The following is a 55,814-nucleotide window of genomic DNA, read 5'->3' as shown; positions in this document are numbered from 1 at the left end:
GCGCAGCAGCATCCCGTGCGTGAAGCCCGGCGGGATCTCCTCGACGTGGTGCGTGACCATGATGATCGCGGGCGCCAGCGGGCTCGACGCGTACTCCTCGAGCGACTGCAGCAGCGACTCGCGCGCACCGAGGTCGAGGCTGCCCGCCGGCTCGTCGAGCAGCATGAGCTCGGGGTCGGTCATGACCGCCCGCGCGATCTGCACGCGCTTGCGCTCCCCGTCGGAGAGCGTGCCGAAGGTGCGGGTCGAGAGGCCCGTGAGATCCCACGCGTCCATCACCTCGGCCGCGCGCTCGAGGTCGAACGACTCGTAGCGCTCGCGCCAGCGGCCCGTCACCGCGTAGGCGGCCGTGAGCACGACGTCGCCGACGCGCTCGGTCGCGGGGATCTGCCGCGCGAGCCCCGTGGCGGCGAGCCCGATGCGGGTGCGCAGCTCGAAGACGTCGACGCCGCCGACCCGCTCCCCCAGCACGTGCGCCGTGCCGGAGGTCGGATGCGCCGTGGCGGCCGCGATCTGCAGGATCGTCGACTTGCCGGCGCCGTTCGGCCCCAGGATCACCCAGCGGTCGGCCTCGTCGACCGTCCAGGAGAGCTGATCGAGGATGCGGTTGCCGCCACGGACGAACGAGACGTCGTGGAGCTCGAGGACGCTGGCCATAGGAGCGAGCCTACCGAGCGCGCTCGGCGATCACCGCCGCGTAGACCTCGCGCGTCTGCTCGGCGATGCGACCCCAGTCGAAGTGCTCGGCGGCGCGCCGCCGGCCGGCCTCGCCCATGCGACGCGCGGCCTCCGGGTCGGCGACCATGCGGGTGAGCGCATCCGCCAGGTCGCCGACATAGCGATCGGGATCCGTGGGCGTGCCGGTGCCGTCCTGCACCTGGTCGATCGGCACGAGGAAGCCGGTGACGCCGTCGTCGATGACCTCAGGGATGCCGCCGGTCGCCGAACCCACGACGGGAGCGCCGCACGCCATCGCCTCGAGGTTCACGATGCCGAGCGGCTCGTAGACGCTCGGGCAGACGAAGGTCGTCGCGTGCGTGAGCAGCACCCGCAGGTCGTCGCGCGGGAGCACCTCGTCGATCCACACGACGCCCTCGCGGGTCTGCTGCAGCTCCTGCACCAGGCCCTTCACCTCGGCCATGATCTCGGGCGTGTCGGGCGCGCCGGCGCACAAGATCAGCTGCACGTCCTCCGGCAGCGCCGCGGCGGCGCGCAGCAGGTGCGGCAGCCCCTTCTGCCGTGTGATGCGCCCGACGAAGACGACCGAGGGGCGATCCGGGTCGAGGCCCAGCTCGCGGGCGCGGTCGGCGTCGACGTTCGGCGACCAGCCGTCGAGGTCGATGCCGTTGTAGATCGTGACGACCTTCTCCGGGTCGAGCGCGGGGTACGAGCGCAGGATGTCGGCGCGCATGCCGTTCGACACCGCGATCACGCGGTCGGCCGCCTCGTAGGCGCGGCGCTCGATGTCGCTCGAGATGCGGTAGCCGCCGCCGAGCTGCTCGGCCTTCCACGGCCGCAGCGGCTCGAGCGAGTGCGCGCTCACCACGTGCGGGATCCCGTGGAGCTCCTGCGCGAGCCTGCCCGCCTCGTTCGCGTACCAGGTGTGCGAGTGCACGAGCTCGGAGCCGGCGACCGCGTCCGCGATCTGCAGGTCGACCGCGAGCGTCTGCAGCGCCCCGTTGGCGTCGGCGAGCTCGGCCGGCACGTCGTAGGCGGTCGTGTCCGCCTCGTCTCGCGGCTGCCCGAAGCAGCGCACCTGCACCTCGATCGAGCGCCGCAGCGCCTTCACGAGCTCGGTGACGTGCACGCCGGCGCCTCCGTAGATGGCCGGCGGGTACTCCTTGGTGACCAGGTCGACGCGCATGGCTTCACCGTAGCGCGAGCGCCCCCGTGCGGCGGCGCGCTCCCTGGTGGCGACCAGGGCGGGCGCATAGGGTGACGACATGGACAAGAAGGTCTTCGGGATCGTGCTCGCCGGCGGCGAAGGGAAGCGGCTGATGCCGCTGACGGCGGACCGCGCCAAGCCCGCCGTCCCGTTCGGCGGCGCGTACCGCCTGATCGACTTCGCGATCTCGAACCTCATCAACTCGAGCCTGCGGCAGATCGTCGTGCTGACGCAGTACAAGTCGCACTCGCTCGACCGCCACGTCTCGCAGGTGTGGCGCATGTCGTCGATGCTGAACTCCTACGTCACGTCGGTGCCCGCCCAGCAGCGCACCGGCAAGCACTGGTTCGCCGGCTCCGCCGACGCGATCTTCCAGTCGCTCAACCTCATCGCCGATGAGAAGCCCGACATCGTGGTCGTCGTCGGTGCCGACCACGTCTACCGCATGGACTTCCGCGACATGATCGACGCGCACATCGCCTCCGGCGCGCGCGCCACGGTCGCCGGCATCCGCCAGCCGCTCGAGCTCGCCAACCAGTTCGGCGTCATCGAGGAGGACGCCGACCGGCCCGGCATCATCCGCGCCTTCCACGAGAAGCCCGCTGACGCATCCGGCCTCGTCGTCGCCCCAGGCGAGGTGCTCGCCTCGATGGGCAACTACGTCTTCGACGCCGACGCGCTCGTCGAGGCCGTCACGGCCGACAACGAGCTCGAGGGCTCGAACCACGACATGGGCGGCGACATCGTGCCCTGGTTCGTCGAGCGCGGCGAGGCCGCGATGTACGACCTGAAGAACAACACCGTGCCCGGCGCGACCGAGCGCGACAAGTACTACTGGCGCGACGTCGGCACGATCGAGTCGTTCTTCGACGCGCACATGGACCTCATCTCGGCGCTGCCGATCTTCAACCTCTACAACCGCGAGTGGCCCATCTACACGCAGACGGTCAACGCGCCGCCCGCGAAGTTCACGCGGGATGCGTGGGGTCGCGCCGCCGACGTCAACGAGGCGATCGTCGGTGCGGGCTCCGTCGTGCAGGGCGCGTCGATCGTGCGCAGCGTCGTCTCCCCCTGGTGCGTCGTCGACGCCGGCGCGACCGTCTCCGACGCGATCCTGTTCGACCAGGTGCGCGTGGGCGCCGGCGCCGTCGTGCGCCGCGCGATCATCGACAAGGAGGTCGAGATCGGCCCGGGCGTGCAGGTGGGCGTCGACCACGACGCCGACCGCGCCCGCGGCTTCTCGGTCTCCGCCTCCGGCATCGTCACGGTGCCCAAGGGCCAGAAGATCCATCAGTGACCGGGGCGCAGCTGCTCGTCGTCACCGATGTCGATTCGACCCTCATCCGCGATGAGGTGATCGAGCTGCTCGCGCGCGCCGTCGGACCGGCCGCCGAGCGTCACGTCGCCGAGGTCACCGAGCGCGCGATGCTCGGCGAGCTCGACTTCGCCGCCTCGCTCGCCGAGCGCCTCAGCATCCTCCGCGGCCTGCCCGCGTCGGTCGTCGACGAGGCGCGCGCCCAGGTCACCGTCACCGACGGCGTGCCCGAGCTCATCGCCGCCGTCCACGAGCGCGGCGGCGTCGTCGCGGCGGTCTCGGGCGGCTTCCACGAGGTGCTCGACCCGATCGCCGCCGACCTGGGCATCGACCACGCGCGCGCCAACCGGCTCGAGGTGCGCGACGGGCTCCTGACCGGCCGCTCGAGCGGCCCCGTCATCGACGGCGCCGCCAAGCGCGACACGCTCGAGTCGCTGCGCCTCAACTACGGCGTGCCGCGCGAGCGCACGATGGCCGTCGGCGACGGCGCGAACGACCTGCTGATGATGGGCGCCGCGGGCGTCTCGGTCGCGTTCTGCGCGAAGCCAGCCGTGCGCGCGCAGGCCTCGGCGATCGTCGAGGATCCCGACTTCCGCCTGCTCATCCCGCTGCTCCCCGCTTGAGGCGCACCGTGCCCGGCCAGCGCATCGCGATCGTCTCGGACATGCACGGCAACCTCGGCGCCTTCGAGGCGGTGCTCGCCGACGCGCGCGAGCGGGGTGCGGATGCGGTGTGGTGCGGCGGCGACCTCGTCGGCAAGGGCCCGCGCGGCCGTGCCGTCGTCGAGCTGGCGCGCGAGGCGTGCGACGTCGTCGTGCGCGGCAACTGGGACGACGCGGTCGCCGACCCCTCGGCCGCGCCGTGGTCGGCGCCCGAGTGGTACCGCGACGAGGTGGGGCCGGAGGGCGTCGCGTGGCTCGGCGCCCTGCCGTTCCACCACGACGCGCAGCTCGCGGGGCACCGCGTGCGGCTCTTCCACGCGTCGTCGACGTCGGTGCACCACCGCGTGCGCTGGGGCGCCGACGACGCGACCTTCGACGCGATGTTCCGGGCGACGGATGCGACGGGCCCGGTCGGCGACGCCGACGTCGTCGTGTACGGCGACCTGCATGACCAGTGGCTCGACGTCCGCCGCGGTCGGCGGCTGCTCAACACCGGCAGCGCCGGCAACGCGCTCGACGGCGACCCGACCGCCGCCTACGTGCTGCTCGACGACGACGGGCCAGGCCGGCTGTCGGTGCGCTTCGTCCGCGTGCCCTACGACGTCGAGGCCGAGATCGACGTGGCGCGCGACATGCGCAGCCCGTTCCTCGAGCACTGGATCGAGGAGCTCCGCACCGGGCAGTACCAGCGCCGGATCTGACGCTCCGCCACGGGGCGAGGACTCCCCCGCTCCCGGTCTCGGATCGAGGAGCCATCGTCCTCGATCCGCGACCGATCCTCGATCCGTGCGGCGTCAGTCCTCGAGCAGCGCCCGCAGCCGCTCGAGGTCGGCGGCCACGGCCCGCGCATCCGCCTCGAACGCATCCGCCGACATGCCGGGCAGCCGGCGCAGGGTGAAGACCACCTCGGCGCCGAGCGGATGCGCGAGCACGCGGAGCGGGTTGTGCACCACCGCGCCGCCCGGCAGGGTCACGTCGTGGTCGAGCACACCGAGGTCGTTCGGCGGCGCGAACCGCACCCGCAGCTCGCCCATGGGCGAGTCGACGACGAGCGCGTCGCCCTCGCGCCTGAGCGTGCCGGAGGCGAGCCCCGCGGCCCACTGCGGCAGCCGCTCGGGATCGCGCGCGACGGCGGCGACCTCGCGCCGGTCGCGCCGGATCACGACCGAGAGGTGCCGGCTCTCCATCGCCCGGCCGTCGTCCATCGCGACGTCAGTGCCCCATGCCGAGGCCGCCGTCGACGGGGATGACGGCACCCGAGATGTAGGCGGCCTCGTCGCCCGCGAGCCACCGCACCACGCCTGCGACCTCGGCGGCGCTGCCGTAGCGGCCGGCCGGGATCGCCTTCCGGTAGTCGGCCTGCGTCTGCTCATCGAGCTCGGCGGTCATGTCGGTCTCGATGAACCCGGGCGCGACGACGTTCGCGGTGATCCCGCGGGCGCCCAGCTCGCGCGTGATCGACCGCGCGATGCCGACGAGGCCGGCCTTCGACGCGGCGTAGTTGACCTGGCCGGGGCCGCCGTAGAGCCCGACGACGCTCGAGATCAGCACGATGCGGCCCCACTTCGCGCGCAGCATGCCCTTCGAGGCGCGCTGCACGACGCGGAACGCGCCGCCCAGGTTGGTGTCGACGACGTCGGCGAAGTCCTGCTCGCTCATCCGCATGAGCAGCGTGTCGCGGGTGATGCCTGCGTTCGCGACCACGACCTCGACGGGGCCGAGCTCGGCCTCGACCTGCGTGAACGCCGCGTCGATCGAGGCGGCGTCGGTCACGTCCGCGGCGACCGCCAGCGCCCCCTCGGGGCCGGAGCCGTCGCGCGAGGTGATCGCGACGCGGTGCCCGGCGTCGAGGAAGGACTGGGCGATGGCGCGGCCGATGCCGCGGTTGCCGCCGGTGACGAGCACGGTGCGAGGGGTCATGCGAACCAGCCTACGTCGCAGGGCGTGCGCATAGCGGCCGCGCGTAGACTGCCCAGAGCCATGCGAGCTCGATCCGCGTCGATCACCGACCTCCCGATCTCCCCTGACGAGGATCGTCAGAGGCGCTTCCGCACGTACCTCATCCTCATGCTCGTGCGCGTCGCGTGCCTCGGCATCTTCTTCGTGGTGCCCGACTGGTGGAAGCTGATCCCCGCGTTCTTCGCCGTGTTCATCCCCTACTTCGCCGTCGTCATCGCCAACCAGGTCGGCAGCACCGGGCCCGAGGTCGGCCGCGTCGCGCCGAACGCGCTGCCGCCCGGTCCGTCCGGCAGCTCCCCGACCGGCAGCACCGGCACCTCCGGCCCGTCCGCGGACGAGCGCCCGTGAGCCTGCTGTCGATGCTCGGCGGCGGCACGGCGACGCCGTGCTCCGCGGCCGGCTGCGCCGCCGACGCGGTGCACGCCGTGCACTGGCGCAACCCCCGCATCCACCCCGTCGACCGCGTGAAGACCTGGGCCGCGTGCGACGAGCACCGCGCGCAGCTCGAGGCCTGGCTCGCGTCGCGCGGCTTCCCGGTCGCAGTGACGCCCTTCGGCGAGAGCGTGGAGCGGGTCGCCTGATGCTCCGCCTGCTCCGCCAGCCGCGCTGGCTCGGCTACCTCGCGCTGGCGACCGCCTTCGCCATCGCCTGCAGCGCCTTCGGCGTCTGGCAGTGGAACCGCCGCGAGGAGGCGCTCGCCGCGATCGAGCGGCTCGAGTCGAACTACGACCGGCAGCCCGTGCCGGTGGCGGATGCGCTCCCGCAGCCGGGCGCGTTCGACCCCGACCAGCAGTGGACGCCGGTGCTGCTCGAGGGCGAGTACCTGACGGAGGAGCAGCTCCTGCTGCGCGGCCGCTGGCGCGGCGGCCAGGTGGGCTTCGACGTCATCGCGCCGTTCCGCACCGCCGACGGCACCGTCTTCGTCGTCGACCGCGGCTGGATCGACCAGGCCGAGGGCGCCGAGGAGCCCGTCACCGCGCCGGCGACGCCCGAGGGCCCGACGACGGTCGTGGCGCGGCTGCGCCCCAACGAGGGCGACATCGCCGGCCGAGGCGCGCCCGAGGGGCAGATCGCGTCGGTCAACCTGCCGGCCATCGCCGAGGGCCTCGGCGCGCCGACCTACACCGGGGCGTACGGCCTGCTCGTGAGCGAGGCCGGCGCCGCGCCCGGCGACGTCGCGATCGCCGCGCGGCCAGTGCTCGACGAGGGCCCGCACCTGTCGTACACGCTGCAGTGGTTCGTCTTCGCGCTCGGCGGCTACGCGGCCGTCGCGTGGGGCCTGCGCGAGGAGCTGCGCGGCGGCGCGGCGATGCCCCGGCCCGAGCGCGTGCGGCGCTCCGACGCCGACGTCGAGGACGATATCCTCGACCGCGGATAGCGAGCCGTCGCTAGCGGGCGTCGGCGCCCGGATCGTCGCGCCGCACGACCGGGATCGCCTCGGTGCGCAGCGCCGGCACCCGCCAGCGCAGCAGCTCGCTCGCGATGCGCAACCCGCACACGAGCAGCGCGAGCAGGCCCAGCACGAGCCAGTTGCCGACCCCGAGCTCGACCGCGGCCGCGGCGGCGCTCGAGCCGACGAGCGCGGGCAGGAGGTACAGCCGCGACTCGCGCCGGAACACCGCCGGGATCTCGTTCGCGAGGGTATCGCGCAGGATGCCGCCGCCGATGCCGGTGAGCATGCCGACGAACGCCGCCCCGACCGGTCCGACGCCGAAGTCGATCGCCTTCCTCGCGCCTTCGACGGCGAAGATGCCGAGCCCGATCGCGTCGAACACCAGCACCGGGCGGTCGAGGCGCTCGATCCACCGGTGGAGGACGAAGACCACGAGCGCGCCCGCGAGGGCGACCGCGAGCATCCACCAGTCCACGAGCGCCGCGACCGGCGTCGCGCCGATGAGCAGGTCGCGGATCATGCCGCCGCCGGTCGCGGTGACGACCGCGAGGCCCGCCATGCCGACGACGTCCATGCGCTTCTGCACGGCGAGCAGCGCGCCCGAGATGGCGAACGCCAGGATGCCGACCGCCGAGAAGCCGTCGCGCAGGACGGCGAGCCAGCCGGTCGGCTCCTCCACCGCTACGCCAGCCCGATGAGGTCGAGGTACTCCGGGCTCCAGAGGTCCTCGGTGCCGTCGGGCATGATGAGCACGCGCTCCGGGTCGAGCGCCTCGACGGCGCCCTCGTCGTGGCTGACGAGGATGACCGCGCCCTCGTAGGCGCCGAGCGCGCCGAGGATCTCCTCGCGGCTCGCGGGGTCGAGGTTGTTCGTCGGCTCGTCGAGCAGCAGCAGGTTGGCGCTCGAGACGACGAGCATAGCGAGCGACAGTCGCGTCTTCTCGCCGCCGGAGAGCACGCGCGCGGGCTTGTCGGCGTCGTCGCCCGTGAAGAGGAACGAGCCGAGCACGCGCCGCGCCTCGGTCGAGGTGATGTCGGGCGAGGCCGAGAGCATGTTCGCGAGCACCGAGCGCTCGACGTCGAGCGTCTCGTGCTCCTGCGCGTAGTAGCCGACGCGCAGGCCGTGGCCGCGCTCGATCTCGCCCGTGTCGCTCTCGGAGACGCCGGCGAGGATGCGCAGCAGCGTCGTCTTGCCGGCGCCGTTGAGGCCCAGGATGACGACGCGCGAGCCGCGGTCCACCGCGAGGTCGACGGCCGTGAAGATCTCGAGCGACCCGTACGACTTCGACAGGTCGCGCGCCATGATGGGCGTCTTCCCGACCGGCGCCGGCTTCGGGAAGCGCAGCTTGGCCACCCGGTCGACGGCACGGACGTCCTCGAGCCCGGAGCGCATCCGCTCGGCCCGCTTCGCCATCTGCTTCGACGCGACGGCCTTCGTGGCCTTCGCGCCCATCTTCGCCGCCTGCAGCTCGAGCTGGCTCGCCTGCTTCTCGACGTTCGCGCGCTCGCGCTTGCGGCGCTCGGCGTCGGCCTCGCGCTGGCGGAGGTACAGCTTCCACGACATGTTGTAGATGTCGATCACCTGGCGGTTGGCGTCGAGGTAGAAGACGCGGTTCACCGTCTCCTCGACGAGCTGCACGTCGTGGCTGATGATGAGCAGCCCGCCCTGGTAGCCCTTCAGGAACTCGCGCAGCCACACGACCGAGTCGGCGTCGAGGTGGTTGGTGGGCTCGTCGAGCAGCATCGTGTCGGCGCCCGAGAAGAGGATGCGCGCGAGCTCGATGCGGCGGCGCTGGCCGCCAGAGAGGGTCTCGAGCGGCTGGTCGAGTATGCGGTCGGGCAGCTGCAGGTTCGACGCGATCGCGGCGCCCTCGGCCTCGGCCGCGTAGCCGCCGAGCGCGAGGAAGCGGTCCTCGAGCCGGCTGTAGCGGCGCATCGCGTCGTCGGCGACGGTGCCGCCCTCCCCCATCTGCTCGGTCGCCAGGCGCATGCCCTCGACGAGCTCGCCCAGGCCGCGGGCGTCGAGGATGCGGCGGCGGGCCGTCTGCTTCGGGTCGCCCGAGCGCGGGTCCTGCGGCAGGTAGCCGATCTCGCCCGAGCGCTCGACGGTGCCGGAGAACGTGTGGCCGTCGCGGTCGTCGCTGATGCCGGCGAGCACCTTCGTCATGGTGGTCTTGCCGGCGCCGTTGCGGCCCACGAGCCCGATCTTGTCGCCCGCTGAGATGCGGAACGAGACGTCGGTCATCAGGGTGCGCGGGCCCACGGAGAGCTCGAATTCGCGCACGTCGATCATGTCGGTCCTGTCGGGATGGGGGTCGCGGGCGGCACGCCCAGCCCTCCATGCTACCCGCCGAGCGGCCCGGCGTCAGCGCCAGCGGTGCAGGAGCGAGCCGATCTCGTCGGTGAGCGCCGCCTGCAGCCGGGGCCCGAAGGTCACGCGCCGCACGCCCGCCGCGCGGGTCGACGCGAGGTCGCCGAACACCGAGCCGTCGACCGGATGCGCGGTGACGTTCACGGGCAGGGTCACGCACTCGAGGATGCTCGTGACGGCCTCCGGGCTCGGCGGCTTCACGGGGTAGAGCGAGCGCGCGCCCGCCTGCTCGGCGAGCAGGCAGCGCTCGATCGCCTGCTCGAGCGGGTCGGCGCCGTGCAGCTCCGGGCGGGCGAACGCGTCGGTGCGCGCGTTGATCACCACGTCGACGCCGGCGGCGTCAGCCGCGGCGCGCAGGCCCGCGACGTAGTCGGCGTGCTCCTGCGGCTCGCGCATCCGATCCTCGCCGTGCACGGTGTCCTCGACGTTGAGGCCGACGGCGCCCGCCTCGAGCAGGCGGTCGATCAGCTCGGCGGGCGGCGCCCCGTAGCCCGACTCGAGGTCGGCGCTGACGGGCACGTCGACGGCGGCGGCGATGCGCGCGACCGACTCGAGGGCCTCGGCGAGCGACATCCCCTCGCCGTCCGCCTGCCCGCGCGACTCGGCGACGGGATGGCTGCCGATCGAGAGCGCGGCGAAGCCGGCGTCGACGACGGCGCGCGCCGACCACGCGTCCCAGACGGTGGGGAGCACGACGAGCTCGTCGTGCATCGACAGCAGCATGGAGGCCTTGCGTGCGAGATCGCTCATGCGGCGATGCTAGGCGGGCCGCCTGGGATGCCGCCCGGGCATCCGCATCGTCCTAGGCTGGCGCCATGACTGCAGCCCCCGCCCTCTCGCGCCGCACCGTGCTCGCCGACGCCCTCGTCGGGCAGCGCACCCTGGTCAAGGACCTGCTGCTCGTCGTCGCCGGCATCGCCGTCGTCGCCGCGCTCGCGCAGGTCGAGATCCCGATGTGGCCCGTCCCGATCACCGGCCAGACGCTCGGCGTCATGCTCGTCGCAGCCTCGCTCGGCTTCCGCCGCGGCGTCGCCGCGCTCGCCGGCTACATGGGCCTCGGCCTCGCCGGCGCCCCCGTCTTCGCCGGCTTCACCGGCAGCATCGCCGCCGTCGGCACGCCGAGCTTCGGCTACATCATCGGCTTCGTCGCGACCGCCGCGGTCGTCGGCTGGCTCGCCGAGCGCCGCTGGGACCGCCGCCCGCTGCTCGCCATCGCGCTCTTCGGCCTCGCGAGCCTCATCCCGTTCGTGTTCGGCATCCCCTACATGGCCGCCGTGCTCGCGGCGCTCGGCACCCCCGTCGACCTCCCGACGGCGCTCGCCTTCGGGTTCACGCCGTTCATCGTGGGCGGCATCGTCAAGTGGGCGATCGCCGCGGCGGCGATGCCCGCCGCGTGGGCCGGCGTCCGCGCCCTCGACCGCGCGGCCGACTGACCGCATCCGCTCCCCGACCGGCGAGGGTCCGCACCACGGCGGTGCGGACCCTCCGTCGTCGGAACGCCGGCCGGCGGCGGCGGATGGGGCGCGCAGCGCGTAGCGTTGCAGTCATGACCGACGCGCAGCCCACTCCCGAGCCCGACACCGACGGCGAGCGCACCACGTTCGCGAGCCTCGGACTGCCGCCCAGCATCCTCCGAGCGCTCGACGACGTCGGCTACGAGACGCCCTCGGCGATCCAGGCCGAGACGATCCCGCTGCTGCTCGGGGGCCGCGACCTCATCGGCCTCGCGTCGACCGGCACGGGCAAGACCGCGGCGTTCGCGCTGCCGGTGCTCGCGGCCATCGACGTCGAGCGACGCAGCCCCCAGGCGCTCGTGCTGACGCCCACGCGCGAGCTCGCCGTGCAGGTCTGCGAGGCCTTCGAGCGCTACGCCGCGCACCTCGGCGGCGTGCACGTGCTGCCGATCTACGGCGGGCAGGGCTACGGCGTGCAGCTGTCGGCGCTCCGCCGCGGCGTCCACGTCGTCGTCGGCACGCCGGGCCGCATCATGGACCACCTCGCGAAGGGCACGCTCGACCTGTCGGGCCTCACCCACGTCGTGCTCGATGAGGCCGACGAGATGCTGCGGATGGGCTTCGCAGAGGACGTCGACCAGATCCTGCAGGCGACGCCCGCCGAGAAGCAGGTCGCACTGTTCTCGGCGACGATGCCGCGGCAGATCCGCGCGATCTCGCAGCAGCACCTGCGCGAGCCCGCCGAGATCACCGTGCGCGGGAGCGCGGCGACGTCGCCGAGCATCACGCAGCGTGCGCTCATGGTCTCGTACCAGCAGAAGCTCGAGGCGCTCACGCGCGTGCTCGAGGTCGAGCCGTTCGAGGCGGCGATCGTCTTCACGCGCACCCGCAACGAGACCGAGACCGTGGCCGAGCGGCTGCGCGCCCGCGGCTACGCCGCCGCTGCGATCTCGGGCGACGTCGCCCAGCCGCAGCGCGAGAAGACCATCGAGCAGCTGCGCTCGGGCGACCTCGACGTGCTCGTCGCGACGGATGTCGCCGCGCGCGGGCTCGATGTCGAGCGCATCAGCCACGTCATCAACTACGACCTGCCGATCGACACCGAGTCGTACGTGCACCGGATCGGCCGCACCGGCCGCGCGGGGCGCACCGGCGACGCGATCAGCTTCGTGACCGCCCGTGAGCGGAGGATGCTGAGCGCGATCGAGAAGGCGACGCGCGGCACGGTCGCGGTCATGCCGATGCCGAGCGCCGGCGAGGTGAACGCGACGCGCCTGACGCGCTTCGACGACGCGATCACCGCCGCGCTCGCCGAGACCGATCGCATCGACCGCTTCCGCGAGATCGTCGCCCACTACGTCGAGCACCACGACGTGCCGCAGGAGGACGTCGCGGCGGCGCTCGCCGTCGTCGCGCAGGGCGACGCGCCGCTGCTGCTCGACGAGCAGGCCGACCGCGCGCTCCAGGCGTCGCGCACCGAGCGCGGCGAGCGTCCCGCGCGCGGCGACCGCCCGGAGCGCATGGGCGACGGCCAGGCCGGCGAGCGGCGCGCCCGCCGCGGCCCCTCCGACGCGACGACGTACCGCCTCGCCGTCGGCAGCCGCAAGGGCGTCGAGCCGCGCCAGATCGTCGGCGCGCTCGCCAACGAGGGCGGGCTCGGCCGCGACGACTTCGGCCGCATCCAGATCCGCTGGGACTTCACGCTCGTCGAGCTGCCCGAGCTCGACCGCTCGCAGCTCGAGCGGCTCTCGAAGACCCGCATCTCGGGCGTGCCCATCGACATCCGCGTCGACACGGGCGCGCGGGAGCAGCGCGGCGAGCGCCGCGGCCGCGACGACCGCGGCGGGCGCGACCGCGACGAGCGGCCCGCGCGCAAGCCCCGGCACGAGGGCCGGCCCTGACCGGGCGCGCCCGCGGGGCCTCCGCCTAGGCTGGATCGGTGACCCGGAAGCCAGCGCCCCACCCCTCGCCGCGCAGGCACGCGAGCCTCGAGGTGCTGCGCGCGGAGGCGCTCGACGAGCGCTCGGTGCTCGTCGAGGAGCGGCTGCGCGCGGGCGAGGACCCGTGGGAGTTCATGTCCGAGCTGCCGAGCGTCGACGAGATCGTGGTGCTGCTGCTGCGCTCCGAGCGCATCCTGCCGCCCGGCGCCGTGCGCCCCGACCACGACGTGAGCGACCAGGTGCTCCGCCGCATCGTGGAGGACTACCCGCCGCTCGCGCCGACCGTGTGGTCGATGCTGTCGGTCGTCGAGACCGAGCGCGCCTGGGCGCCGCGGGTGCGCCGGGCGGGCTGACGCGTCGCCGCATCCGCCCCTGCAGACCCCGGGAACGCCGATTGGTCACGATCCGTCGCGGGCACCGGCGTGCCGTGACGAAACGTGACCAATCAACAGAGGGCTTGTGAAACCGAGCTCGCTCGCTTGCGCTCGCGACGGCGTTGGGGCGGACGATCCACCGGATCGTCCGCGATCTGACCTCTGGTCAGATCGTGAACCCCAACGCCCGCATCATCTCGCGGCCGTCCTCGGTGATCCGCTCCGGGCCCCACGGCGGCATCCACACCCAGTTGATGCGGAACCGCTCCACGACGCCGTCGAGCTTCTCGGCGATCTCGGTCTCGATCACGTCGGTCAGCGGGCAGCCGGCCGAGGTGAGCGTCATCGAGATCACGAGCGCGTCCTGCTCGTCGTCCCACGCGAGGTCGTAGACGAGGCCCAGGTCGACGATGTTGACGTCGAGCTCCGGGTCGACGACGTCCTTCAGGGCATCCGTGACCTGGTCGAACTTCGTGGCGTCGACCTCGACCAGCGCCATCAGACGCCGGCCTTCAGGTAGCGGTCGTAGCCCTCCTCCTCGAGCCGGTCGGCCAGCTCGTGGCCGCCCTGCTCGGCGATGCGGCCGTTCACGAACACGTGCACGTGGTCGGGCTTGATGTAGCGCAGGATGCGCGTGTAGTGCGTGATGAGGAGCACGCCCAGGCCGGTCTCGGCCTTGATGCGGTTCACGCCCTCCGACACGATGCGCAGCGCGTCGACGTCGAGGCCCGAGTCGGTCTCGTCGAGCACCGCGAAGCGGGGGCGCAGGAGCTCCATCTGCAGGATCTCGTGGCGCTTCTTCTCACCGCCCGAGAAGCCCTCGTTCACGTTGCGCTCGCCGAAGGAGGAGTCCATGCGCAGCGACTCCATCGCCTTCCGCACGTCGCCGATCCACTCGCGCACGCGCGGCGCCTCGCCCGACACGGCCGTCTTCGCCGTGCGGAGGAAGTTCGAGACCGTCACGCCGGGGATCTCCACCGGGTACTGCATCGCGAGGAACAGGCCCGCGCGGGCGCGCTCGTCGACGCTCATCGCCAGCACGTCCTCGCCGTCGAGCGTGATCGAGCCGCCGTCGACGGTGTAGCGGGGGTGACCGGCGATCGTGTACGCCAGGGTCGACTTGCCGGAGCCGTTCGGCCCCATCACCGCGTGGATCTCGTCGGAGCTGATCGACAGGTCGACGCCCCGCAGGATCTCCTTCTTGCCCTGCTCGGTCTCGATCGAGACCCGCAGGTCCTTGATGTCCAGCACGCTCATCGCGCTTCCTTCCTTCGCGGCGTCACGCCGCGTCACAGCTGTGTCAGTCGTTGATCAGAGGGTTCTGCACGTCGACGAGCACGTCGTCGCCGTCGATCGTCACCGGGAACACCGGCACCGGCTCGAAGGCCGGCAGGTTCTTCGGCGTGCCCGTGCGCAGCTCGAACTGCGAGCCGTGCGCCCAGCACTCGATCGTGTCGCCCTCGACGAAGCCCTCCGACAGCGAGATCTCGCCGTGGGTGCAGGTGTCGCCGATCGCGTGGATCTCGCCGGCCGAGTCCTTGACGATCGCGACGGCGATGCCGTCGAGCTCGACCATCACGGCCGAGCTGACGGAGACGTCGTCGACGCCGCACGCGCGCTGCGCGGTCATGCCCCAGCCCTCGTCGCGGGAGCGAGGCCGGCGCCGCGGCGCAGCTCCTCGTCGATCGCCTCGGCGAGGCGCTCCTCGATCTCGGCCACGCCGATCTTCTGCACGATCTCCATGAGGAAGCCGATGACGACGAGGCGTCGCGCCTCCTCCTCCTCGATGCCGCGGGACTGCAGGTAGAACAGCTGCTCGTCGTCGAAGCGGCCGGTGGCCGACGCGTGGCCGGCTCCGGCGATGTCGCCCGTCTCGATCTCGAGGTTGGGGATGCTGTCGGCGCGAGTGCCGTCGGAGAGCACCAGGTTCTGGTTCTTCTCGTAGCTGTCGGTGCCGGTCGCGCCGGAGCCGATCAGCACGTCGCCGATCCAGACCGCGCGAGCGCCCGTGCCCTGCAGCGCGCCCTTGTAGAGCACGTCGCCGCGGGTCTCGACGCCCTCGTGGAAGAGGTAGACCTGGCTCTCGAGGTGCTGGCCGGCGTCGGCGAACGACAGGCCGTAGAGCTCGCCCTCCGCGCGGTGGCCGGCGAGGCGCACCGAGGGGTTCACGCGCACGACGCCGCCGCCGAACGAGACCACCATGTGCTTGAGGTAGCCGCCGTCGGCGACGACCGCCTGGTGCGCGGACGCGTGCACCGCGTCGTCGTCCCAGTCCTGCACGGTGATGACGGTGAGCCGGGCGCCGGGGCGCACGAGGATCTCGACGTTCTGCGCGTACCGGGCGCTGCCCGAGTGGTGCAGCACGACGGTGCCGATCGAGCCGGGCTGCGCCTCGATCACGATGTGCGCGTTCGCGTGCCGGTCGGCGCCGAGGCCGTGCAGGCGGGCGACGATCGGCTCGGCGACCTCCTGCCCCTCGGGCAGGCGGATGTGCAGCGCGTTCGGGCAGCGCTTCCAGGCGATCGCGCTCACGACGTCCTCGGGGCGGAAGATCTCTCCCCGAGGCGCGACGTCGTGGCCGGTCGACTCGACGAGCAGGCCGCGCTCGGCGATGCCGTCGACGTCGTACGCGATGCCGGGGTCGTCGCCGGCCTCGGTCTCCTCGTCGACGAACAGCGGCGCGAGGCGGCGCACGTCGGAGAGCTTCCAGTTGACCTCGCGGCCGGTGGGCGCGCCGAAGTCGGCCGGGTCGAACGACGTCGGCCGCTCGGACCGGGTCTGGATGGGCACAACGGGCTCGGCCTCGGTGCGCAGGGCAGCGGGGGTCGTGTCAGTCGCGGTCATCAGCCGACGGATCCTTCCATGCTCATCTCGATGAGCTTGTTGAGCTCGAGCGCGTACTCCATCGGCAGCTCGCGGGCGATCGGCTCGATGAAGCCGCGGACGATCATGGCCATCGCCTCGTCCTCCGCCATGCCTCGCGACATGAGGTAGAACAGCTGCTCCTCGCTGACCTTCGAGACCGTCGCCTCGTGCCCGAGCACCACGTCGTCGACGCGGATGTCGATGGCCGGGTAGGTGTCGGAGCGCGAGATGGTGTCGACGAGCAGCGCGTCGCAGCGCACCGTGTTGGCCGAGTGGTGGGCGTTCGCGTCGACCCGCACCTCCCCGCGGTAGCCGGCACGGCCGCCGCCGCGGGCGATCGACTTCGAGACGATCGACGACGTCGTGTACGGCGCCATGTGGATCATCTTCGCGCCGGCGTCCTGGTGCTGGCCGGGGCCCGCGAAGGCCACGGACAGCGTCTCGCCCTTGGCGCGCTCGCCGACCAGGTAGATCGACGGGTACTTCATCGTCACCTTGGAGCCGATGTTGCCGTCGATCCACTCCATCGTCGCGCCCTCCTCGGCGATGGCGCGCTTCGTGACGAGGTTGTAGACGTTGTTCGACCAGTTCTGGATCGTCGTGTAGCGCACGCGGGCGTTCTTCTTCACGATGATCTCGACCACGGCCGAGTGCAGCGAGTCGGACGAGTAGATCGGGGCCGTGCAGCCCTCGATGTAGTGCACGTACGAGCCCTCGTCGGCGATGATGAGCGTGCGCTCGAACTGACCCATGTTCTCGGTGTTGATCCGGAAGTAGGCCTGCAGCGGGATCTCGACGTGGACGCCCTTGGGCACGTAGACGAACGAGCCGCCCGACCACACCGCCGTGTTGAGCGCGGCGAACTTGTTGTCGCCCGCCGGGATCACGGTGCCGAAGTGCTCCTCGAAGAACTCCGGGTGCTCGCGCAGCGCCGTGTCGGTGTCCATGAAGATGACGCCCTGCGCCTCCAGCTCCTCCTGGATCTGGTGGTACACGACCTCCGACTCGTACTGCGCCGCGACGCCGGCGACGAGGCGCGAGCGCTCCGCCTCCGGGATGCCGAGGCGGTCGTAGGTGTTCCGGATGTCCTCGGGGAGGTCCTCCCAGGACTGCGCCTGGCGCTCCGTGGAGCGCACGAAGTACTTGATGTTGTCGAAGTCGATGCCGGAGATGTCGGCACCCCACGTCGGCATCGGCTTGCGCTCGAACAGCTGCAGCCCCTTGAGGCGGCGCTCGAGCATCCAGTCGGACTCGCTCTTGAGCTCGGAGATCTCGCGGACCACCTGCTCGCTCAGCCCTCGCTTGGCGATGGCACCCGCCTCGTCGGAGTCGTGCCAGCCGAATTCGTACTGTCCCAGGCTCTCGAGCTCGGGCCGGTCGATCAGGACGTCGGACATCGCTCCCCCTTCCATCCGTCGTGTGCAACCCGGCGGTGCTCCTCGGCATTCCGCGCGACCACCCGAACCGCGGCGCTCGGCCATACTTGAAGGGCCTTCGCACATGCCTCGCCGCTGGAGCGGCGCAGGGGTTCGGAGCCGATGGGCTCCCCTCGATCCTATCGCGAACGGCATGAGAGGTGCATCTTGCTCGAGCGCTCCCGCGCCCTGGTCGTCGCTGCATGGGCCACGCTGGTCTCGCAGATCGTCATCGTCGGCACCGGCGGCGCCGTGCGCCTGACCGGATCCGGCCTCGGCTGCTCCGAGTGGCCCAACTGCACGCCCGAGTCCTTCACGCCCGTGCCCGAGCAGGGCATCCACGGCATCATCGAGTTCACGAACCGGGTGTGGGGCGGCATCGTCGTGCTGATCGCCGTCGTGATGCTCGTGCTCGCGGTGCGCAGCCGCGCCGGCCGCGCGATCGTCGCGCTCGCCGCGCTCGTGCTGGGGCTGACCGTGGCGCAGGCGCTCATCGGCGCGGTGGTGGTCTGGATGGCGCTGCGCCCCGACACCGTCGGCGTGCACTTCTTCCTCTCGGTGATCCTCGTGGCGCTCTCGGCGGTGCTCGTGTGGCGCGTCGTCGTCGGGGCGCCCGGACCGCGGGTGGCGCCCCGCTGGCAGTCGGCGCTCGTGCACGCGATGACCTTCGCGCTCGCGGTCGTGGTCTTCGTCGGCGTGCTCACGACCGGCTCGGGACCGCACGCGGGCGACGGCGGCGCGGCCCGCAACGGCCTCGACCCTGCCGTGATGCAGCACGTGCACGCGTGGCCGGGCTACGCGCTCCTCGCGCTCGTGCTCGCGGTCGTCGCGGTCGCGGCGAAGCGCGGGCCGCGCGCGCACCTGCGCTGGGCGCTCGCGCTCCTCGGCGTCATCCTCGTGCAGATCCTGGTGGGGGTCGTGCAGTCGAACCTCGGCCTGCCGATCCTGCTCGTCGGCATCCACATGGTGCTGTCGGTGATCGCGACCGCCATCGGCGCCGCGGTGGTGCTGTCGCTGCGGCCGCAGCCGGCGCGAGCGCTCCGCGAGCCGGTCGCGGCGGCCGCGGCATGAGCGGGCGTCCGGTCGACGGCGCGATCGGCGCCGTCGGGCACGGCGCGCGCCTCGGCGTGCTCGACATCGGATCGAACACCGTGCACCTGCTGATCGTCGACGTGCGCCTCGGCGGGCGCCCGGTGCCGCAGCGCTCGCACAAGCTGACCCTGCGGCTCATGCGCTACCTCGACGAGGACGGGGCGATCAGCGACGAGGGCGTCGACGCGCTCGTCGCCGCGATCGGCGAGTGCGCCGAGATCGCCAGGAGCGAGCACCTCGACGACTTCGTCGTGATGGCGACGAGCGCGCTGCGCGAGGCCGCGAACGGCGAGGAGGTCGTGGCGCGGATCGAGCGCGAGGCCGACGTCTCGCTCGACATCCTCTCGGGCGCCGACGAGGCGAGGCTGACGTTCCTCGCGGTGCGCCGCTGGTTCGGCTGGTCGGCGGGGCGGATCCTGCTGCTCGACATCGGCGGCGGCTCGCTCGAGGTCGCGGTCGGCGACGACGAGGAGCCCGCGATCGCGCTGTCGGTGCCGCTCGGCGCGGGCCGGAGCACCGTCGGGTTCTTCCACGCCGACCCGCCCGCCATCGCCGATCAGCGCGCGCTGCGGCTCTACGCCAAGGCGGTGCTCGACGACGCGGTCGCGCAGGTGCGGCCCTACGGCAAGCCCGACCACGTGATCGGCTCGTCGAAGACCATCCGCTCGCTCGCCCGGCTCGCGGGCAACCTCATGCCGGGCGTCGGCGACGCCGATCGCGCCGTGCTCACGCGCGGCCAGCTCGACGACTGGGTGCCGCGGCTCGCGAAGATGGACGCGCGGTCGCGCGCGGCGCTGCCCGGCATCACCCCCGAGCGCACCTTCCAGATCGTCGCTGGCGGCATCGTGCTCTCCGAGGCGATGCGCGCGTTCGGCGTCAAGCAGCTCGACGTGAGCCCGTGGGCGCTGCGCGAGGGGCGGCTGCTGCAGATGCTCGACCGGGTGTAGCCCGGCCCGGCCGGCTCAGAACGGCAGCAGCGGGTCGACGCCGACCGCGAGGAAGATGAGCGTCAGGTAGGTGTTCGAGGCGTGGAACACCCGCATGGCGCGGATCTCGCGCTCGCCCGCGATCGCGCGGCCGTAGAGCGCGTGCGCCTCGCCGACGAACCAGGCGCCGGCGATCACCGCGACCGCGGCGTAGAGCAGCCCCATGCCCGCGACCGGGATGAGCAGCAGCGTGCACGCGAGCGACGCCCACGCGTAGAGGATGACCTGGATGCCGACCATCGGCCGGCCGCGGACCACGGCGAGCATCGGCACGTCGGCCGCCTCGTAGTCGTCGCGGTACTTCATCGACAGCGGCCAGTAGTGCGCGGGCGTCCAGAGGAACACGAGCGCGAAGAGGATCCAGGCGGGCCAGTCGAGCGAGCCCGTCACGCCGGCCCAGCCGATCACGACGGGGAAGCACCCGGCGATGCCGCCCCAGACGATGTTCTGCTCGGTGCGGCGCTTCAGCAGCATCGTGTAGACGAGCACGTAGAAGGCGATCGCAGCGATCGAGAGCCCGGCGGCGAGCCAGTTGGCGAAGAAGCCCAGCACGAGCGTCGAGACGACCGCGAGGGTCCACGCGAACACGTGCGCCTCGGCGACCGAGAGCGCGCCGGTGACGAGCGGCCGCTGCTTCGTGCGGTGCATGACGCGGTCGATGTCGCGGTCGATGATCATGTTGAACGCGTTCGCGCTGCCGGCCGAGAGGAAGCCGCCGAGCAGGGTCGCGAGCAGCGCGCCGATCGGCGGCACGCCGCCGGCGGCCAGGAACATCGTCGGCAGCGCCGTCACGAGCAGCAGCTCGATCACGCGCGGCTTCGTGAGCGCGACGTAGGCCGATGCCTTGCGGGCGAGCCGCGAGCGGCCCCGCTCCCCCGTCGCCGCCTCCGCCGCGGGCGTCGACACGCCGTGCGAGGTGGCGTTCGACATGCGGCTGCTTCCGTTCCGGAGAGTGGGGGCGCGGCCCCGAGGGCCGACCACCATCCTATCCGACGCGGGGCGTCGCAGTGCGGGAGTGGACCCGGGCGCGGATGTGCCTGCTCACTATGCTGGACGGGTCGCATCCGTCCGCACCGCAGCGGCTCCGCGCCGCCCGAACAAGGAGCCTCATTGGCATTCGCATGGACCCCCACCGACCAGCAGGCCGTGGACACGGCTCGAGTGCTCGCGGCTGACGCCGTCGAGAAGGTCGGCAACGGCCACCCCGGCACGGCGATGAGCCTCGCGCCCGTCGCGCACCTGCTCTTCCAGAAGGTCATGGACCGCGACCCGGCGGACGAGCGCTGGCTCGGCCGCGACCGCTTCATCCTCTCCGTCGGCCACTCGTCGCTGACGCAGTACATCCAGCTCTACCTGACGGGCTCGGGCCTCGAGAAGCACGACATCGAGTCGCTGCGCACGTGGGGCTCGCTCACGCCGGGCCACCCCGAGTACGGGCACACGAAGGGCGTCGAGATCACCACCGGCCCGCTCGGCCAGGGCCTCGCCTCGGCCGTGGGCTTCGCCTACGCGCAGCGCTTCGAGCGCGAGCTGCTCGACCCGGGCACGCCCGAGGGCGAGAGCCCGTTCGACCACTACACCTACGTGATCGCCGGCGACGGCGACCTGCAGGAGGGCGTCACGAGCGAGGCGGGCTCGCTCGCGGGCCACCACCAGCTCGGCCGCCTCATCGCGATCTACGACTCGAACGCCATCTCCATCGAGGACGACGTCGACATCGCCTTCACCGAGGACGTCAAGGGCCGCTACGAGGCCTACGGCTGGCAGGTGCTCGAGGTGTCGTGGCGCCAGGGCGACGACCCCACGTCGGCCGAGTACGTCGAGGACGTCGAGGCGCTGCACGCGGCGATCCTGGAGGCGCAGGGCGAGACCGCCAAGCCCAGCCTCATCATCCTGAAGACGATCATCGGCTGGCCCGCCCCGAAGAAGCAGGGCACGGGCAAGATCCACGGCTCCAAGCTCGGCGCCGAGGAGGTCGCGGCCGTCAAGGAGGTGCTCGGCTTCGACCCCGAGCAGTCGTTCCAGGTCGACGACGAGGTCATCGAGTACACGCGCGGCAACGCCGCGGAGCGCGCCGCCGCGGCGCGCGGCGCGTGGCAGGAGCGCTTCGACGCGTGGGCGAGCGCGAACCCCGAGCGCAAGGCGCTGCTCGACCGGCTGCTCTCGGGCGCGCTGCCCGACGGCGTCGAGGAGGCCCTCCCGGTGTTCGAGGCGGGCACCGAGGTGTCGACCCGCGCCGCGTCGGGCAAGGTGCTGAACGCGCTCGCCGACGTCATCCCCGAGCTCTGGGGCGGCTCGGCCGACCTCGCCGAGTCGAACAACACCACGCTCGAGGGCAAGGGCTCGTTCGCGCCGGCGCAGCACGCGACCGACGCGTGGCCCAACGCCTCCGCGAGCGGCCGCACGATGCACTTCGGCATCCGCGAGCACGCGATGGCGTCGATCCTGAACGGCATCGTGCTGCACGGCCCGACCCGGCCCTACGGCGGCACCTTCCTCATCTTCAGCGACTACCAGCGCCCGGCGCTGCGCCTGGCCGCGCTCATGGGCGTGCACCCCATCCACGTCTGGACGCACGACTCGGTTGCGCTCGGCGAGGACGGCCCGACGCACCAGCCGATCGAGCAGCTCGCGACGCTCCGCGCGATCCCCGGCTTCGAGGTCGTGCGCCCCTCCGACGCGAACGAGACCGCGTGGGCGTGGAAGACGATCCTCGAGCGCCGCGACCGCCCGGTCGGCATCGCGCTCACGCGCCAGAACCTGCCCGTGCTCGAGCGCGGTGACGGTGCGGCAGAGGGCGACACGCTCGCCCACGCGTCGAACGTCGCGAAGGGCGCGTACGTGCTCGCCGAGGCGACCGGCGGCGAGCCGCAGGTGCTGCTCATCGCGACCGGCTCCGAGGTGCAGCTCGCGCTCGCCGCGCGCGAGCAGCTGCAGGCCGACGGCGTGCCCGCCCGGGTCGTCGCCGCGCCGTCGCTCGAGTGGTTCGCCGAGCAGTCGGCCGAGTACCGCGAGTCGGTGCTGCCGTCCGCGGTGCGCGCCCGGGTGTCGGTCGAGGCCGGCTCCGCCCTCACGTGGCACGGCATCGTCGGCGACGCCGGCCGCACGGTCGCGATCGACCACTTCGGCGCGAGCGCCGACTGGCAGACCCTGTTCCGCGAGTTCGGCTTCACGGCGGAGGCCGTGGTCGAGGCCGCTCGCGCATCCATCGACGCAGCCCGCTGAGCGGGCGAGGAGGCACACCCATGAACGAGAACACCAAGGCGCTCAGCGACGCTGGCGTCAGCATCTGGCTCGACGACCTCTCGAGCGAGCGGCTCACGAGCGGCTCGCTCGCGGCGCTCATCGAGGAGCGCAACGTCGTCGGCGTCACGACCAACCCGACGATCTTCGCCAACGCGATCGCCGCCGGCGACAGCTACGAGGCCGCGGTCGTCGAGCAGGCCGGCCGCGGCGCCGGCGTCGACGAGGTCATCACGGCGCTCACCACGAAGGACGTGGCCGACGCGTGCGACCTGTTCGCCCCCGTCTACGAGGCGACAGGCGGCCGCGACGGCCGCGTGTCGATCGAGGTGGAGCCCGGGCTCGCCCGCGACACCGAGGGCACGATCGCCCAGGCGAAGCAGCTCCACGAGCGGGTCGGGCGCGAGAACGTGCTCATCAAGATCCCGGCGACCCGCGAGGGCCTCGAGGCGATCGCGGCGACGATCGGCGCGGGCATCAGCGTCAACGTCACGCTGATCTTCTCGCTCGACCGCTACCGCGACGTCATGAACGCCTACCTCACGGGCCTCGAGCGCGCGCAGCAGGCGGGCCACGACCTGTCGAGGATCCACTCGGTCGCGTCGTTCTTCGTCTCGCGCGTCGACACCGAGATCGACAAGCGCCTCGACGCGATCGGCACCGAGGAGGCCGCCGCGCTCAAGGGCAAGGCCGGGCTCGCCAACGCCCGGCTCGCCTACCGCGCGTGGCAGGAGACGTTCGCGACCGAGCGCGCGCTCACGCTGCTCGAGGCGGGCGCCAACACGCAGCGGCCGCTGTGGGCCTCGACGGGCGTCAAGGACCCGTCGCTGCCCGACACGCTCTACGTGACCGAGCTCGTCGCCCCGCAGACGGTCAACACCATGCCCGAGAAGACGCTCGAGGCGCTCGCCGACCACGGCACGATCACGGGCGACACCGTGACGGGCCGCGCCGACGAGTCGAGCGCACTGCTCGACGAGCTCGAGCGGGTCGGCGTCTCGTACGTCGAGGTCGTCGAGCTGCTCGAGACCGAGGGGCTCGAGAAGTTCGACGCCTCGTGGGCCGAGCTCGTCCAGACCGTGCAGGGCCACCTCGACCAGGCGGGAGCGGGGCGATGACCTTCACGATCACCGCCTCCGGCGCCGCGCTCGAGGCCATCGAGCGCATCGTGCCGCAGCTCGTCGTCGACGGCGTGGCCGGCCGCCTCGTCTCGGGCGACGCCACGCTCTGGGGCGAGGCCGCCGAGCCCGAGGCGTCGATCCGGCTCGGATGGGTCGAGGCCGCCGCGTCGACGCGCGGGCTCGTCGACGACATCGAGGCGCTCCGCAAGCAGCTGCGCCAGCACGGCGTCGACCGCATCGCGCTCGCCGGCATGGGCGGCTCGTCGCTCGCGCCGGAGGTCATCACGCGCACCGCGGGCGTCAACCTCACTGTGCTCGACTCCACCGAGCCCGGCCAGGTGCGTCGCGCGCTCCGCGACGGCCTGCAGCGCACCGCGCTCGTCGTGTCGTCGAAGTCGGGCTCGACGCTCGAGACCGACAGCCAGCGGCGGGCGTTCGAGGCCGCGTACCGCGACGCCGGGATCGACCCGACCGAGCGCATCATCGTGGTCACCGACCCCGGCTCCCCGCTCGACCAGGACGCCCGGCGCGCCGGCTACCGGGTCTTCAACGCCGACCCGAACGTCGGCGGCCGCTACTCGGCGCTCACGGCCTTCGGCATCGTGCCGTCGGGGCTCGCGGGCGTCGACGTGCGCGAGCTGCTCGACGAGGCCGTCGCGGCCCTGCCCGAGATCAGCGAGGACGCCGACGACAACCCCGGCCTGATGCTCGCGGCGGCGATCGCGGGCACCCGGCCGCTGCGCGACAAGCTCGGCATCGTCGCCGACGGCACGCACATCGTGGGCCTCGGCGACTGGGCCGAGCAGCTCATCGCCGAGTCGACCGGCAAGGACGGCGTGGGCATCCTGCCCGTCGTGCTCGAGAAGTCGGCGCCCGAGCTCTCGGCCGACCTGCCCGACCTGCAGGTCGTGCGCCTCGTCGGCTCCGCCCGCGAGGCGAGCCACGTGGAGCACGGCGAGGTCGAGGTCGCCGGCACGCTCGGCGCGCAGCTGCTCGTGTGGGAGTTCGCGACCGCGGTCGCCGGGCGCCTGCTCGGCATCAACCCCTTCGACCAGCCCGACGTCGAGTCGGCGAAGGTCGCCGCCCGCGGCCTGCTCGACGCGCTCGAGCCGCAGCGCCCCGCCGACGTCGTCGACGCGGGCATCGAGGTGCGCGGCACCGCGGGCGTCGTGCGCGACTCCCTCGAGGCATCCGTCGACGCGCTGCTCGCGCAGCTCGGCGAGGGCGGCTACGTCGCGGTGCACGCGTACCTCGACCGCATCGGCCAGCCGCGCTTCGAGCGGCTCCGCGCTGCCCTCGCGGCGCGCACGGGACGCCCGGTCACCTTCGGGTGGGGGCCGCGCTTCCTGCACTCGACGGGCCAGTACCACAAGGGCGGCACGCCGAACGGCGTCTTCCTGCAGCTGCTCGGCCAGCCGCACGAGGACCTCGACATCCCCGGCAGGCCCTTCACGTTCGGCCAGCTGCTGCAGGCGCAGGCCTCCGGCGACGCGAGCGTGCTCGCCGAGCACGGCCGGACCGTGCTCTCCCTCACGCTCAGCGACCTCGACGAGGGGCTCGACCGGCTCCTCGCCCTGGCAGGCCGATGACGGACACCGAGGTCGGGGCCGCGCACGCGGCCCCGACCGGCGTCGGCCCGGCACGCGGCGCCGGCGGCGCGGTGCAGCCGGTGCCGATCGGGCCCGGCGCCAACCCGCTGCGCGACCCGTCCGACCAGCGCCTCACGCGCATCCCCGGGCCGAACGCGATGACGTTCTTCGGCGTCACGGGCGACCTCGCGCGGAAGAAGCTGCTACCTGCCGTCTACGACCTCGCCAACCGCGGCCTGCTGCCGCCCGGCTTCGGACTCGTGGGCTTCGGCCGCCGCGACTGGACGCACGAGCAGTTCGCCGACGTCGTCCGCGAGGCGGTGCAGCAGCACGCGCGCACCGCGTTCCGCGAGTCGGTCTGGCGCCAGCTCTCCGAGGGCATCCGCTTCGTGCAGGGCGACTTCGACGACGACGCGGCCTTCGACCGGCTTGCCGAGGTGCTCGACGAGCTCGACCGCACGCGCGGCACCATGGGCAACCACGCCTTCTACCTCTCGATCCCGCCGAACGCCTTCCCGCTCGTCACGCAGCAGCTGAAGCGCTCCGGCCTCGCCGAGGACGACGGCGACCGCTGGCGCCGCGTCGTCATCGAGAAGCCCTTCGGGCACGACCTCGCCTCCGCGCGCGAGCTGAACGCCGTCGTCGAGTCGGTGTTCCCGCCCGACAGCGTCTTCCGCATCGACCACTACCTCGGCAAGGAGACGGTGCAGAACATCCTCGCGCTGCGCTTCGCCAACGCGCTGTGGGAGCCGATCTGGAACGCCAACCACATCGACCACGTGCAGATCACGATGGCCGAGGACATCGGCGTCGGCGGCCGCGCCGGCTACTACGACGGCATCGGCGCCGCGCGCGACGTCATCCAAAACCACCTGCTGCAGCTGTTCGCGCTCACCGCCATGGAGGAGCCGGTCTCGTTCGACGCCGCCGACCTGCGGGTCGAGAAGGAGAAGGTGCTGCGCGCCGCGCGTGTGCCGCTCCCACTCGACGAGTCGACCGCGCGCGGCCAGTACGCCGCGGGCTGGCACGGCGGCGCGCTCGTGAAGGGCTTTCTCGAGGAGGAGGGCATGCGCCCCGACTCCGGCACCGAGACCTACGCGGCCGTGCGGCTCGAGGTCGACACCCGCCGCTGGGCGGGCGTGCCCTTCTACCTGCGTGCCGGCAAGCGCCTCGGCCGCCGCGTCACCGAGATCGCGATCGTCTTCAAGCGCGCCTCGCAGTACCTCTTCGACGCATCCGACATGCGCACGATGAGCGAGAACGCGCTCGTCATCCGCGTGCAGCCGGACGAGGGCGTCTCGATGCGCTTCGGCTCGAAGGTGCCGGGCCCCGGCATGCACGTGCGCGACGTGACCATGGACTTCGGCTACGGGCACGCGTTCACCGAGGAGAGCCCCGAGGCGTACGAGCGGCTCATCCTCGACGTGCTGCTGGGCGACCCGCCCCTGTTCCCCCGCCACGAGGAGGTCGAGCTCTCCTGGAAGATCCTCGACCCGATCGAGGAGCACTGGGAGGCGCAGGGCGGCCCCGTGGAGCAGTACCAGCCGGGCTCGTGGGGCCCGCGCAGCGCGCACGAGCTCCTCGCGCGCGACGGACGGCACTGGAGGCGACCGTGATCATCCGACTCTCCCGCACGAACACCGCAGAGGTGCAGCGACGGATGCTCGAGATCCGCGACGAGGGCGGCGTGGTCGCGCTCGGGCGGGTGCTGACGCTCGTCATCCACACGCAGATCGGAGGCGAGGAGGAGGCGATCCGCGCCGCCAACGCCGCCTCCCGCGAGCACCCCATGCGCGTCATCGTCGTCTCGCGGAACCCCGACCACGTCAACGCCGGCGAGGAGCCGCGCCTCGACGCCGAGCTGCGCGTGGGCGCCGACGCCGGCGCGAGCGAGGTCGTGCTGCTGCAGTGCTACGGCGAGCTCGGCTCGCACCTGCTCGGCATCGTGCAGGGCCTGCTGCTGCCCGACGCGCCCGTCGTCGCCTGGTGGCCGAGCTTCATGCCCGAGACGCCCTCCGCGGCGCAGCTCGGCCAGATCTCGCAGCGCCGCATCACCGACTCCGGCCGGCAGGCGGACCCGCACGCGGCGATCCTGTCGCTCGCCGGCTGCTACACGCCCGGCGACACCGACCTCGCGTGGACGCGGCTGACGAACTGGCGCGCGCACCTCGCGGCGCTGCTCGACCAGCCGCCGTTCGAGCCGGTGCACGGCGGCCGCGTCTCGGGCGACCTCGGCAACCCGAGCGTGCACCTCATGGCCGCGTGGCTGCACCTGCGCCTCGGCGTGCCCATCGAGAAGGTCGAGGCGGGCGAGACCCCCACCGGCTCGAGCGGCCTGCACGCGGTCGAGCTGCAGCGCGACAGCGGCGACTCGTCGCTCACGCGCCTGCGCGACTCGGTGGGCGTGCTGCGGCAGCCCGGGCAGCCCGAGCACCACGTCGCGCTCTCGACCCGCGGGCTCGAGGACCAGCTCGCGGAGGAGCTCCGCAAGCTCGCACCCGACGACATGTACCGCCAGGTGCTGCTGTCGACGCTGGAGCACGCGGCATGAGCGTCGTCGTGCACGAGGGACGCGCCGCGCTCGTCGCGGCCACCGCCGACCGCCTGGTCGCGCTCCTGGCCGAGCTCGTCGAGGCCCAGGGGCGCGCGACCGTCGCGCTCACCGGCGGCAGTGTCGGCATCGAGCTGCTCGCGGCGCTCGTCGACCGCGAGGTCGACTGGTCGCGCATGCACCTGACGTGGAGCGACGAGCGGTTCGTCGCCGCCGACTCCCCCGACCGCAACGCGCGGCAGGCGCGCGAGGCGCTGCTCGACCGCGTGCCGATCCCCGCGGGCAACGTGCACGAGCTGCCCGCGGCGGGCTCCGCGTCCCTCGACGAGGCCGCCGCGGCCGCGACGGCGATGCTGGCCGAGCTCGGCACCGTCGACCTGACGCTGCTGGGCATGGGCCCGGATGCGCATGTGGCGTCGCTCTTCCCCGGCCTGCCGGGCGTGGCGCAGCCGGGCACCGGCGTGATCGCGGTGCGCGACTCCCCCAAGCCCCCGCCCGAGCGGCTGAGCTTCACGGTCGGCGCGATCGGCGCATCCGATCGCGTCTGGCTCGTCGTCGCCGGCGCCGACAAGGCCGAGGCGGTCGCGCTCGCACGCTCGGGCGCCTCGCCCGACGCCGCTCCGGCGGCCGCGGCGCACGGCCGGGTCGAGACGCTCTGGCTGCTCGACGACGAAGCGGCCGCCCTGCTGGAGCAGGACGGCCGCTAGGCAGGTCGGTCGCGGGTCAGCCGCGACCCTCGGCGGAGCGCAGCTTCTGCAGCGCCTCGTCGAGCAGCTGCACGGCCTCCTCGGGCGTGCGGCGCTCCTTCACGTAGGCGAGGTGCGTCTTGTACGGCTCGTTCTTCGAGAGCTGCGGCGGGTGCTCCTTGTCGCGGCCGGCGGGCAGGCCCGTCGACGGCGAGTCGATCACCTCGGGGATCTCGTCCTCGGGCAGGTCGGCCGCGAAGTAGCGGACCGTCTCGTTGCCCATCGCGTCCCAGTACGAGACCGCCACGCGCTCGGCGTGGAAGCCGCGGTCCTGCTCGCCCATGGGGCCCGCGCCGACGCGCGAGCCGCGGATCGCGCTGCCACCGGAGGCCATCAGATGCCCGCGATCTTGGTGATGAGGCCGAGCACCACGATCGACGCGAGCCAGGCGAGGCTGACCACGACGGTGATGGTGTTGAGGTTGCGCTCCGCGACGCCCGACGAGCCGAGCGACGAGCCGACGCCGCCGCCGAACATGTCGGACAGGCCGCCTCCGCGGCCCTTGTGCAGCAGGATGAACAGCGTCAGCAGCACAGACGTGATGCCGAGGATCACCTGCATGATGATCTGGAGAATCTCCACTAGCCCTCTTTCCGAATCCTCGACCGAGGTCGATGCCGTGGCGCAGGCCACGGGAAGTCCAACGAGCATCCTACCGCAGGGATTCCCGGCGGCCGGGTGCCGCGGAGGCGGCTCAGGTGCCGATGTGGTGCTGGAAGCGGCTGATGGCCGCGAACTCCGCCGCGTCGAGGCTCGCCCCGCCGACGAGCGCGCCGTCGATGTCGGGCTCGCGCATGAAGCCGGCGATGTTGCCCGACTTCACGCTGCCGCCGTAGAGGATGCGGGTCGCCGCCGCCGCCTCGTCGCCGCGCACCTCGGCGAGCGCCTGGCGCAGCGCCTGGCACACCTGCTGCGCCTGGTCGGCCGTGGCCGCCTGGCCCGAGCCGATCGCCCAGACGGGCTCGTACGCGACGACGATCTCGCCGGCCGCGGGCAGCTCGGCGAGCACGTCGCGCAGCTGCTGCACGGGCACCGCCGATGCGCCGTGCTGCTCGAGGTCCTCAGCCGTCTCGCCGACGCAGATCACCGGCGTGACGCCGTGGCGGAGCGCCGCGGCGGCCTTCCGGCCGACGATCGCGTCGGTCTCGCCGTGGTCCTGGCGGCGCTCGGAGTGGCCGACGATCGCGTAGGCGCAGTCGAGCTTCGCGAGCATCGCGGCGGACACCTCGCCCGTGTGGGCGCCCGCGTCGTGCTCCGAGACGTCCTGGGCGCCGTGCCGCAGCTCGAAGCGCTCGGCCGAGATGAGCGTCTGCACGCTGCGCAGGCCGGTGAAGGGCGGGAAGACCGCCACCTCGACCGCCGCGTGGTCGTGCTTCGCGTCCTGCAGCGTCCAGGCGAGCTTCTGCACGAGCGCGATCGCCTGCAGGTGGTCCTGGTGCATCTTCCAGTTGCCCGCGATCAGCGGGGTGCGGCTCGTGGTCATGGCCATTCCTCTCGTCACCAGCCCAGTGCTTCCAGGCCCGGCAGCCGGGCGCCCTCGAGGAACTCGAGGCTCGCGCCGCCGCCGGTGGAGATGTGCCCGAAGTCGTCGTCGGCGAAGCCGAGCTGGCGCACCGCGGCGGCGGAGTCGCCGCCGCCGACGACCGCGAGGCCGTCCACCTCGGTGAGCGCCTGGGCGACGGCCTTCGTGCCGGCCGCGAACGCCTCCATCTCGAACACGCCCATCGGGCCGTTCCAGAAGACGGTGCGCGCACCGCGGATGGCGTCGGCGAAGGCCGCGGCGGAGTCGGGCCCGATGTCGAGCCCGATGCCCGAGGCGCCGAAGCGGGACTGCTCGATCGCGTCGGACGCGACGGTCTCGTGCGCCGAGTCGGCGGCGAAGGACTCGGCGACGACGACGTCGGTCGGCAGCAGCAGCTCGACCCCCAGCTCCTCGGCCTGCGCGATGTAGCCGCGCACGCGCTCGAGCTGCTCCTCCTCGAGGAGGCTCGCGGCGACGCCGTGGCCCTGCGCGGCGAGGAACGTGAAGAGCATCCCGCCGCCGATGAGCAGGCGGTCGACGCGCGGCAGCAGGTGCTCGATGACGCCGAGCTTGTCGCTCACCTTCGAGCCGCCGAGCACGACCGCGTACGGCCGCTCGGGCGACTCGGTCAGGCGCGAGAGCACGTCGAGCTCGCGCTCGACGAGCAGGCCGGCGGCGCTCGGGAGCGCCTGGGCGAGCTCGAAGACGCTCGCCTGCTCGCGGTGCACGACGCCGAAGCCGTCGGAGACGAACGCGTCGGCCCCGGTCGCGAGCTCGGCGGCGAGGGCCGCGCGCTCGGCGGCGTCCTTGCTGGTCTCGCGCGGGTCGAAGCGCAGGTTCTCGAGCAGCGCGAGCTGCCCGTCCTGCAGGGCGATCCGCACGCGCTGCGCATCCTCGCCCACCGTGTCGGCGGCGAAGGCGACCGGCGAGCCGAGCAGCTCCTCCAGCCGCCGCGCCACCGGCGCGAGCGAGTACTTCGCCTCCGGCGCGCCCTTCGGGCGGCCGAGGTGCGAGATCGCCACGACCCTCGCGCCCTGCTCGAGCAGGGCGCGGAGGGTCGGCAGCGATGCGACGATGCGCCCCTCGTCGGTGATCTCGCCGTCCTGCAGCGGCACGTTGAAGTCGCACCGGATGAGGACGGTCCTGCCGGCGAGGTCGCCGAGGGTGTCGAGCGTGCGGATCGCCATGCGGATCAGAGCTTCGAGCCCACGTGCTCGGCGAGGTCGACGAGGCGGCAGGAGTAGCCCCACTCGTTGTCGTACCACGACGAGATCTTGACCTGGTCGCCCATCACCTTGGTGAGGCCGGAGTCGAAGATCGACGAGAACGGGTTGCCGACGATGTCGCTCGAGACGATCTCGTCCTCGGTGTACTGCAGGTAGCCCTTGAGCGGGCCCGACTCGGCGGCGGCCTTGTAGGCGGCGTTGATCTCGTCGACGGTGAGGCCGTCGCGGGTCTGCACCGTCAGGTCGGTGATCGAGCCGGTCGGCGTCGGCACGCGCAGCGCGTAGCCGTCGAGCAGGCCGTTGAGCTCCGGCAGCACGAGGCCGATGGCCTTCGCGGCGCCGGTCGAGGTCGGGATGATCGAGAGCGCTGCGGCGCGGGCGCGGCGCAGGTCGCTGTGCGGGCCGTCCTGCAGGTTCTGGTCGGCCGTGTAGGCGTGCACCGTCGTCATGAGGCCGCGCTCGATGCCGAACGACTCGTGGAAGACCTTCGCGAGCGGCGCGAGGCAGTTCGTCGTGCACGACGCGTTCGAGATGACGTGGTCGTTCTCGGGGTCGTACTGCTCGTGGTTGACGCCCATCACGAACGTGGGCGCGGGGCCCTTCGCGGGAGCGGAGAGGATGACCTTCTTCGCGCCGGCCGTCAGGTGCGCGGAGGCCTCCTCGACCTTCGTGAAGCGGCCGGTCGACTCGATGACGACGTCGACGTCGAGCTCGCCCCAGGGCAGCTTCGACGGATCCTTCTCGGCGAAGGCGCGGAAGTCGTCGTCGCCGACGCGGATGTGGCTCTCGTCGAAGCTCACCGGCGCGTCGATCGGCCCGGAGACCGAGTCGTACTTCAGCAGGTGGGCGAGGGTCTTGTTGTCGGTCAGATCGTTGACCGCGACGACGTCGATGTCAGCGCCCTGGGCAAGCGCTGCACGGACGAAGTTGCGGCCGATCCGGCCGAAGCCGTTGATGGCGACCTTCAGAGTCATGGGATGGGTTTCCTGACTGTCGGGGTGGAGAAGAGGCCCCGGGCGACGTGCCCGGGGCCCCGGTCACATGGTGACGTTTCGGGTCAGCGGACGATGAGTCCCGCGGTCTGCGCCTTGGCGGCGTCGAACCGGGCCTGGGCGTCCTGCCAGTTGACGATGTTCCAGAACGCCTTGACGTAGTCGGCCTTGACGTTGAGGTAGTCGAGGTAGAAGGCGTGCTCCCACATGTCGAGCATGAGGATCGGGTGCGCGCCGACCGGCACGTTGCCCTGCTGGTCGAAGAGCTGGAAGACGTTGAGTCGCGAGGCGATCGAGTCCCACGCGAGCACCGACCAGCCGGAGCCCTGGATGCCCGTGGCGTTCGCGGTGAAGTGCGCCTGGAACTTCGAGAAGTCGCCGAAGAACTCGCCGATCGCGGCCTGCAGCTCGCCCTCGGGCTCGCCGCCGCCGTCGCCGGAGAGGTTGTTCCAGAACACGGTGTGGTTCGTGTGCCCGCCGAGGTTGAACGCGAGGTCCTTCTCGAGCTTGTTGACGTTCGTCAGGTCGTCCGCGTCGCGCGCGGCCTGCAGCTTCTCGAGCGCGGTGTTCGCGCCGTCGACGTACGCCTTGTGGTGCTTGTCGTGGTGGAGCTCCATGATCTTCGCGGAGATGTGGGGCTCGAGTGCCGCGTAGTCGTAGGGCAGATCGGGAAGGGTGTAGACGGCCATGGGGCTCTCCTCTCTTGCGCGCGTCGCGCGCCGATTGGTCGGTCTCGATCCTATCCACGGCCCCTGCACGAGTCAGGAGCGCGGATGCCGGGCGTCACACGTCGATGTCCTCCGGCACGGCGGCCTCGGTGTCGGGGATGCCGCGGTCCTGCGCGGCGCGGTCGGCCATCGCGAGCAGGCGTCGGATGCGGCCCGCCACGGCGTCCTTCGTCATCGTCGGGGTGGCGAGGTGGCCGAGCTCGTCGAGGCTCGCGTCGCGGTGCTCGACGCGCAGCCTGCCGGCGTAGGCGAGGTGCTCGGGCACGTCGGGGCCGAGGATCTCGAGCGCGCGCTCGATCCGCGCGCACGCCGCGACGGCCGCCTGCGCGCTCCGGCGCAGGTTGGCGTCGTCGAAGTTCACGAGCCGGTTGGCGGTGGCGCGCACCTCGCGCCGCTGCCGCAGCTCGGCCCACGCCTGCACGGTCTCGTGGGCGCCCATGGTGGTGAGCATGCGCGAGATCTGCTCGCCCTCGCGGATGACGACGCGGTGCGTGCCGCGCACCTCGCGCGACTTCGCGGGCACGCCGAGCCTGCCGGCGGCACCGACGAGCGCCATCGCCGCCTCGTTGCCCGGGCAGGCCACCTCGAGCGCCGCGGAGCGCCCCGGGTCCGAGAGCGTGCCCTGGGCGAGGAAGGCGCCGCGCCAGACGCCCGCGAGGTCCTCGAGCGAGCCGGTGGTGACCTTGTTGGGCAGGCCGCGGACGGGCTTGCGCCGCGCATCCATCAGCCCCGTCTGCCGCGCGAGGGTCTCGCCCTCGGCGATGACCCGCACGAGGTAGGCGCCGCTCGAGCGGCTCGACGATGAGGACGAGATGCGGGCGATCTCGGCCTTCACGCCGTAGAGCTCGAGGATGCTGCGCGCGAGCCTCGCGGCGGCGGCGGCGGAGTCGAGCTCGCTCTCGACCGCGACGCGGTTCGAGATGACGTGCAGGCCGCCGGCGAAGCGCAGGAGGGTCGCGACCTCTGCCGCCTTCGTCTGGGGTCGCGTCACGCGCACCCGCGCGAGCTCCTCCTTGACGTCGTCGGTCAATGCCACGCCTGCTCCCTTCGTCATTCGCGCCCCAGGTCTCGATGCTTCACGGCCACGCGCAGCCCGGGCGTGCCCGACAGCCGCGAGGCCAGGTGCTCGGCCATCGCCACCGAGCGGTGCTTGCCGCCGGTGCAACCGACGCCCAGCACGGCGTGCAGCTTGTTCTCGCGCGCGAAGCCGGCCAGCACCGGCCGCAGCGCCTCGAGGTAGCGATCGGCGAACTCCGCCGCGCCCTCCTGCTCGAGCACGTAGTCGGCCACGAGCTGCTCGGTGCCGTCGTGGCCCCGCAGCTCGGGCTTCCAGAACGGGTTCGGCAGGAACCGCATGTCGGCGATCAGGTCGGCGTCGACGGGGATGCCGTACTTGAAGCCGAAGCTCATCACCGTCAGCGTCACCTCGAGCTCGCCGCCGGGCGCGAAGCGCTCCCCCACCCGGCGCGTCAGCTGGTGGGGGTTGAGGCCGGTCGTGTCGAGCAGGTCGTCGGCCATGCCGCGCAGCGCCTCGAGGCGCGTGCGCTCCATGCGGATGCCGTCGAGGATCGTGCCGTCGCCCTGCAGCGGGTGGGGCCGGCGCACCTGCTCGTAGCGGCGCACGAGCTCGGCGTCGCTCGCCTCGAGGAAGAGCACCCGCACGGAGTGCTCGGCGCGCAGCATCTCGACGAAGCGCTTCGCGTCGTCGAAGAGGGCGCCGCCGCGCACGTCGACGACGATCGCGAGGCGGGACTCGGTGGATGCGCTGGTGGCGGCGGTGCGCACGAGCGCGCGGAGCATGGTGGGCGGCAGGTTGTCGACCACGAACCAGCCGAGGTCCTCGAGCGCATTGGCGACCGTGGTGCGACCCGCGCCGGACATGCCGGTGATGATCACGATCTCTCTTGCGTTCACGGTTCCGATTCCTGTCGCTGGGGTTCGGCGACCATCGTATCGGCGCTGAGCGCTCGCGCCACGGCCAGCGCGAGCGCCGGCCCGACGCCCGCCACCTCCTGCAGCTGCTCGGGGCTCGCCGCGCGCACGCGCTTCGCCGAGCCGAAGTGCTTGAGCAGCGCGCGCACGCGCGACGGCCCGAGCCCAGGGATGCCGCTCAGCTGCGACTCGATCGCGCTCGAGCGCTTCTGCCGCTGGTAGCCGATCGCGACGCGGTGCGCCTCGTCGCGGAGGCGCTGCACGAGGTAGAGCGCCTCGCTCGAGCGCGGCAGGATCACCGGGAACTCCTCGTCGGGCAGCCACAGCTCCTCGAGCCGCTTGGCGATGCCGGCGAGCGCGACGCCCCGCACGCCCGCCTCGTCGAGCGCGCGCTTCGCCGCCTGCACCTGTGGACGGCCGCCGTCGACGAGCAGCAGCTGCGGCGTGTAGGCGAACCGCGACCCGGTGTCCTCCGGGTCGCCCTCGACGAGGTAGCGCGCGCGGCGCGTGATGATCTGGTGGATCGAGTCGGTGTCGTCGGTCGTCTGCGCGATCGCGAACTTGCGGTACTGGTCCTTGCGCGGCAGCCCGTCCTCGAACACCACCATCGACGCGACGACGCCGGTGCCGCCGAGGTGCGAGACGTCGAAGCACTCGATGCGCAGCGGCGCCTCGCTCATGCCGAGCGCCTCCTGCAGGTCGGCGAGCGCCTGCGAGCGGGTGACGTAGTCGCTCGTGCGCTTCGTGCGGGCCACCTGCAGCGCGTGGGCCGCGTTGACCGCCGCGGAGTCGGCGAGCCGGCGCTTCTCGCCGCGCTGCCCGACGCGCACCGCGACGCGCCCGCCGAGCCCCTGGTCGGCGCGGCGGTCGGTGAGCCACGCCTCGAGCTCGTGCACGCTCTCGGGCTGCTTCGGGAAGAGCACCTCGCGCGCGGGCGGGTCGCCCGTCTCGTAGGCGATGCGCAGCACCTGGGTGGCGAGCTCGCCCTCGGTGAGGTCGATCTCGGTGTCGACCACCCACGACTTCGTGCCGCGGATGCGGCCGCCCCGGACCGCGAACAGGTGCACGGCCGCGCTCAGCTCGTCGTGCACGAGGCCGAAGACGTCGGCGTCGACCTTGTCGGAGAGCACGACGCTCGTGCGCGCCAGCACCGTCTCGAGCGCCGAGAGCTGGTCGCGCAGGCGCGCGGCCCGCTCGAACTCGAGCCGCGCGCTCGCGCGCTGCATCTGCTCCCGCACCCGGTCGACGAACTCCTGGTCGCCGCCGTTCATGAAGGCGACGAGGTCGTTGGCCGTCGCACGATGCTCCTCGAGCGTGACGCGCCCGACGCACGGCGCCGAGCACTTGCCGATGTCGCCCAGCAGGCACGGCCGGCCGGTGCGCTCGGCCCGGTCGTAGACCGACTGGCTGCACGAGCGCATCGGGAAGGCCTTCAGCAGCAGGTCGAGCGTCTCGCGGATCGCCCAGACCTTCGTGTAGGGCCCGAAGTAGCGCGCCCCGCGGATGCCGCGGTTGCGCGTGATGAGCGCCCGCGGCACGTCGTCGCGCATCGTCACGGCGAGGTACGGGTACGACTTGTCGTCGCGGAACTGCACGTTGAAGGGCGGCTCGTACTCCTTGATCCAGGTGAACTCGAGCTGCAGCGCCTCGAACTCGCTCGCGACGATCGTCCACTCGACGCGCACGGCCGTCAGCACCATCCGGCGGGTGCGCTCGTGCAGCGTCTCGAGCGGCTGGAAGTAGTTCGCGAGCCGCTGCCGCAGGTTCTTCGCCTTGCCGACGTAGAGCACGCGCTCGTGCTCGTCGCGGAAGCGGTACACGCCGGGCGCGGTGGGGATCGTGCCGGGCGCCGGCTTGTACGCGACCGTGCGCGAGCCGGGGGCGCGGCTCATCGCACTCCCGCGCCCAGGATCTCCTTCAGGAAGCCGCCCGTGTGGCTGGCCTCGACCTCCGCCACCTCCTCGGGGGTGCCGGTCGCCACGATGGTGCCGCCCCCGGAGCCGCCCTCGGGACCGAGGTCGATGATCCAGTCGGCGCTCTTGATCACGTCGAGCGAGTGCTCGATCGTGAGCACCGTGTTGCCCTTCTCGACCAGGCCGTCGAGCACCTCGAGCAGCTTCCGCACGTCGTCGAAGTGCAGGCCCGTGGTGGGCTCGTCGAGCACGTAGATGGCGCGGCCGGAGGTGCGGCGCTGCAGCTCGGTCGCGAGCTTCACGCGCTGCGCCTCGCCGCCGGAGAGCGTCGTCGCCGACTGCCCGAGCCGCACGTAGCCGAGGCCGACGTCGACCAGGGTCTTCAGGTAGCGGTGGATCGACGAGATCGGCTGGAAGAACTCGGCGGCCTCCTCGATCGGCATCGCCAGCACGTCGGCGATCGACTTGCCCTTGTAGTGCACCGAGAGCGTGTCGCGGTTGTAGCGAGCGCCGTGGCACACCTCGCACTCGACGTAGACGTCGGGCAGGAAGTTCATCTCGATCTTGAGCGTGCCGTCGCCCTGGCACGCCTCGCAGCGGCCGCCCTTGACGTTGAAGGAGAAGCGGCCGGCGAGGTAGCCGCGGGCCTTCGCCTCGGAGGTCTCGGCGAACAGGTTGCGGATCTTGTCGAACACGCCCGTGTAGGTCGCGGGGTTGGAGCGCGGCGTGCGGCCGATCGGCCCCTGGTCGACGTGGATCGCCTTGTCGAGGTGGCCGAGCCCGGTGACGCGCGTGTGCTTCGCGGGCACCTGGCGCGCGCCGTTGAGCGCGTTGGCGAGCACCTTGTAGAGGATGTCGTTGACGAGCGTCGACTTGCCGGAGCCGGAGACGCCCGTGACGGCGACGAACACGCCGAGCGGGATGTCGACGTCGATGCCCTGCAGGTTGTTGGCCCGCGCGCCCTCGATGCGCAGCTTGCGGCCGGGGTCGAGCGGCCGGCGGCGCTCGGGCACCGGGATCGACTCGCGCCCGGCGAGGTAGGCGCCGGTGAGCGACGTCGGGTGCTCGAGCAGCGACTCGTAGGTGCCCGAGTGCACCACCTCGCCGCCGCGCTCGCCCGCGCCCGGGCCGATGTCGACCACCCAGTCGGCGGTGCGGATGGTGTCCTCGTCGTGCTCGACGACGATGAGCGTGTTGCCGAGGTCGCGGAGCGTCTCGAGCGTGCCGATGAGCTTGCGGTTGTCGCGCTGGTGCAGGCCGATCGAGGGCTCGTCGAGCACGTACAGCACACCGGTGAGGCCGGCGCCGATCTGCGTGGCGAGGCGGATGCGCTGGGCCTCGCCGCCTGAGAGCGTCGCGGCCGCGCGCGAGAGCGACAGGTAGCCGAGCCCGACGCGGATGAGGAAGTCGAGCCGCGCGCGGATCTCGCGCAACACCGCGGCCGCGATGTGCGCCTCGCGCTCGTCGAGCTCGAGGCCGTGCATGTACGCGTGCGCGTCGTCGAGGCTCATGTCGGCGACGGTGGCGATCGAGCTGCCGTGCACGAGCACGCCCAGCACCTCGGGGCGCAGGCGCGCGCCGCCGCACTCGGGGCACGGCACCTCGCGCAGGAACTCGCCGTGCTTCGACCGCGCCCAGTCGCTGTCGGCCTCGGTGTGCTTGCGCTGGATGTAGGGCATGACGCCCTCGTAGCCCGACGCGTACTTCAGCTGCCGGCCGTAGCGGTTGCGCCACTGGACCATGACGTTGCCCTCGGTGCCGTGCAGGATGACGTGGCGCACGTCGCTGTCGAGGTCGCGCCAGGGGGTGTCGAGCGAGAAGCCCATCTCGCGCGCGAGGCCGCCGAGCAGCCGCTCGAAGTAGGTGTAGAGCCCCTTGCCCGACTGCGTCCACGGCAGGATCGCGCCCTCGCGCAGCGACAGCGCCTCGTCGGCGATCACGAGGTCGGCGTCGGCGGCCATGCGCGTGCCGATGCCGGTGCACTCGGGGCACGCGCCGAACGGGGCGTTGAACGAGAAGGTGCGCGGCTCGATCTCGGTGAGCGCGACGGGGTGCCGGTTCGGGCACGAGAGCTTCTCGCTGAAGGTGCGGCGCCGGCCCTCGTCGTCCTCCTCGAGGTCGACGTAGTCGATCGTCGCGAGCCCGTCGGCGAGCCGCAGGGCGGTCTCGAGCGAGTCGGTGAGGCGCGTCAGCATGCCGGGCTCGGCCACCAGCCGGTCGACGACCACGGCGATGTCGTGCTTCTGCTGCTTCTTGAGCGCCGGCGCGTCGGCGAGCTGCACGAGCTCGCCGTCGATCACGGCGCGCGAGTAGCCGGTGGCGACGAGGTTGCGCACCAGGTCGACGAACTCGCCCTTCTTCTGCTGGACGACCGGCGCGAGGATCTGGAAGCGCGTGCGCTCGGGCAGCTCCATGAGCTCGTCGGCGATCTGCTGCACCGTCTGGCGCTGGATGCGCTCGCCGCAGACGGGGCAGTGCGGCACGCCGATGCGCGCCCACAGCAGGCGCATGTAGTCGAACACCTCGGTGATGGTGCCGACCGTCGAGCGCGGGTTGCGGTTGGTCGACTTCTGGTCGATCGACACCGCCGGGCTCAGCCCCTCGATGAAGTCGACGTCGGGCCGGTCGACCTGGCCGAGGAACTGGCGCGCGTAGGCCGACAGCGACTCGACGTAGCGGCGCTGCCCCTCGGCGAAGATGGTGTCGAACGCGAGCGACGACTTGCCGGAGCCGGAGAGCCCCGTGAACACCACCAGCGCGTCGCGCGGGATGCGCAGATCGACGTCCTTGAGGTTGTGCTCGCGCGCGCCGCGCACGTGCAGCTCGGAGGTGTTCGTGGTCCTGATCGTCACCCGACGAGTCTACGAGCGGCCACCCACACGGCGGCCCGTGTTCGCGCTCGGCTCATCCCCCGACGGCGTCCCTGCTCACCCCTCGATGCGCCCGATCGGCTCGTCGAGGGCCACCGACGCGCCCTCCTCGGCGAGGCGCCGCAGCGTGCCCGCGCGGTGCGCGGCGACGCGCGTCTCCATCTTCATCGCGTCGACGACGGCGACGGCCTGGCCGGACTCCACCGCAGCCCCGTCCTCCACGAGCCATCGCACGAGCGTGCCCGGCACGGGCGCCGTCACCGCCGAGGCGTCCGCGGCCGGCGCGGCGGGCTCCGCGGCCGACGCCGAGCCGCCGGGCGCCGCGAGCAGCCCGTCGGGCAGCCCGAGCACGACGCGGCGGCCGTCGACCTCGATCGCCACGCGGCGCAGCCGGGCGCCGGGGGCGGGCGCGGGCCGCAGCTGGGGCTCGAGGCGCGGCATGAGGTCGGCCTCGATCCACTGCGTCGAGACCGCGAAGCCCTCGGTCGAGAAGGCGGGCTCGTCAAGCACCGCCTCGGCGAACGGCGCCACGGTCGCGACGCCCACCACCTCGAGCTCGCGGAGCGCCCGGCGCATGCGCACGAGGGCGGCGTCGCGGTCGGGCGCGTGCACGATGAGCTTCGCCGCGAGCGAGTCGAACGCCGCCTCGACGCGGTCGCCGGCCTCGACGCCCGCGTCCCAGCGCACGCCGGGGCCCGCCGGCGCCCGCAGCGCCTCGACGAGGCCCGGGCTGGGGAGGAACCCGCGACCCGGGTCCTCGGCGTTCAGCCGCAGCTCGATCGCGTGGCCCGACGGCGCGGGCGTCTCGCGGATCGACGGGCCGAGCCCTTCGGCGATGCGCAGCTGCTCGCGCACGAGGTCGACCCCGGTGACGGCCTCGGTGACCGGATGCTCGACCTGCAGCCGGGTGTTCACCTCGAGGAACGAGATGGTGCCGTCGGCTCCCAGGAGGAACTCGACCGTGCCCGCGCCGCGGTAGTCGACGGCGGCGCAGATCGCGCGCGACGCGTCGTGGATGCGGGCCCGCTGCGCGTCGGTGAGACCGGGCGCGGGCGCCTCCTCGATGAGCTTCTGGCTGCGCCGCTGCAGCGAGCAGTCGCGGTCGCCGACGACGACCACGCCGCCCGCGCCGTCGCCGAGCACCTGCGCCTCGACGTGCCGCGGCCGCTCGAGGTAGCGCTCGATGAAGCACTCCCCGCGGCCGAACGCCGCGATCGCCTCGCGCGTGGCCGAGCCGAACGCATCCGCGACCTCGTCGATGGTGCGCGCGACCTTCAGGCCGCGGCCGCCGCCGCCGAACGCCGCCTTCACGACCACCGGCAGCCCGTGCTCGCGCGCGAACGCGACCGCCTCGTCGGCGTCGGCCAGCGGCCGGTCGGTGCCGGCCGCGAGCGGCGCGCCCGCCTCCTGCGCGATGCGGCGCGCCGTGACCTTGTCGCCGAGCGCGTCGATGCTCTCGGGCGTCGGCCCGATCCACGTGAGGCCCGCCTCCTCGACGGCGCGCGCGAACGCGGCGCTCTCGGAGAGGAAGCCGTAGCCCGGGTGCACCGCGTCGGCGCCGGCGGTGCGGGCGGCCGCGAGCAGCGCGTCGATGCTGAGGTACGTCTCGGCGGCGGTCGTGCCCTCGAGCGCGACGGCCTCGTCGGCGTGCCGCACGTGCATCGCGTCGACGTCCTGGTCGGCGTACACGGCGACCGAGCGGTAGCCGGCCTCGGCGCAGGCGCGCGCGATGCGCACGGCGATCTCGCCGCGATTGGCGATCAGGATCTTCTCCACGTCGTCCTCCTGGTCAGTGGGGCGGCGCCGCGATGCGGAACCGGATGCGGGCGCCCGGCGGCAGCTGCCCGGCGAGGTCGAGGTCGCGGTCGACGACCGCGCCGATGATCGGGTAGCCGCCCGTGAGCGGGTGGTCGGGCAGGAAGAGCACCGGCTGGCCGTCGGGCGGCACCTGGATGGCGCCGGTCACCGCGCCCTCGCTCTCGAGCTCGCCCTCGCGGGAGCGCTCGAGCGGCGTCGCGCCCTCGAGGCGCACGCCCACCCGGTCGGAGCGCGGCGTCACGAGCCACTCCTGCTCGACGAGCGCCGCGAGGGCGTCGTCGGCGAACCAGTCGGTGCGCGGGCCCAGCACGATGCCGAGCTCGACGACGTCGCCCGGGCGGGGCAGGCGGATGCGGGGGGCCCGGGTGCGCTCGACCGCTGCGGTGCCGCCGGCCGGGCCGTGCAGGGGCAGCGCGTCCCCCGCTGCGAGCGGCGCGGGGCCGAGCCCGGCGAGCGTGTCGGTCGCGAGGCTGCCGAGCACCGGTTCGAGGGCGATGCCGCCGCGGATGGCGATCATGGTGCGCAGGCCGTCGCGGAGGCCCCCGATGCGCAGCTCGTCGCCGTCGTCGACCGCGACGGCACGCTCGGGCTCGACGGCGTGCGGGCCGTGCGGCGTCTCGAGCGACGCGTCGGCGTGGGCGCCGGCGAGCGCGGCCACGGCGGGGCCGCGGAACCGCAGCACCGCTCCCCCGCCGGCGAGCTCGAGCCCGGCGGTGCCGGGCGGGTTGCCGACGGCGCGGTTCGCCTCCCGCAGCGCGCCGCGGTCGGCGGCGCCGGAGGCCGAGACGCCCTGGGCCGCGAGGCCGGGCCGGCCGAGGTCCTGCACGAGCAGCTGCACGCCGGGCCGCACGACCTCGACCGCGTGGGCGGCCGTGACGGCGTCGCGCTGCGGCGCCGCGGGTGCGGCGAGCTCGCGGTCGACGCGCTCGAAGCGCACCGCCGTGCCGGGCGCGAGCAGCGCGGGCGGGTCGCGGTCGAGGTCCCACATCTGCGCGTCGGTGCGGCCGATCAGCTGCCAGCCGCCCGGGCTCTCCTTCGGGTAGACGCCCGAGAAGCGGCCCGCGAGGGCCACGGAGCCGGCGGGGATGCGCGTGCGGGGCGACGGACGGCGCGGCACGTCGAAGAGCGGGTCGTCGCCGACGAGGTAGCCGAAGCCGGGCGCGAAGCCGGTGAAGGCGACGGTCCAGGTGGCCGCCTGGTGCCGAGCGACGAGCTCGTCCTCGCTCACGCCGAGCACCTGCGCGACCTCGGCGAGGTCCTCGCCGTCGTAGCGCACCGGGATCACGACGGAGCCGAGGCCCGCTGCGCGCGACTCCTCCGGGGCCACCGCGAGCAGCCGCTCCGAGAGCGCCCGGGCGTCGACGAGCGTGGGGTCGAAGCGCACGAGCACCGTGCGCGCGGCCGGCACGAGCTCGGTGACGCCGGGGAGCCGGGCGGCGACGAGCGCCGGCAGCAGCCGCATGGCCTCGTCGAGGTCGGCCGCCTCGAGCAGGAGCGCCGTGTCGGCGGCGGGCAGCACCCTCACCGCCGAGCCCCCTGCGCCGCGCTCACAGCGCGTACGCCGCGTCGGGCACGTCGGTGATGAGCATGTGGCCGGGCGCGTGCGTCAGCGCGAACGGCGGGCGCGAGGCCATGATCGCCGCCTGCGGCGTGACGCCGCAGGCCCAGAACACCGGCAGCTCGCCGTCGCGCAGCTCGGGCGCATCGCCGAAGTCGGGCGCGCCGAGGTCGGCGATCCCGAGCGACGCCGGGTCGCCGACGTGCACGGGCGCGCCGTGGACGGCCGGGAACCGGCCGGAGATCGCCACGGCGTCGGCGACGCGCGCGGCGGGGATCGGCCGCATCGACACCACGAGCTCGCCCCGCAGGCGACCCGCAGGCGCGCAGTCGACCGAGGTGCGGTACATCGGCACGTTGCGCCCGAGCTCCTGGTGGCGGATCGGGATGCCGGCGTCGGCGAGCCCCGCCTCGAAGGTGAAGGAGCAGCCGATCAGGAACGAGACGAGGTCCGGGTGCTCCTCCCACACGGCCGACGCATCCGTGGTCTCCTCCGCGAGCTCGCCGTCGCGCCAGATGCGGTAGGCGGGCAGGTCGGTGCGCAGGTCGCTGCCCGGCGCGAGGCTCGACTCGGTGCGGCCGGCCTCCAGCACCTCGAGCACGGGGCACGGCTTGGGGTTGCGCTGCGCGAACAGCAGGGTCTCGAACGCCCAGTCGGCCGGCACGGCGATGAGGTTCGCCTGCACGAGCCCGTGCGCGACGCCGCTCGTCGGGGCGACGGCGCCGCCGCGGTAGGCGGCGCGCGCCGCGCGCGCCTCGGCGAGCTGCGCCTCGGAGGCGCGCGCGCTCATCGCGCGCCCCCGGCGAACGGGGCGATCGTGACGCCCGCCGCCTCGAGCGCCGAGCGGGTGGCCTCGGCCATCGCGATCGCGCCCTCGCTGTCGCCGTGCACGCAGATCGACTCGGCCCGCACGGCGACGTCGGTGCCGTCGACGGCGCGCACGACGCCCTCCTGCGCGAGCCGCACCATCCTGGCCGCGACGAGCGCCGGGTCGTGCAGCACCGCGCCGGGCTGGGTGCGCGACACGAGCAGCCCCTCCGGCGTGTACGCGCGGTCGGCGAACGCCTCGGCCGCGGTGGCGATGCCGGCCCGCTCGGCGACGTCGAGCAGCACGCCGCCCGCGAGGCCGAGCAGCACGAGCGAGGGATCGATCGCGCGGATGGCGTTGACGACGTCCTGCGCCTGGCGCTCGTCGCGCGCGATCGCGTTGTAGAGCGCGCCGTGCGGCTTCACGTAGACCGTGCGCCCGCCGACCGCCGACGCGAGCGCCTGCAGCGCACCCAGCTGGTACTCGACCTCGGCCTGCAGGGTCGCCGAGTCGACGTCCATCGGCAGCCGGCCGAAGCCCTCGTAGTCGCGGTAGCCGGGGTGCGCGCCGATCGCGACGCCCTGCGCGACCGCGGCCGCGAGGGTGGCGCGGATGCCCTGGGGGCTGCCGGCGTGGAACCCGCAGGAGACGTTGGCGCTCGTGACGACGCGCAGCATCGCCTCGTCGTCGCCGACGACCCGGTCGGGCACGTTCTCGCCGAGGTCGCTGTTGAGGTCGATCGTGGTCATGCCGCTCCTCCCGCTCAGACGCCGACGCCCAGGAAGGCGAAGATCGGCCCGATGGACATGATGCCCATGTAGAGGCTGAGCAGCGTCGCGAGCGTGCCGACGATCAGCAGCCAGCGCGGGTAGCGGTAGCCGCCGAGCACGTCGCGCTGGCGGAACCAGCCGATGTACATGAAGATCGCGAGGCCGATCGGCAGGATGAGCCCGTTGAAGCCGCCGACGAAGACCAGGATCGCCGCGGGCGCCGTACCGATGAGGAGGTAGACGATGAGCGACACGACGATGAACGCGACCGTCGCGAGCTGTAGCGGCCAGCCCGAGGCGAGGCGCTTCGAGAAGACCGACATGAACGTCGCAGAGGTGAACGCCGCGCCGATCACCGAGGTGATCGCGGCAGCCCAGAAGATGAAGCCGAAGATGCGCAGGCCCGCGTCGCCGAGCACGACGCCGAACGCCTGGCCGGCCGGGTTGGCGGCCTGGCCCGAGAGGTCGAGGGTGACGCCCGACGCGACCACGCCGAGGATGGCGAGGAAGAGCACGTAGCGCATCACGCCGGTGACGAGGATGCCCTGCATCGATGCGCGGTGCACGCCCTGCACGTGGTCGGGGCCGACGAGGCCCGACTCGAGGTAGCGGTGCGCGCCGGCGTAGGTGATGTAGCCGCCGACCGTGCCGCCGACGATGGTCGTGATCGTGGCGAAGTTCAGCTCGTCCGGCACGAAGGTCTGCCGCAGCGCGTCGCCCACCGGCGGCTGCGACGCGATCGCGACGGCGACGGTCATGACGATCATGCCGATGCCGAGCACCATGACGACGATGTCGACGACGCGGCCCGCGCGCTTGAAGAGGAAGATGCCGATCGCCAGGAGGCCCGTGAGCAGGCCGCCGATCTTCGGGTCGAGCCCCAGCAGGGCGTTGAGGCCGAGGCCGCCGCCCGCGATGTTGCCGATGTTGAAGGCGAGGCCGCCGATGATGATGAGCACGCCGAGCACGTGGCCCGAGTAGGGCAGGGCGCTGTTCGCGAGGTCGCCGGCGCGCTTGCCGGAGACGGTGATCATGCGCCAGATGTTCATCTGCACCGCGAAGTCGATGAGCACCGAGGCGAGGATCGCGAACGCGAACGCCGCGCCGAGCTGGGCGGTGAAGGTCGCGGTCTGCGTGATGAAGCCCGGGCCGATGGCCGAGGTCGCCATGAGGAAGATGGCGCCGAGGATCGGGCCCCTCCGGCTCTTCGCGAAGGCCTTGGCCCTCGTGCCCGCGTCGGCCTCGCCGGCGGTCGTGTGGTGTGCGTCGGTCATCGGATCCCCATCTCCGTCGAAGGGCTCTGCTGCGCGGGGCGCGCAGACCAGAGCGTAGCTTCCGTAGGACATCGTCGCAACGATTGTTGAACAATCCGGGTCCGGAATGTTTCGTCCTCGTTGCATCGCGCCGTAGCATCCGACTATGAGCGACCACGGGACGACCCTCGCCGACACCCTGCGCGAGCAGATCATCCAGGGCGCGTTCGCGCCCGGCGAGCGGCTCTCCGAGGCGTCCCTCGCCGACCGGCTCGACGTCTCCCGCAACACGCTCCGCGAGGCGTTCCGCGTGCTCGCCCAGCACGGGCTCGTCGAGCACGTGCCCCACCGCGGCGTCTCCGTCGCCTCCCCCACGACCGCCGACGTCATCGACATCTACCGCGCGCGCCGGCTCATCGAGGGCGGCGTGCTGCGCGAGGCGTCGGCGCTGCACCCCGGCGTGATCGCCATGCGCGCAGCGCTCGAACGGGCCGAGGATGCGCTGGGCCGGGCCGAATGGACGGTCGTGGGCAGCGCCAACATGGCGTTCCACGCGTCGCTCGTGTCGCTCGCCGACAGCCCCCGCCTGACGCGCGCGCACGACCAGCTCGCGGCGGAGCTGCGCCTCGCGTTCCTCGCGATCGACGACCCCGAGTCGCTGCACCGCCCGTTCGTGGCGAAGAACCGCACCGTGCTCGAGGCGCTCACCGACGAGGGGCCCGCCCGCGCCGCCGAGGAGCTCGAGCGCTACCTCGTCGACTCGGAGCGGCGCGTGCTGGGCGCGTACTCGCGGATGGGGCGGCGGTGAGGTGAGCGGCTAGCTGGCCCCCTCGGCCCGGGACGGGCCTCGGCGCGGCGAGGAGTCGGCCCGAAAGGGCCGCCTCCTAGCTCGCCGCGCGCATCTGCCGGAGGTCGCGCTTCAGGTCGTGCAGCTCGTCGCGGATGCGTGCCGCGAGCTCGAACTTCAGCTCGCCCGCCGCCTCGGTCATCTGCGCCGTGAGGTCGGCGATGATCGCCTCCAGCTGCGCCGGCCCGTCGAGATCGGAGCGGTCGCGCGCGAGCCTCGGCGTCGGCGCACCGCGCTTGGTGCCGGCGAGCAGCTCGTCGGTGTCGGCCTGCTCGCGCGAGAGCACCTCGGTGATGTCGGCGATGCGGCGCCGCAGCGGCGTCGGGTCGATGCCGTGCTCGGTGTTGTACGCGACCTGCACCGCGCGCCGGCGGTCGGTCTCGTCGATCGCGAGGCGCATCGAGTCGGTGATGCGGTCGGCGTACATGTGCACCTCACCCGACACGTTGCGGGCGGCGCGGCCGATGGTCTGGATGAGCGAGGTCGACGAGCGCAGGAACCCCTCCTTGTCGGCGTCGAGGATCGAGACGAGCGACACCTCCGGCAGGTCGAGGCCCTCGCGCAGCAGGTTGATGCCGACGAGCACGTCGAACACGCCCTGCCGCAGCTGCGTCAGCAGCTCGACGCGCCGCAGCGTGTCGACGTCGGAGTGCAGGTAGCGCACCCGCACGCCCGCCTCCGTGAAGTACTCGGTGAGCTCCTCGGCCATCTTCTTCGTCAGCGTCGTCACGAGCACGCGCTCGTCGCGCTCGGCGCGCACGCGGATCTCCTCGAGCAGGTCGTCGATCTGGCCCTTCGTGGGCTTGACGACGAGCTTCGGGTCGACGAGGCCCGTCGGGCGGATGATCTGCTCGACGACCGTGTCGGCGAGGCCCATCTCGTACTTGCCCGGCGTCGCCGACAGGTAGACCTTCTGCGGCGTGCGCTCGAGGAACTCGTCGAACTTCAGCGGCCGGTTGTCGAGCGCGCTCGGGAGCCGGAAGCCGTGCTCGACGAGCGAGCGCTTGCGGCTCGCATCGCCCTCGTACATGGCGCCGATCTGCGGCACGGTGACGTGCGACTCGTCGATGACGACGAGGAAGTCGTCGGCGAAGTAGTCGAGCAGGCAGTGCGGCGGCTCCCCCGGCCCGCGGCCGTCGATGTGGCGCGAGTAGTTCTCGATGCCCGAGCAGAAGCCGATCTGCTCCATCATCTCGAGGTCGAACGTCGTGCGCATGCGCAGCCGCTGCGCCTCGAGCAGCTTGCCCTCGCGCTCGAGCTCCTTCAGGCGGCCGTCGAGCTCGTCGCGGATGCGCTCCATCGCCCGGTGCATGCGCTCGTTGCCGGCCACGTAGTGGCTGCCGGGGAAGATCGACACCGCGTCGTGCGTCTCGAGCACCTCGCCCGTGAGCGGGTGGAGCGTCGACAGCGCCTCGATCTCGTCGCCGAAGAGCTCGATGCGGATCGCGTGCTCCTCGTACATCGGGATGATCTCGATCGTGTCGCCGCGCACGCGGAAGGTGCCGCGCGTGAACGCGACGTCGTTGCGCTGGTACTGCATCGCGACGAACCGGCGCAGCAGCGCCTGGCGGTCGACGCGCATGCCGACCTGCAGCGCCACCATCGCCTCGAGGTACTCCTCGGGCGTGCCGAGGCCGTAGATGCAGGAGACGGTCGAGACGACGATCACGTCGCGCCGCGACAGCAGCGCGTTCGTCGCGGAGTGCCGCAGCCGCTCGACCTCGGCGTTGAGCGAGGAGTCCTTCTCGATGAAGGTGTCCGTCTGCGGGATGTACGCCTCGGGCTGGTAGTAGTCGTAGTACGAGACGAAGTACTCGACGGCGTTGTTGGGCAGCAGCTCGCGGAACTCGTTGGCGAGCTGCGCGGCGAGCGTCTTGTTGTGGGCGAGCACGAGGGTGGGCCGCTGCACCTGCTCGACGAGCCACGCGGTGGTCGCGCTCTTGCCGGTGCCCGTCGCGCCGAGCAGCACCACGTCGGTCTCGCCGCGCCCGAGCGCGTCGGCGAGCTCGCGGATGGCCTTCGGCTGATCGCCGCTCGGCTGGTACTCGCTGATGACCTCGAACGGCCGCACGGCACGGGTCGGTTCCATGCCTCCAGCCTACGAGCGGCCGCCCACAGGCTCCTGCGAGAGCCGTCGCCACAGCGCATCGGTCTGCGCGACCGTCGCATCGAGGTCCCCGCCGGTGTCGATCACGACGTCGGCGATGGCGAGCCGGCGCTCGTCGCTCGCCTGCGACGCGACGCGCGCCCGCGCATCCGCCTCCGTCATGCCGCGCAGCGCCACGAGCCGCTGCACCCGGATGTCCTCGGGCGCGTGGGCGACGACGACGAGGTCCCAGGGGTCGTCGGGGCGCGCCTCCACGAGCAGCGGCACGTCGTAGACCACGACCGCCGCGGGGTCGGCCTCGAGCGCCGCGCGGAACCGGCGGCCCGACTCGGCCGAGACGGCCGGGTGCACGATCGCGTTCAGGCGGCCGCGGGCCGCGTCGTCGGCGAACACCACGGCGCCGAGCGCCGCGCGGTCGAGCGATCCGTCGGCGCGCAGCACCTGCGGGCCGAAGGCCTCCGCGATCGCGGCGAGCACGGGCTCCCCCGGCTGCTGCAGCTCGCGCACGACGGCATCCGCGTCGACGACGACCGCGCCGAGCTCGGCGAGGCGGCCGGCGATGGTGGACTTGCCGGAGGCGATGCCGCCGGTGAGCGCGACGAGAGGCATGGCAGCAGTCTCCCACGGCATTTCCTGAGTCAACCTCAAGCGTTCCCTGCGCCGCGCCGTCCGCGCCTGCTGAGGCGCCCGCCGTAGCGTCACGAGCGTCCCAGGGAAGGAGGCGCCGTGATCGCCCTCCGACGCATCGCCATCGCGACGCTCGCGCTGCTCGCGGCCGCCGCCGCGGTCGCCGCCGTGCTCTGGGCCGCCGCGCTCGCCGGCCTCGCGCACCCCGTCGTGGTCGCGACCGGCGCCATGCAGCCCTCGTACGCGGCCGGCGACCTGCTCGTCACGACGCGCGTGCCCACCGCCGACCTCGCCGAGGGCGACGTCGTCAGCGTCCCGAGCGGCGGCACGCTCGTGCCCGAGCGGATCGTCGCAGTGGAGGCGCTCGCCCCGGGCTCATGGAGCCTCAGCACGGCGGCGGACGCCACCGAGCGCGTCTCGGAGCACCGCGTCGGCGCGGAGGCCTGGGCCCCGACGCTCCGCGTCCCCGGCATCGGCGCCGTCGCCGCCTCGGTGCTGGAGCCGAAGCTCGGCCTCCCCCTGCTCGCCGCGGTCGGGCTCCTGCTCGCCGTGGTCCTGTTCGCGAAGTCGCCGGCGGCGCCGCCGGCGCGCCGGCTCGTGTGAGCCGGGATCGACCCGCTCGACGAGGAGGTGGTCTCCGTGAGGACCGCAGAAGGTAGCATGACCGCTGTCGCACCCAAGAGCGCGATGCGAGACCTGGGAGGCCCCGTGGACGAGGACGTCGCCGTCGTCATCGAGGATGGCGAGGACATCCGCGAGCTGCTCGCGCAGGTCCTCACGCAGGGCGGGTTCACCGTCCACACCGCCGCCGACGGCGCCGCGGGCGTCGAGCTCGTGCGCGAGCACGACCCGATCGTCGTCACGATCGACGTCAACATGCCCGGCATCGACGGCTTCGAGACCGCGCGCCAGATCCGCAGCCTGACGACCGCCTACCTCGTCATGATCACCGCGCGCGGCGACGAGATCGACACGCTCGTGGGCCTGCAGACCGGTGCCGACGACTACATCGTGAAGCCGTTCCGGCCCCGCGAGCTGCGGGCACGGATCGAGGCGATGATGCGCCGTCCCCGCGCGATCGCCTCGACGCATCCGTCTCCCCCGCCGTCGGCGCCGCAGCCGCCGCAGGGCTGGGGCCAGGGCGTCTCCGACCACACCGGCCCCCACCAGGTGGCGCCGAGCCCCGCGCACGCCTCGTCGGCCCCCTGGGCCGAGGACGAGCCGGGCGTCGCCCCGCTCGTGCACCGCGGCCTGCGGCTCGAGCCGGGCGCGCGCGTCGTCGAGCTCGACGGCGCCGAGGTCGAGCTGACGCGCAGCGAGTTCGACATCCTGCGCATGCTGCTCGGCTCCGGCCGCCGCGTCGTCAGCAAGCTGCAGCTGGCCGGCATGCTGCGCGGCGAGCGCGGCGAGCCCGACCACTTCCTCAGCGAGCACGACGCGCGCGCCATCGAGGTGCACGTCGCCAACCTGCGCCGCAAGCTCGGCGAGTCGCCCTCGGAGCCCCGCTGGATCGAGACCGTGCGCGGCGTCGGCTACCGCCGCACCGCCTGACCCAGCGCCTGATCGGTCTCGTCGTCCTCACCGGCGACCACGACCGTCACGTCGTCGCTCGCCATGGCGCGCCGCGCCGCCGAGCGCGCCGCCTCGATGAGCGCCTCGCGGTCGTAGCCGGTGATGCTCGTGAGGCTCACGCCCATGCCGATCGGCGGCACGACGGGCACGCCCGCGGTGCGCATCTGGTCGAGCATGGCGCGGTGCATGCGCGCGGCGAGCTGGCGCGCGTCGGCGGGCGACGAGGGCTGGAAGGCGAGCATCAGGATGCCGTGATCGTCGGTGCCGAGCGCCGCCGTCGTCGGCGACAGGCGGCGCACCGCGGCGCGGGCAGCCTGCCGCACGTGGTCGGCCTCGTCGGCGCCGAAGGCGGTGGCGATCCGCGAGAGCGCGTCGATGCGCACCACGAGCACGCCGAACAGCTCCGCGCGCCGGTTGGCGCGCATGAGCCGGCCGCCGAGCACCCGTGAGAACGACGGCGCGAGCAGCACGCCGTCGGGTGCGATCGCCATGAGCGTCGAATCCTCGGTGCCGCGCAGGCGCACCTGCTCGGCGCGGAGGACGGATGTGACGGTCACGGCGACGATCGCCAGGCAGATCGTGGCCACCCCTGCCAGGCCGCTGCTCACCCACTCCTGGAACACCGGGTGCTCGGTGCCGAGTGTGACGGCGCTCACGAGCCGCACCGCCTGGAACACCGACGCGAGCGCGAGCACGACGCCGAGGCCGAGCGCGGTGCGGGTGCGGCGCATCGCGCCCCGCCGGAAGGTCTCGAACGCGCCGAGCGCGCCGAAGGCGGCGTTCGCGGCGAACATCACCCAGGCGCCCGACCAGGCGCCCTCGAGCGGCACGTCGATGAGCGCGGCGAGGAACACGAGCGCCACGGTGGCGCCCAGCACGTAGGCGGGACGCCGCGCGGCCCGGCCGTTGAAGACCCGGCAGCCGAGCCACAGCAGCCCGAGGCACGCGACCCAGGCGGCGTTGCCGATCGCGAGCGGCCACCAGCTGCCCTCGCTCACCGTGTAGACGATGAAGGCCTCGGTGGCGATCATGCCGCCGATGAAGCCGAGCGCCCAGACGCGGCCGGCGCGGTCGTCCTTGCGGACCATCGTCTCCAGCACGAACAGGCCGCCCGCGACGTGCACGACGAGCGCGGTGATGAGGCGGACGGTGTCCGGGTCGAGGGTCATGCCTGCACTCCGCTCCTGCGCAGGGGCAGGCGCACCACGAAGGTCGCGCCGCTCCCCGGCTCGCTCTGGACGGTGATCTCCCCGCCGTGCGCACGCACGAGGTCCCTGCTGATCGTGAGGCCGAGCCCGTTGCCCGGCGCCCGCGCCGTGGCGCCGCGGTAGCGGCGCTCGAACAGGTGCGGCAGCGCGTCCTCCGGGATGCCGGGCCCGTCGTCGCGCACCACGAGCCACGCATGCTTGTCGTCGGAGGTGACCCCGACCTCGATGAGCCCGTCGCCCGTGTGGTATTTGACCGCGTTGCCGACGAGGTTGTCGACCACCTGGCGGATGCGGATGGGGTCGATGTCGGCGTGCACGGGCTCGATGCCCGACGTGTCGACGACGATGTTGCGCGCCGCGGCGCGCGGCTCGAGCGCCTCGACCGACGCCACGACGACGGCCGAGAGGTCCTCGCGCACCGGGCGCACGTCGAACCGTCCCGGCCCGTCGGCGGTGGCGGCGAGGATGTCGCCGATGATCACGAGGAGGCGCGAGGCGTTGCGCTCGGCGATCTCGAGGCTGCGGCGCGCCTGCGGGCCGACGTCGCCGCCGTCGAGCGCGAGGTCGAGGTGCCCGAGCACGCTCGTGAGCGGCGTGCGCAGCTCGTGCGAGACGGAGGCGACGAGCTCGTCGCGCATGTGCACCGCGGTCTGCTCGGCCGTGACGTCGCGCGTGACGAGGATCGCGCCCGCGTCGGCCCCGTCGACGTCGAGGAGCCGCCGGGCGGTCGACTGCAGCGCGCGACGGCTCTCCCCCGGCGGGCCGATCCACGACAGCTCGTTCTCGAACGTCTCCCCGCGGCGCGCTCGGGCCGCCGGCGTCATGCCGGGCTCGATGGGCGTCACGCCGTCGGGCCCGAACATCTGCCCGCCCTCACCCACGGCCGTCAGGCGGGCGTTCGCATCGTTCTCGATCGAGATGGAGCCGTCCGCGCCGATGCGCACGACGCCGAAGTCGACCGCGTCGAGCAGCTCGCTCACCGCATCCTCCTGCCGCCGGGCGCGCTCGACCGCGTGGTCGAGGTACTCCGCCTGCTCGTCGAGCAGCGCTCGCTGCGCCGCGGCCCGACGCGCGCCGACGAAGGCGATGACGGCCGCGGTCACGATCGCGATCGGGCCGAGGTAGATGTGCACGCGGTTCGGCAGGTCGTCGGAGAACAGCAGCGCCGTCCAGAACAGCAGCGAGGAGCCGCCGGCGCCGATCACGAGTCCCCGCCAGCCGCCGACCGTCGCGAGCCAGGTAGCCGGCACGAGCCACAGCAGCCACAGCTCGGACGCGGGATCGGCGATCTGCAGCATGTAGATGGCGACCAGATCGCCGATCGGGATGAGCGCGACCCACGCCGGGTGCACGCGGTTCCAGGGCACGACGAGCGCGGCGACCGTGAGCGCGAAGACGAGCAGCACGCCCGTGAAGAGCAGGTCGGCGTCGGAGACGCCGCCGAGCACGACCACCAGCCCGCACGCGACGAGCGTCGCGGCGGCGAGCAGCAGCTGGTTGACGGCGGTCGCGCGCTCGCGCGTGCGGTCGGGGCGCACCGTGCCGGTGCGCGCTGGGATGACCGCCGCGATCATGGGATGACGCTACCGCGCCGCGGCTCGCTTCGGCGCACGCCCGGGCCCCGCCGCTACGATCGGCGCGAGCGGCCGACCGGGTCGCGGCGAGGAGGCATCGTGCTGGAGTTCCTGACGGGGTCCGGGCTGGCGGCTGCGGCCGGCATGAACGCCTACATCCCGCTGCTCGCGGTCGGGGTGGCGGGCCGCTTCTTCCCGGATGCGATGCAGCTGCCCGACGGGTGGGCCTGGCTGTCGAACGGCTGGGTGCTCGGCATCATCGCGGTGCTGCTCGTCGTCGAGGTCGTCGCCGACAAGATCCCCGCGGTCGACAGCGTCAACGACGTCATCCAGACGATCGTGCGGCCCACGGCCGGCGGGCTCGTCTTCGGCTCGTCCTCGACCGCATCGACCGTCGCGGTCACCGACCCGGCGGAGTTCTTCTCGACCCACCAATGGGTGCCGATCCTCGTCGGCGCCGTGATCGCGCTGGCGGTGCACGCGGGGAAGACGGCGCTCCGGCCCGCCGCGAACATCGCGACCGCCGGTGCGGCCGCCCCTGTCGTGTCGACGATCGAGGACGTCGGCGCGGTCGGCATGTCGCTGCTCGCGATCGTGGCGCCGCTGCTCGTCGTGGTCGCGCTGCTGCTCCTCGGCCTCTTCGGCTGGTCGGTGTGGCGGAGCGCGCGCAGGCGTCGCAACGCCGACCTGCGGCCGGCGACCGAGCGCATGGTCGACGGCTAGGCCGGCACCGCCTCGACGGCGTCCATGCGCCAGGCGCCCCGCCACCGCGCGACGCGGCCGTCGGCGCCCCGCTCCGCGATCGCGGTCTCGTGGCCGGAGCCCATGCCCGTCGCGGCGCGGATGCGCACCCGGTCGTCGTCGAGCGGCTCGAGCTCGTCGACCGCCGCCATCGGGTCGGCGGCCGTCGGCGAGACGCCGAGCAGGCGCCCGCCGAGCTCGACGACGTCGACGCGGCCCCAGACGCTCGCGAACGACCCCTCGAACGAGCGGGCGCGCTCGACCGGGGCGTCGGTGCCCTCGAGCGCCGCGTGCACGAGCCGCGCGAGCCCGACCGCGAGCTCCTCCGCCGGGCCGTCGATCGCGTTCGTCAGCACGCTCACCACCACGTCGCGCTCCGCGTCGACGAGCGTCCGCGTCGCCTGGCCCGTCCAGGCGCCGCCGTGGCCCGCCCAGGTGCGTCCGTCGACCTCGCGCAGCATGAGACCGAGGCCATAGCCGCCCGCGCCCCCGTCGCGACCGGTCGTCGACCAGTGCTGCTGCCGCATGCGCCTGCGGGCGGCTGCGCTCAGCAGCCGGCCGTCGGCGTCGACGACCGTCCGCAGCGCATCCGTCAGCTCCGCCGCCGTCGACACCGCGCCGGTCGCGGCTGCGAGGGCTCGTGCCGCGGGGCTGCCGAGCGCCGTGCGCTCGGTCGCCGAGTGCAGCGCCGAGTGGCCGGTCACGAGCGGCGCGGCGCCGTCGTCGAGGTCGGCCGCGGTCGCGCCGAGGCCGAGCGGCTCGGCGAGCAGGCGCGCGAAGGCGTCGGC

Annotated in this window: 54 protein-coding genes (2 of these 54 cut by a window edge); 21 read left to right on the top strand and 33 right to left on the bottom strand. The window is 73.0% G+C overall.

Annotation, left to right across the window (positions count from 1 at the left end; all coding sequences use genetic code 11):
* On the bottom strand, positions 1–657 hold the 5' portion of the coding sequence (locus J2X49_RS09345; protein ID WP_310125277.1) for an ABC transporter ATP-binding protein. The gene continues 129 nt to the left of window position 1, outside the view; the window shows 657 of its 786 coding nt (coding positions 1–657); it begins with the start codon at positions 655–657; its stop codon lies off the left edge, out of view.
* Between the two features lie 10 nt (positions 658–667).
* A complete protein-coding gene (gene glgA, locus J2X49_RS09340) occupies positions 668–1,864 on the bottom strand; it encodes a glycogen synthase (RefSeq protein ID WP_310125275.1) in 1,197 nt (398 codons plus the stop codon).
* 79 nt (positions 1,865–1,943) lie between these two features.
* Here glgA and glgC point away from each other — a divergent pair, with 79 nt between their 5' ends.
* From glgC to J2X49_RS09325, 3 genes are read left to right on the top strand one after another with little or no spacing between them, the layout of a single operon-like run.
* On the top strand, positions 1,944–3,182 hold the full coding sequence (gene glgC / locus J2X49_RS09335; protein ID WP_246990975.1) for a glucose-1-phosphate adenylyltransferase: 1,239 nt from the start codon (positions 1,944–1,946) through the stop codon (positions 3,180–3,182).
* Positions 3,179–3,823, top strand: coding sequence for a phosphoserine phosphatase SerB (serB, locus tag J2X49_RS09330; RefSeq protein WP_310125271.1), 645 nt, complete (start codon positions 3,179–3,181; stop codon positions 3,821–3,823). The genes glgC and serB overlap by 4 nt, the downstream gene beginning before the upstream one ends.
* A gap of 8 nt (positions 3,824–3,831) precedes the next feature.
* Positions 3,832–4,563, top strand: coding sequence for a metallophosphoesterase family protein (locus J2X49_RS09325; RefSeq protein WP_310125268.1), 732 nt, complete (start codon positions 3,832–3,834; stop codon positions 4,561–4,563).
* Positions 4,564–4,656: 93 nt separating this feature from the next.
* Here the strand turns inward: J2X49_RS09325 and J2X49_RS09320 are convergent, their stop codons facing one another.
* On the bottom strand, positions 4,657–5,067 hold the full coding sequence (locus J2X49_RS09320; protein WP_310125267.1) for an SRPBCC family protein: 411 nt from the start codon (positions 5,065–5,067) through the stop codon (positions 4,657–4,659).
* Positions 5,068–5,074: 7 nt separating this feature from the next.
* Positions 5,075–5,782, bottom strand: coding sequence for a 3-oxoacyl-ACP reductase FabG (gene fabG, locus J2X49_RS09315; protein WP_310125266.1), 708 nt, complete (start codon positions 5,780–5,782; stop codon positions 5,075–5,077).
* A 60-nt stretch (positions 5,783–5,842) separates the two neighbouring features.
* On the opposite strand from fabG, the gene J2X49_RS09310 reads away from it, so the two are divergent.
* From J2X49_RS09310 to J2X49_RS09300, 3 genes are read left to right on the top strand one after another with little or no spacing between them, the layout of a single operon-like run.
* Complete coding sequence (locus J2X49_RS09310) at positions 5,843–6,169, top strand: DUF3099 domain-containing protein (RefSeq protein ID WP_310125263.1); 327 nt, start codon at positions 5,843–5,845, stop codon at positions 6,167–6,169.
* Positions 6,166–6,402 (top strand): hypothetical protein, encoded by a 237-nt coding sequence (locus J2X49_RS09305; RefSeq protein ID WP_396131181.1) that lies wholly within the window; start codon positions 6,166–6,168, stop codon positions 6,400–6,402. The genes J2X49_RS09310 and J2X49_RS09305 overlap by 4 nt, the downstream gene beginning before the upstream one ends.
* Positions 6,402–7,199, top strand: coding sequence for an SURF1 family protein (locus tag J2X49_RS09300; protein ID WP_310125261.1), 798 nt, complete (start codon positions 6,402–6,404; stop codon positions 7,197–7,199). Before J2X49_RS09305 ends, J2X49_RS09300 begins: the two co-directional genes overlap by 1 nt.
* 10 nt (positions 7,200–7,209) lie before the next feature.
* On the opposite strand, the gene J2X49_RS09295 is transcribed toward J2X49_RS09300, so the two are convergent.
* From J2X49_RS09295 to J2X49_RS09285, 3 genes are all read right to left on the bottom strand, one after another.
* Positions 7,210–7,893 carry a trimeric intracellular cation channel family protein gene (locus J2X49_RS09295; protein WP_310125259.1) on the bottom strand — a complete coding sequence of 228 codons (684 nt, stop codon included), beginning with the start codon at positions 7,891–7,893 and terminating at the stop codon, positions 7,210–7,212.
* Positions 7,894–7,895: 2 nt separating this feature from the next.
* The gene (locus tag J2X49_RS09290; protein WP_146356094.1) at positions 7,896–9,506 is read right to left on the bottom strand and encodes an ABC-F family ATP-binding cassette domain-containing protein; all 1,611 of its coding nucleotides are present in this window, start codon (positions 9,504–9,506) and stop codon (positions 7,896–7,898) included.
* A gap of 72 nt (positions 9,507–9,578) precedes the next feature.
* The gene (locus J2X49_RS09285; protein WP_310125254.1) at positions 9,579–10,334 is read right to left on the bottom strand and encodes an isocitrate lyase/phosphoenolpyruvate mutase family protein; all 756 of its coding nucleotides are present in this window, start codon (positions 10,332–10,334) and stop codon (positions 9,579–9,581) included.
* A 65-nt stretch (positions 10,335–10,399) separates the two neighbouring features.
* Here J2X49_RS09285 and J2X49_RS09280 point away from each other — a divergent pair, with 65 nt between their 5' ends.
* The 3 genes from J2X49_RS09280 (at position 10,400) to J2X49_RS09270 (ending at position 13,331) form a co-directional block, all read left to right on the top strand.
* Positions 10,400–11,017 (top strand): biotin transporter BioY, encoded by a 618-nt coding sequence (locus J2X49_RS09280; protein WP_310125251.1) that lies wholly within the window; start codon positions 10,400–10,402, stop codon positions 11,015–11,017.
* Positions 11,018–11,130: 113 nt separating this feature from the next.
* Positions 11,131–12,939 (top strand): DEAD/DEAH box helicase, encoded by a 1,809-nt coding sequence (locus J2X49_RS09275; protein ID WP_310125248.1) that lies wholly within the window; start codon positions 11,131–11,133, stop codon positions 12,937–12,939.
* 38 nt (positions 12,940–12,977) lie between these two features.
* The gene (locus J2X49_RS09270; protein WP_128189694.1) at positions 12,978–13,331 is read left to right on the top strand and encodes a tryptophan synthase subunit alpha; all 354 of its coding nucleotides are present in this window, start codon (positions 12,978–12,980) and stop codon (positions 13,329–13,331) included.
* 187 nt (positions 13,332–13,518) lie between these two features.
* Here J2X49_RS09270 and J2X49_RS09265 read toward each other — a convergent pair whose 3' ends face one another.
* From J2X49_RS09265 to sufB, 5 genes are read right to left on the bottom strand one after another with little or no spacing between them, the layout of a single operon-like run.
* Entirely contained in the window at positions 13,519–13,851 is a 333-nt protein-coding gene (locus J2X49_RS09265; RefSeq protein WP_128189693.1) for a metal-sulfur cluster assembly factor, read from the bottom strand.
* Positions 13,851–14,609 carry a Fe-S cluster assembly ATPase SufC gene (gene sufC / locus J2X49_RS09260; protein WP_128189692.1) on the bottom strand — a complete coding sequence of 253 codons (759 nt, stop codon included), beginning with the start codon at positions 14,607–14,609 and terminating at the stop codon, positions 13,851–13,853. The genes J2X49_RS09265 and sufC overlap by 1 nt, the downstream gene beginning before the upstream one ends.
* A gap of 43 nt (positions 14,610–14,652) precedes the next feature.
* The gene (locus J2X49_RS09255) at positions 14,653–14,982 is read right to left on the bottom strand and encodes a non-heme iron oxygenase ferredoxin subunit (protein WP_310125240.1); all 330 of its coding nucleotides are present in this window, start codon (positions 14,980–14,982) and stop codon (positions 14,653–14,655) included.
* On the bottom strand, positions 14,979–16,196 hold the full coding sequence (gene sufD / locus J2X49_RS09250) for a Fe-S cluster assembly protein SufD (RefSeq protein ID WP_310125237.1): 1,218 nt from the start codon (positions 16,194–16,196) through the stop codon (positions 14,979–14,981). The genes J2X49_RS09255 and sufD overlap by 4 nt, the downstream gene beginning before the upstream one ends.
* A complete protein-coding gene (sufB, locus tag J2X49_RS09245) occupies positions 16,196–17,614 on the bottom strand; it encodes a Fe-S cluster assembly protein SufB (RefSeq protein WP_128189689.1) in 1,419 nt (472 codons plus the stop codon). Before sufB ends, sufD begins: the two co-directional genes overlap by 1 nt.
* Before the next feature lie 186 nt (positions 17,615–17,800).
* On the opposite strand from sufB, the gene J2X49_RS09240 reads away from it, so the two are divergent.
* Together J2X49_RS09240 and J2X49_RS09235 are read left to right on the top strand one after the other, a co-directional pair.
* The gene (locus J2X49_RS09240) at positions 17,801–18,703 is read left to right on the top strand and encodes a COX15/CtaA family protein (RefSeq protein WP_310125234.1); all 903 of its coding nucleotides are present in this window, start codon (positions 17,801–17,803) and stop codon (positions 18,701–18,703) included.
* Complete coding sequence (locus J2X49_RS09235) at positions 18,700–19,671, top strand: Ppx/GppA phosphatase family protein (protein WP_146356106.1); 972 nt, start codon at positions 18,700–18,702, stop codon at positions 19,669–19,671. The genes J2X49_RS09240 and J2X49_RS09235 overlap by 4 nt, the downstream gene beginning before the upstream one ends.
* A 15-nt stretch (positions 19,672–19,686) precedes the next feature.
* Here J2X49_RS09235 and J2X49_RS09230 read toward each other — a convergent pair whose 3' ends face one another.
* Positions 19,687–20,640: a heme o synthase gene (locus J2X49_RS09230; protein WP_246990999.1), complete on the bottom strand. Its 954-nt coding sequence runs from the start codon at positions 20,638–20,640 to the stop codon at positions 19,687–19,689.
* A 180-nt stretch (positions 20,641–20,820) separates the two neighbouring features.
* Here J2X49_RS09230 and tkt point away from each other — a divergent pair, with 180 nt between their 5' ends.
* The 6 genes from tkt to pgl all read left to right on the top strand — a co-directional run bounded on the left by tkt (position 20,821) and on the right by pgl (position 28,921).
* Positions 20,821–22,935, top strand: a complete 2,115-nt coding sequence (gene tkt / locus J2X49_RS09225) for a transketolase (RefSeq protein WP_310125228.1) — start codon at positions 20,821–20,823, stop codon at positions 22,933–22,935.
* Positions 22,936–22,955: 20 nt separating this feature from the next.
* The gene (gene tal / locus J2X49_RS09220; protein ID WP_128189684.1) at positions 22,956–24,071 is read left to right on the top strand and encodes a transaldolase; all 1,116 of its coding nucleotides are present in this window, start codon (positions 22,956–22,958) and stop codon (positions 24,069–24,071) included.
* Entirely contained in the window at positions 24,068–25,663 is a 1,596-nt protein-coding gene (locus tag J2X49_RS09215; protein WP_310125225.1) for a glucose-6-phosphate isomerase, read from the top strand. Before tal ends, J2X49_RS09215 begins: the two co-directional genes overlap by 4 nt.
* A gap of 71 nt (positions 25,664–25,734) precedes the next feature.
* Positions 25,735–27,279, top strand: coding sequence for a glucose-6-phosphate dehydrogenase (zwf, locus tag J2X49_RS09210; protein ID WP_246993537.1), 1,545 nt, complete (start codon positions 25,735–25,737; stop codon positions 27,277–27,279).
* Entirely contained in the window at positions 27,276–28,214 is a 939-nt protein-coding gene (locus J2X49_RS09205; protein ID WP_246991004.1) for a glucose-6-phosphate dehydrogenase assembly protein OpcA, read from the top strand. Before zwf ends, J2X49_RS09205 begins: the two co-directional genes overlap by 4 nt.
* Positions 28,211–28,921 (top strand): 6-phosphogluconolactonase, encoded by a 711-nt coding sequence (gene pgl, locus J2X49_RS09200; RefSeq protein ID WP_246991007.1) that lies wholly within the window; start codon positions 28,211–28,213, stop codon positions 28,919–28,921. Before J2X49_RS09205 ends, pgl begins: the two co-directional genes overlap by 4 nt.
* A 16-nt stretch (positions 28,922–28,937) precedes the next feature.
* Here pgl and J2X49_RS09195 read toward each other — a convergent pair whose 3' ends face one another.
* The 15 genes from J2X49_RS09195 to J2X49_RS09125 all read right to left on the bottom strand — a co-directional run bounded on the left by J2X49_RS09195 (position 28,938) and on the right by J2X49_RS09125 (position 46,371).
* Positions 28,938–29,294, bottom strand: coding sequence for an RNA polymerase-binding protein RbpA (locus tag J2X49_RS09195; protein ID WP_128189680.1), 357 nt, complete (start codon positions 29,292–29,294; stop codon positions 28,938–28,940).
* On the bottom strand, positions 29,294–29,542 hold the full coding sequence (secG, locus tag J2X49_RS09190) for a preprotein translocase subunit SecG (RefSeq protein WP_128189698.1): 249 nt from the start codon (positions 29,540–29,542) through the stop codon (positions 29,294–29,296). Before secG ends, J2X49_RS09195 begins: the two co-directional genes overlap by 1 nt.
* Positions 29,543–29,654: 112 nt before the next feature.
* Entirely contained in the window at positions 29,655–30,449 is a 795-nt protein-coding gene (gene tpiA, locus J2X49_RS09185; RefSeq protein ID WP_246991010.1) for a triose-phosphate isomerase, read from the bottom strand.
* An 8-nt stretch (positions 30,450–30,457) separates the two neighbouring features.
* Positions 30,458–31,669 (bottom strand): phosphoglycerate kinase, encoded by a 1,212-nt coding sequence (locus J2X49_RS09180; RefSeq protein ID WP_246991012.1) that lies wholly within the window; start codon positions 31,667–31,669, stop codon positions 30,458–30,460.
* 5 nt (positions 31,670–31,674) lie between these two features.
* Complete coding sequence (gene gap / locus J2X49_RS09175) at positions 31,675–32,682, bottom strand: type I glyceraldehyde-3-phosphate dehydrogenase (protein ID WP_146356124.1); 1,008 nt, start codon at positions 32,680–32,682, stop codon at positions 31,675–31,677.
* Between the two features lie 83 nt (positions 32,683–32,765).
* Positions 32,766–33,389 (bottom strand): superoxide dismutase, encoded by a 624-nt coding sequence (locus tag J2X49_RS09170; protein ID WP_310125216.1) that lies wholly within the window; start codon positions 33,387–33,389, stop codon positions 32,766–32,768.
* A gap of 94 nt (positions 33,390–33,483) precedes the next feature.
* Positions 33,484–34,464 (bottom strand): DNA-binding protein WhiA, encoded by a 981-nt coding sequence (gene whiA / locus J2X49_RS09165; RefSeq protein ID WP_310125213.1) that lies wholly within the window; start codon positions 34,462–34,464, stop codon positions 33,484–33,486.
* A 14-nt stretch (positions 34,465–34,478) separates the two neighbouring features.
* Positions 34,479–35,342 (bottom strand): RNase adapter RapZ, encoded by an 864-nt coding sequence (rapZ, locus tag J2X49_RS09160; protein ID WP_225792723.1) that lies wholly within the window; start codon positions 35,340–35,342, stop codon positions 34,479–34,481.
* Positions 35,339–37,252, bottom strand: a complete 1,914-nt coding sequence (gene uvrC / locus J2X49_RS09155) for an excinuclease ABC subunit UvrC (protein WP_310125208.1) — start codon at positions 37,250–37,252, stop codon at positions 35,339–35,341. The genes rapZ and uvrC overlap by 4 nt, the downstream gene beginning before the upstream one ends.
* Positions 37,249–40,125, bottom strand: coding sequence for an excinuclease ABC subunit UvrA (uvrA, locus tag J2X49_RS09150; RefSeq protein ID WP_310125205.1), 2,877 nt, complete (start codon positions 40,123–40,125; stop codon positions 37,249–37,251). Before uvrA ends, uvrC begins: the two co-directional genes overlap by 4 nt.
* 75 nt (positions 40,126–40,200) lie before the next feature.
* Positions 40,201–41,919, bottom strand: a complete 1,719-nt coding sequence (locus tag J2X49_RS09145; protein ID WP_246991019.1) for a biotin carboxylase N-terminal domain-containing protein — start codon at positions 41,917–41,919, stop codon at positions 40,201–40,203.
* 13 nt (positions 41,920–41,932) lie between these two features.
* The gene (locus J2X49_RS09140; RefSeq protein WP_246991021.1) at positions 41,933–43,486 is read right to left on the bottom strand and encodes an urea amidolyase family protein; all 1,554 of its coding nucleotides are present in this window, start codon (positions 43,484–43,486) and stop codon (positions 41,933–41,935) included.
* A 22-nt stretch (positions 43,487–43,508) separates the two neighbouring features.
* Positions 43,509–44,309 carry a putative hydro-lyase gene (locus tag J2X49_RS09135; RefSeq protein ID WP_246991023.1) on the bottom strand — a complete coding sequence of 267 codons (801 nt, stop codon included), beginning with the start codon at positions 44,307–44,309 and terminating at the stop codon, positions 43,509–43,511.
* Positions 44,306–45,076 carry a 5-oxoprolinase subunit PxpA gene (locus J2X49_RS09130; RefSeq protein WP_310125198.1) on the bottom strand — a complete coding sequence of 257 codons (771 nt, stop codon included), beginning with the start codon at positions 45,074–45,076 and terminating at the stop codon, positions 44,306–44,308. Before J2X49_RS09130 ends, J2X49_RS09135 begins: the two co-directional genes overlap by 4 nt.
* A gap of 14 nt (positions 45,077–45,090) precedes the next feature.
* Positions 45,091–46,371 carry an NRAMP family divalent metal transporter gene (locus tag J2X49_RS09125; RefSeq protein ID WP_396131168.1) on the bottom strand — a complete coding sequence of 427 codons (1,281 nt, stop codon included), beginning with the start codon at positions 46,369–46,371 and terminating at the stop codon, positions 45,091–45,093.
* 145 nt (positions 46,372–46,516) lie between these two features.
* Here J2X49_RS09125 and J2X49_RS09120 point away from each other — a divergent pair, with 145 nt between their 5' ends.
* Positions 46,517–47,158, top strand: coding sequence for a GntR family transcriptional regulator (locus J2X49_RS09120; protein ID WP_310125197.1), 642 nt, complete (start codon positions 46,517–46,519; stop codon positions 47,156–47,158).
* A 76-nt stretch (positions 47,159–47,234) separates the two neighbouring features.
* On the opposite strand, the gene uvrB is transcribed toward J2X49_RS09120, so the two are convergent.
* Together uvrB and coaE are read right to left on the bottom strand one after the other, a co-directional pair.
* Positions 47,235–49,286 carry an excinuclease ABC subunit UvrB gene (gene uvrB, locus J2X49_RS09115; RefSeq protein ID WP_246991030.1) on the bottom strand — a complete coding sequence of 684 codons (2,052 nt, stop codon included), beginning with the start codon at positions 49,284–49,286 and terminating at the stop codon, positions 47,235–47,237.
* A 9-nt stretch (positions 49,287–49,295) separates the two neighbouring features.
* Positions 49,296–49,913, bottom strand: coding sequence for a dephospho-CoA kinase (coaE, locus tag J2X49_RS09110; protein WP_310125195.1), 618 nt, complete (start codon positions 49,911–49,913; stop codon positions 49,296–49,298).
* A 117-nt stretch (positions 49,914–50,030) separates the two neighbouring features.
* Here coaE and J2X49_RS09105 point away from each other — a divergent pair, with 117 nt between their 5' ends.
* Together J2X49_RS09105 and J2X49_RS09100 are read left to right on the top strand one after the other, a co-directional pair.
* Positions 50,031–50,534 carry a signal peptidase I gene (locus J2X49_RS09105; protein WP_310125192.1) on the top strand — a complete coding sequence of 168 codons (504 nt, stop codon included), beginning with the start codon at positions 50,031–50,033 and terminating at the stop codon, positions 50,532–50,534.
* 57 nt (positions 50,535–50,591) lie between these two features.
* Positions 50,592–51,482, top strand: a complete 891-nt coding sequence (locus tag J2X49_RS09100) for a response regulator transcription factor (RefSeq protein ID WP_128190118.1) — start codon at positions 50,592–50,594, stop codon at positions 51,480–51,482.
* Here the strand turns inward: J2X49_RS09100 and J2X49_RS09095 are convergent.
* A complete protein-coding gene (locus J2X49_RS09095; protein WP_310125186.1) occupies positions 51,464–52,672 on the bottom strand; it encodes a diguanylate cyclase domain-containing protein in 1,209 nt (402 codons plus the stop codon). The genes J2X49_RS09100 and J2X49_RS09095 overlap by 19 nt on opposite strands.
* Positions 52,669–54,285, bottom strand: coding sequence for a HAMP domain-containing sensor histidine kinase (locus J2X49_RS09090; RefSeq protein ID WP_310125184.1), 1,617 nt, complete (start codon positions 54,283–54,285; stop codon positions 52,669–52,671). The genes J2X49_RS09095 and J2X49_RS09090 overlap by 4 nt, the downstream gene beginning before the upstream one ends.
* Positions 54,286–54,384: 99 nt before the next feature.
* Here J2X49_RS09090 and J2X49_RS09085 point away from each other — a divergent pair, with 99 nt between their 5' ends.
* The gene (locus J2X49_RS09085; RefSeq protein WP_310125182.1) at positions 54,385–55,008 is read left to right on the top strand and encodes a DUF4126 domain-containing protein; all 624 of its coding nucleotides are present in this window, start codon (positions 54,385–54,387) and stop codon (positions 55,006–55,008) included.
* On the opposite strand, the gene J2X49_RS09080 is transcribed toward J2X49_RS09085, so the two are convergent.
* Positions 55,005–55,814, bottom strand: partial view of a serine hydrolase domain-containing protein gene (locus J2X49_RS09080; RefSeq protein WP_310125180.1) — the 3' portion only. The gene runs 540 nt beyond the window's last position; the window shows 810 of its 1,350 coding nt (coding positions 541–1,350); its start codon lies beyond the right edge, outside the window; it ends in the stop codon at positions 55,005–55,007. The two genes, J2X49_RS09085 and J2X49_RS09080, sit on opposite strands and share 4 nt — an antisense overlap.

Origin of the sequence: Agrococcus sp. BE272 (genome assembly GCF_031457935.1) — a bacterium.
GTDB classification, from domain to species: domain Bacteria; phylum Actinomycetota; class Actinomycetes; order Actinomycetales; family Microbacteriaceae; genus Agrococcus; species Agrococcus sediminis.
The sequence above is the reverse complement of the archived record's forward strand: the minus strand, read 5'-3'. Positions and strand labels throughout refer to the sequence as shown.

Bases quoted from the DNA above. Each gene is read 5' to 3' on its own strand.
- J2X49_RS09255 (WP_310125240.1), bottom strand. From the start codon at position 14,982: ATGACCGCGCAGCGCGCGTGCGGCGTCGACGACGTCTCCGTCAGCTCG.
- uvrB (WP_246991030.1), bottom strand. From the start codon at position 49,286: ATGGAACCGACCCGTGCCGTGCGGCCGTTCGAGGTCATCAGCGAGTAC.
- tal (WP_128189684.1), top strand. From the start codon at position 22,956: ATGAACGAGAACACCAAGGCGCTCAGCGACGCTGGCGTCAGCATCTGG.
- glgC (WP_246990975.1), top strand. From the start codon at position 1,944: ATGGACAAGAAGGTCTTCGGGATCGTGCTCGCCGGCGGCGAAGGGAAG.
- J2X49_RS09170 (WP_310125216.1), bottom strand. From the start codon at position 33,389: ATGGCCGTCTACACCCTTCCCGATCTGCCCTACGACTACGCGGCACTC.
- J2X49_RS09195 (WP_128189680.1), bottom strand. From the start codon at position 29,294: ATGGCCTCCGGTGGCAGCGCGATCCGCGGCTCGCGCGTCGGCGCGGGC.
- pgl (WP_246991007.1), top strand. From the start codon at position 28,211: ATGAGCGTCGTCGTGCACGAGGGACGCGCCGCGCTCGTCGCGGCCACC.
- gap (WP_146356124.1), bottom strand. From the start codon at position 32,682: ATGACTCTGAAGGTCGCCATCAACGGCTTCGGCCGGATCGGCCGCAAC.
- sufB (WP_128189689.1), bottom strand. From the start codon at position 17,614: ATGTCCGACGTCCTGATCGACCGGCCCGAGCTCGAGAGCCTGGGACAG.
- J2X49_RS09275 (WP_310125248.1), top strand. From the start codon at position 11,131: ATGACCGACGCGCAGCCCACTCCCGAGCCCGACACCGACGGCGAGCGC.
- J2X49_RS09310 (WP_310125263.1), top strand. From the start codon at position 5,843: ATGCGAGCTCGATCCGCGTCGATCACCGACCTCCCGATCTCCCCTGAC.
- J2X49_RS09180 (WP_246991012.1), bottom strand. From the start codon at position 31,669: ATGGCGATCCGCACGCTCGACACCCTCGGCGACCTCGCCGGCAGGACC.
- coaE (WP_310125195.1), bottom strand. From the start codon at position 49,913: ATGCCTCTCGTCGCGCTCACCGGCGGCATCGCCTCCGGCAAGTCCACC.
- J2X49_RS09215 (WP_310125225.1), top strand. From the start codon at position 24,068: ATGACCTTCACGATCACCGCCTCCGGCGCCGCGCTCGAGGCCATCGAG.
- J2X49_RS09095 (WP_310125186.1), bottom strand. From the start codon at position 52,672: ATGACCCTCGACCCGGACACCGTCCGCCTCATCACCGCGCTCGTCGTG.
- J2X49_RS09090 (WP_310125184.1), bottom strand. From the start codon at position 54,285: ATGATCGCGGCGGTCATCCCAGCGCGCACCGGCACGGTGCGCCCCGAC.
- J2X49_RS09135 (WP_246991023.1), bottom strand. From the start codon at position 44,309: ATGAGCGCGCGCGCCTCCGAGGCGCAGCTCGCCGAGGCGCGCGCGGCG.
- fabG (WP_310125266.1), bottom strand. From the start codon at position 5,782: ATGACCCCTCGCACCGTGCTCGTCACCGGCGGCAACCGCGGCATCGGC.
- J2X49_RS09235 (WP_146356106.1), top strand. From the start codon at position 18,700: ATGAGCGGGCGTCCGGTCGACGGCGCGATCGGCGCCGTCGGGCACGGC.
- J2X49_RS09130 (WP_310125198.1), bottom strand. From the start codon at position 45,076: ATGACCACGATCGACCTCAACAGCGACCTCGGCGAGAACGTGCCCGAC.
- glgA (WP_310125275.1), bottom strand. From the start codon at position 1,864: ATGCGCGTCGACCTGGTCACCAAGGAGTACCCGCCGGCCATCTACGGA.
- J2X49_RS09320 (WP_310125267.1), bottom strand. From the start codon at position 5,067: ATGGACGACGGCCGGGCGATGGAGAGCCGGCACCTCTCGGTCGTGATC.
- J2X49_RS09230 (WP_246990999.1), bottom strand. From the start codon at position 20,640: ATGTCGAACGCCACCTCGCACGGCGTGTCGACGCCCGCGGCGGAGGCG.
- J2X49_RS09285 (WP_310125254.1), bottom strand. From the start codon at position 10,334: ATGAGCGATCTCGCACGCAAGGCCTCCATGCTGCTGTCGATGCACGAC.
- J2X49_RS09100 (WP_128190118.1), top strand. From the start codon at position 50,592: ATGACCGCTGTCGCACCCAAGAGCGCGATGCGAGACCTGGGAGGCCCC.
- tpiA (WP_246991010.1), bottom strand. From the start codon at position 30,449: ATGGCCATGACCACGAGCCGCACCCCGCTGATCGCGGGCAACTGGAAG.
- sufC (WP_128189692.1), bottom strand. From the start codon at position 14,609: ATGAGCGTGCTGGACATCAAGGACCTGCGGGTCTCGATCGAGACCGAG.
- J2X49_RS09125 (WP_396131168.1), bottom strand. From the start codon at position 46,371: ATGACCGACGCACACCACACGACCGCCGGCGAGGCCGACGCGGGCACG.
- J2X49_RS09300 (WP_310125261.1), top strand. From the start codon at position 6,402: ATGCTCCGCCTGCTCCGCCAGCCGCGCTGGCTCGGCTACCTCGCGCTG.
- uvrC (WP_310125208.1), bottom strand. From the start codon at position 37,252: ATGAGCCGCGCCCCCGGCTCGCGCACGGTCGCGTACAAGCCGGCGCCC.
- J2X49_RS09120 (WP_310125197.1), top strand. From the start codon at position 46,517: ATGAGCGACCACGGGACGACCCTCGCCGACACCCTGCGCGAGCAGATC.
- J2X49_RS09280 (WP_310125251.1), top strand. From the start codon at position 10,400: ATGACTGCAGCCCCCGCCCTCTCGCGCCGCACCGTGCTCGCCGACGCC.
- J2X49_RS09290 (WP_146356094.1), bottom strand. From the start codon at position 9,506: ATGATCGACGTGCGCGAATTCGAGCTCTCCGTGGGCCCGCGCACCCTG.
- J2X49_RS09265 (WP_128189693.1), bottom strand. From the start codon at position 13,851: ATGGCGCTGGTCGAGGTCGACGCCACGAAGTTCGACCAGGTCACGGAT.
- sufD (WP_310125237.1), bottom strand. From the start codon at position 16,196: ATGACCGCGACTGACACGACCCCCGCTGCCCTGCGCACCGAGGCCGAG.